This window comes from uncultured Microscilla sp., from assembly GCF_947493425.1.
Classification (GTDB): Bacteria; Bacteroidota; Bacteroidia; order Cytophagales; family Microscillaceae; genus Microscilla.
Map to the genome: position 1 here is coordinate 1 of NZ_CANLRP010000029.1, position 57,671 is coordinate 57,671.

At 39.1% G+C, this 57,671-nt stretch carries 37 protein-coding genes and 2 tRNA genes (1 of these 39 running past the window's edge); 21 read left to right on the forward strand and 18 right to left on the reverse strand.

What is annotated here, in order from left to right; genetic code table 11:
* Positions 1-286: 286 nt before the first annotated feature.
* Positions 287-1,396: a hypothetical protein gene (locus Q0954_RS10195; RefSeq protein ID WP_299456454.1), complete on the forward strand. Its 1,110-nt coding sequence runs from the start codon at positions 287-289 to the stop codon at positions 1,394-1,396.
* An 89-nt stretch (positions 1,397-1,485) separates the two neighbouring features.
* Here the strand turns inward: Q0954_RS10195 and ychF are convergent, their stop codons facing one another.
* The 4 genes from ychF to Q0954_RS10215 form a co-directional block, all read right to left on the reverse strand.
* Entirely contained in the window at positions 1,486-2,583 is a 1,098-nt protein-coding gene (ychF, locus tag Q0954_RS10200; protein WP_299456456.1) for a redox-regulated ATPase YchF, read from the reverse strand.
* A gap of 215 nt (positions 2,584-2,798) precedes the next feature.
* Positions 2,799-3,494 (reverse strand): head GIN domain-containing protein, encoded by a 696-nt coding sequence (locus Q0954_RS10205; protein ID WP_299456458.1) that lies wholly within the window; start codon positions 3,492-3,494, stop codon positions 2,799-2,801.
* A 335-nt stretch (positions 3,495-3,829) separates the two neighbouring features.
* A complete protein-coding gene (locus Q0954_RS10210; protein WP_299456460.1) occupies positions 3,830-6,004 on the reverse strand; it encodes an OmpA family protein in 2,175 nt (724 codons plus the stop codon).
* A gap of 235 nt (positions 6,005-6,239) precedes the next feature.
* The gene (locus tag Q0954_RS10215; RefSeq protein WP_299456462.1) at positions 6,240-7,505 is read right to left on the reverse strand and encodes an FtsX-like permease family protein; all 1,266 of its coding nucleotides are present in this window, start codon (positions 7,503-7,505) and stop codon (positions 6,240-6,242) included.
* A gap of 57 nt (positions 7,506-7,562) precedes the next feature.
* Here Q0954_RS10215 and Q0954_RS10220 point away from each other — a divergent pair, with 57 nt between their 5' ends.
* Positions 7,563-8,798: a DUF1343 domain-containing protein gene (locus Q0954_RS10220; RefSeq protein WP_299456464.1), complete on the forward strand. Its 1,236-nt coding sequence runs from the start codon at positions 7,563-7,565 to the stop codon at positions 8,796-8,798.
* Between the two features lie 83 nt (positions 8,799-8,881).
* Here the strand turns inward: Q0954_RS10220 and Q0954_RS10225 are convergent, their stop codons facing one another.
* From Q0954_RS10225 to rbfA, 3 genes are all read right to left on the reverse strand, one after another.
* Entirely contained in the window at positions 8,882-9,313 is a 432-nt protein-coding gene (locus tag Q0954_RS10225) for a hypothetical protein (protein ID WP_299456465.1), read from the reverse strand.
* Positions 9,314-9,514: 201 nt separating this feature from the next.
* Positions 9,515-10,750, reverse strand: coding sequence for an FtsX-like permease family protein (locus Q0954_RS10230; protein WP_299456467.1), 1,236 nt, complete (start codon positions 10,748-10,750; stop codon positions 9,515-9,517).
* Between the two features lie 29 nt (positions 10,751-10,779).
* Positions 10,780-11,166 carry a 30S ribosome-binding factor RbfA gene (gene rbfA / locus Q0954_RS10235; RefSeq protein WP_299456468.1) on the reverse strand — a complete coding sequence of 129 codons (387 nt, stop codon included), beginning with the start codon at positions 11,164-11,166 and terminating at the stop codon, positions 10,780-10,782.
* A 200-nt stretch (positions 11,167-11,366) separates the two neighbouring features.
* Here rbfA and Q0954_RS10240 point away from each other — a divergent pair, with 200 nt between their 5' ends.
* Together Q0954_RS10240 and Q0954_RS10245 are read left to right on the forward strand one after the other, a co-directional pair.
* On the forward strand, positions 11,367-12,809 hold the full coding sequence (locus Q0954_RS10240; RefSeq protein WP_299456469.1) for a DUF6427 family protein: 1,443 nt from the start codon (positions 11,367-11,369) through the stop codon (positions 12,807-12,809).
* Positions 12,810-13,103: 294 nt separating this feature from the next.
* Positions 13,104-13,778 carry a hypothetical protein gene (locus Q0954_RS10245; RefSeq protein WP_299456471.1) on the forward strand — a complete coding sequence of 225 codons (675 nt, stop codon included), beginning with the start codon at positions 13,104-13,106 and terminating at the stop codon, positions 13,776-13,778.
* An 80-nt stretch (positions 13,779-13,858) separates the two neighbouring features.
* On the opposite strand, the gene Q0954_RS10250 is transcribed toward Q0954_RS10245, so the two are convergent.
* From Q0954_RS10250 to Q0954_RS10265, 4 genes are all read right to left on the reverse strand, one after another.
* Positions 13,859-14,392 (reverse strand): hypothetical protein, encoded by a 534-nt coding sequence (locus Q0954_RS10250; RefSeq protein ID WP_299456473.1) that lies wholly within the window; start codon positions 14,390-14,392, stop codon positions 13,859-13,861.
* Between the two features lie 251 nt (positions 14,393-14,643).
* Entirely contained in the window at positions 14,644-16,281 is a 1,638-nt protein-coding gene (locus Q0954_RS10255; RefSeq protein WP_299456475.1) for a hypothetical protein, read from the reverse strand.
* Entirely contained in the window at positions 16,281-16,817 is a 537-nt protein-coding gene (locus tag Q0954_RS10260; RefSeq protein ID WP_299456477.1) for an RNA polymerase sigma factor, read from the reverse strand. Before Q0954_RS10260 ends, Q0954_RS10255 begins: the two co-directional genes overlap by 1 nt.
* 145 nt (positions 16,818-16,962) lie before the next feature.
* Complete coding sequence (locus Q0954_RS10265; protein WP_299456478.1) at positions 16,963-18,267, reverse strand: Ig-like domain-containing protein; 1,305 nt, start codon at positions 18,265-18,267, stop codon at positions 16,963-16,965.
* A 273-nt stretch (positions 18,268-18,540) separates the two neighbouring features.
* Between Q0954_RS10265 and Q0954_RS10270 the strand changes: the two genes are divergently transcribed.
* Positions 18,541-19,800 carry a pyridoxal-dependent decarboxylase gene (locus Q0954_RS10270; RefSeq protein WP_299456479.1) on the forward strand — a complete coding sequence of 420 codons (1,260 nt, stop codon included), beginning with the start codon at positions 18,541-18,543 and terminating at the stop codon, positions 19,798-19,800.
* A 61-nt stretch (positions 19,801-19,861) separates the two neighbouring features.
* On the opposite strand, the gene Q0954_RS10275 is transcribed toward Q0954_RS10270, so the two are convergent.
* Positions 19,862-23,203, reverse strand: coding sequence for a two-component regulator propeller domain-containing protein (locus Q0954_RS10275; protein WP_299456480.1), 3,342 nt, complete (start codon positions 23,201-23,203; stop codon positions 19,862-19,864).
* Between the two features lie 1,437 nt (positions 23,204-24,640).
* Positions 24,641-25,861, reverse strand: coding sequence for an acyl-CoA dehydrogenase family protein (locus tag Q0954_RS10280; protein ID WP_299456483.1), 1,221 nt, complete (start codon positions 25,859-25,861; stop codon positions 24,641-24,643).
* A 234-nt stretch (positions 25,862-26,095) separates the two neighbouring features.
* Here Q0954_RS10280 and Q0954_RS10285 point away from each other — a divergent pair, with 234 nt between their 5' ends.
* Positions 26,096-26,551 (forward strand): nuclear transport factor 2 family protein, encoded by a 456-nt coding sequence (locus tag Q0954_RS10285; RefSeq protein WP_299456485.1) that lies wholly within the window; start codon positions 26,096-26,098, stop codon positions 26,549-26,551.
* 334 nt (positions 26,552-26,885) lie between these two features.
* Here Q0954_RS10285 and Q0954_RS10290 read toward each other — a convergent pair whose 3' ends face one another.
* Complete coding sequence (locus Q0954_RS10290; protein WP_299456487.1) at positions 26,886-27,725, reverse strand: mechanosensitive ion channel domain-containing protein; 840 nt, start codon at positions 27,723-27,725, stop codon at positions 26,886-26,888.
* 316 nt (positions 27,726-28,041) lie between these two features.
* On the opposite strand from Q0954_RS10290, the gene Q0954_RS10295 reads away from it, so the two are divergent.
* The 8 genes from Q0954_RS10295 to clpX all read left to right on the forward strand — a co-directional run bounded on the left by Q0954_RS10295 (position 28,042) and on the right by clpX (position 34,756).
* Positions 28,042-28,902: an SPFH domain-containing protein gene (locus tag Q0954_RS10295; protein WP_299456489.1), complete on the forward strand. Its 861-nt coding sequence runs from the start codon at positions 28,042-28,044 to the stop codon at positions 28,900-28,902.
* Positions 28,903-29,241: 339 nt separating this feature from the next.
* Entirely contained in the window at positions 29,242-29,433 is a 192-nt protein-coding gene (locus tag Q0954_RS10300; protein WP_299456491.1) for an Arc family DNA-binding protein, read from the forward strand.
* 78 nt (positions 29,434-29,511) lie between these two features.
* Positions 29,512-29,593 (forward strand) — tRNA-Leu (locus Q0954_RS10305).
* Between the two features lie 176 nt (positions 29,594-29,769).
* Positions 29,770-29,851, forward strand: a tRNA-Leu gene (locus tag Q0954_RS10310).
* A gap of 97 nt (positions 29,852-29,948) precedes the next feature.
* Positions 29,949-31,316: a trigger factor gene (gene tig / locus Q0954_RS10315; protein WP_299456493.1), complete on the forward strand. Its 1,368-nt coding sequence runs from the start codon at positions 29,949-29,951 to the stop codon at positions 31,314-31,316.
* A gap of 96 nt (positions 31,317-31,412) precedes the next feature.
* Positions 31,413-32,135, forward strand: a complete 723-nt coding sequence (locus tag Q0954_RS10320; RefSeq protein ID WP_299456496.1) for a ClpP family protease — start codon at positions 31,413-31,415, stop codon at positions 32,133-32,135.
* Positions 32,136-32,282: 147 nt separating this feature from the next.
* Complete coding sequence (locus Q0954_RS10325; RefSeq protein WP_299456498.1) at positions 32,283-32,981, forward strand: ClpP family protease; 699 nt, start codon at positions 32,283-32,285, stop codon at positions 32,979-32,981.
* Between the two features lie 545 nt (positions 32,982-33,526).
* Complete coding sequence (gene clpX / locus Q0954_RS10330; RefSeq protein ID WP_299456500.1) at positions 33,527-34,756, forward strand: ATP-dependent Clp protease ATP-binding subunit ClpX; 1,230 nt, start codon at positions 33,527-33,529, stop codon at positions 34,754-34,756.
* A 207-nt stretch (positions 34,757-34,963) separates the two neighbouring features.
* On the opposite strand, the gene Q0954_RS10335 is transcribed toward clpX, so the two are convergent.
* The gene (locus tag Q0954_RS10335; RefSeq protein WP_299456503.1) at positions 34,964-37,279 is read right to left on the reverse strand and encodes a tetratricopeptide repeat protein; all 2,316 of its coding nucleotides are present in this window, start codon (positions 37,277-37,279) and stop codon (positions 34,964-34,966) included.
* 656 nt (positions 37,280-37,935) lie between these two features.
* Between Q0954_RS10335 and Q0954_RS10340 the strand changes: the two genes are divergently transcribed.
* From Q0954_RS10340 to Q0954_RS10355, 4 genes are all read left to right on the forward strand, one after another.
* Entirely contained in the window at positions 37,936-38,364 is a 429-nt protein-coding gene (locus Q0954_RS10340) for a hypothetical protein (protein ID WP_299456505.1), read from the forward strand.
* A 254-nt stretch (positions 38,365-38,618) separates the two neighbouring features.
* Positions 38,619-43,655 carry a DUF4132 domain-containing protein gene (locus Q0954_RS10345; protein ID WP_299456507.1) on the forward strand — a complete coding sequence of 1,679 codons (5,037 nt, stop codon included), beginning with the start codon at positions 38,619-38,621 and terminating at the stop codon, positions 43,653-43,655.
* A 208-nt stretch (positions 43,656-43,863) separates the two neighbouring features.
* Entirely contained in the window at positions 43,864-46,398 is a 2,535-nt protein-coding gene (locus Q0954_RS10350; RefSeq protein ID WP_299456508.1) for a hypothetical protein, read from the forward strand.
* A gap of 35 nt (positions 46,399-46,433) precedes the next feature.
* Positions 46,434-47,225 (forward strand): VOC family protein, encoded by a 792-nt coding sequence (locus Q0954_RS10355; RefSeq protein WP_299456509.1) that lies wholly within the window; start codon positions 46,434-46,436, stop codon positions 47,223-47,225.
* Positions 47,226-47,235: 10 nt separating this feature from the next.
* On the opposite strand, the gene Q0954_RS10360 is transcribed toward Q0954_RS10355, so the two are convergent.
* Positions 47,236-51,309 carry a choice-of-anchor D domain-containing protein gene (locus Q0954_RS10360; protein WP_299456511.1) on the reverse strand — a complete coding sequence of 1,358 codons (4,074 nt, stop codon included), beginning with the start codon at positions 51,307-51,309 and terminating at the stop codon, positions 47,236-47,238.
* Between the two features lie 370 nt (positions 51,310-51,679).
* Between Q0954_RS10360 and Q0954_RS10365 the strand changes: the two genes are divergently transcribed.
* Positions 51,680-53,362: an AarF/ABC1/UbiB kinase family protein gene (locus Q0954_RS10365; RefSeq protein ID WP_299456513.1), complete on the forward strand. Its 1,683-nt coding sequence runs from the start codon at positions 51,680-51,682 to the stop codon at positions 53,360-53,362.
* Between the two features lie 47 nt (positions 53,363-53,409).
* On the opposite strand, the gene Q0954_RS10370 is transcribed toward Q0954_RS10365, so the two are convergent.
* On the reverse strand, positions 53,410-53,841 hold the full coding sequence (locus Q0954_RS10370; RefSeq protein WP_299456515.1) for a hypothetical protein: 432 nt from the start codon (positions 53,839-53,841) through the stop codon (positions 53,410-53,412).
* Positions 53,842-53,934: 93 nt separating this feature from the next.
* Complete coding sequence (locus Q0954_RS10375) at positions 53,935-55,245, reverse strand: hypothetical protein (RefSeq protein WP_299456517.1); 1,311 nt, start codon at positions 55,243-55,245, stop codon at positions 53,935-53,937.
* 497 nt (positions 55,246-55,742) lie between these two features.
* Here Q0954_RS10375 and Q0954_RS10380 point away from each other — a divergent pair, with 497 nt between their 5' ends.
* Together Q0954_RS10380 and Q0954_RS10385 are read left to right on the forward strand one after the other, a co-directional pair.
* Complete coding sequence (locus Q0954_RS10380; protein ID WP_299456519.1) at positions 55,743-56,990, forward strand: hypothetical protein; 1,248 nt, start codon at positions 55,743-55,745, stop codon at positions 56,988-56,990.
* Positions 56,991-57,264: 274 nt separating this feature from the next.
* Positions 57,265-57,671, forward strand: the 5' end (the start) of a protein-coding gene (locus tag Q0954_RS10385) for a mechanosensitive ion channel family protein (RefSeq protein ID WP_299456521.1). Its footprint extends 1,453 nt past the window's final position; the window shows 407 of its 1,860 coding nt (coding positions 1-407); its start codon is at positions 57,265-57,267; its stop codon lies beyond the right edge, outside the window.

The following is a 57,671-nucleotide window of genomic DNA, read 5'->3' on the forward strand; positions in this document are numbered from 1 at the left end:
GGCAATAAAAATAACGAAGTATCAAGGCGAAAAATCACCCCTTAGAGTGTAAATTTATTTTTGAACAATTCCTAAGAGTGATTAAAATAAAATTAAGTAATATTTTAAAACATTGAGCTAACCACTCATTCTAAAGGAAAGTAATTAAAATAGTTGATTTATGAAGCTGGCTTATAGTTTATTAGTTCTGTTAATTTTTGCAGGATGTACTAAAACTCCTGAACCAAATAATACAAATCAGTTTATCAAGTTTTTTGGGAGTTCTAAAAACGAAACTGCGAATGCAATGGTTTCTACCACTGATGGTGGTTATCTAATTGTAGGTTCTACTACATCATTTAACCTTTATGAACAAGCGTTTTTGGCAAAAGCAGATGCCAATGGTAATGTACAGTGGACACAACATTATGGGATTGATTCTACTAATGATGGCAATGTGACGGTGGCTCGTTCAGCTATAGAGGTAGATGGCAACTTCCTGGTGTTGGGAGAAGGAACCAAGGGTGATACGACTAACTTCTTACTCTACCAGGTTGATGCGAGTGGTACACAGCTAGGTTATAAAGAATATGCTACTACAACCAAAACAGATCAAGGGTATTATATCTCAGCAGTTAATGGAGGGTATATGATGATAGGTACCACTGGTGATGGAACAATTGCCCAAAATAATAATATTAAAGCAATTAAAATTGATAATAACAGAGAGGTAGTATTTGAGAAGTCTGATGGAATTACAAATGCAGTAGACGGTTTAGGTAATATCATCGAAATATCTACTCAAGTTAACGGGGCAGATGTGAATGACTTCTTGTGGGTGGGAACCTCGAAAAGACTGCCTGAAGACACCGATGCAAGAATTATTCGTTTGAATGACATTGGTGGAATACGTTGGGAAGAAAACTACGGAAAACTAGATAGCAAGAATCAAACAGGTACTGAGATAAAGGTTGATGGGAAAGATTATGTAATTGTTGGCAATACCAACCTAAACGATAACGGTGATGTATACATAGTGAAGGTTGATGCAGACGGAAAGTTATTGGCAGAGTATGTGGTTTCCTTGGAAAACGAACAAATTGCAGAAAGCATAGAGCCTGTGTCTGATGGGTATATAGTAGCAGGAACCAATGTTTTGAAAAGAGAGGCATTAACGAATAATATCACTGCGTCTACTGCTTTTTTGATGAAGGTAAAAGCGGATGGTACTATGGATTGGGTCAAAGAGTTTGGAGATTTAGGTAAAGACGTGGATGGTGTAAATAGTGGACGTTTTGTAAAAGCCATAAATGGAGGAAGCGAAGGCTACCTCTTACTAGGTTCTTTCGATTTCTTTGGTAGCTCTGTTATGGGATTGGTTCGTACAAGTAGTGATGGTACCACACTCAACAAATAATCATTCTTAAATATAATATTTTATAAAAAAAGCGAAAGTAAGCCAATCTTAATGATAGCTTACTTCCGCTTTTTTTTGATATGTAGCTATTATACGTTGAATCTGAAGTGCATAATATCACCATCTTCAACTACATATTCTTTGCCTTCTTGTGATATTTTACCTGCATCGCGACACGCCGATTCACTACCGTATTGCTCATAATTAGGTAACTTAATTACTTCTGCCTTTATAAAACCACGTTCAAAATCAGTGTGTATTACCCCAGCTGCCTGAGGAGCTTTGAACCCATTGGTAATAGTCCAGGCGCGTACTTCTTTTTCACCTGCAGTAAAATAAGTAATAAGATTTAACAAAGAGTAAGACGCTCTGATAAGGCGATTCAACCCTGATTCGGTCAAATTATACTCGCTCAAAAACTCCATTTTTTCCTCTTCTGTTTCTAGCGTAGCTATTTCAGCTTCTATGGCCGCTGATATAATTACTACTTCTGCATTTTCATCTTTTACTGCTTCTTTGAGAGTGTCCACGTATTGGTTACCATCTATTACAGAGGCTTCGTCTACATTGGCAGCATAAATTACAGGCTTGATAGTGAGCAAGTGCAAATCGTAGATAGATTCAAGCTCATCTTCGCTTAAGTCCATGCTGCGAATATTTTGTCCACTTTCCAGCACTTCTTTTATTTTATTGGCAATTGCCATGTGCTTCTTGGCTTTGGCATCTCCGGTTTTTACTACCTTCTGCAAACGCTGGATACGCTTCTCGATACTATCAAGGTCTTTAAATTGCAGTTCAGTATCTATTACTTCTTTGTCGTTAACGGGGTTTACCTTGCCGTCTACGTGTACAATATTATCATCTTCAAAGCAGCGTATTACATGAATGATTGCGTCAACTTCTCTGATATTTGCCAAAAACTGGTTGCCTAAACCTTCTCCTTTACTGGCTCCTTTTACCAACCCTGCAATGTCTACAAACTCAATTACTGCAGGCAAAACTTGTTGGGGGTTTACTAACTTTTCTAACACTTTTAAGCGTTGATCAGGTACTTGTACAACCCCTACATTAGGCTCTATAGTACAAAAAGGATAATTGGCTGACTCAGCTTTAGCACTTGATAAAGCATTGAATAAAGTAGATTTACCCACATTGGGTAGTCCTACAATTCCACATTGAAGACTCATTGATCTATATTTATTTTATTGATATTATTCAAAAGTTTTTGCAAAGTTATAAAAACTAAGGATACTAAAGAATGATGTAAAAATAAGTTGTTTGTTTCTAGGCAGAGATTTTTTTGTCGGTGAGACCTGCTTTGTACTTAGAAAACTTGTAGGCATAAAAAAACGACTGCCTTTCAAATAAAAGACAGCCGTTTGAATGGTATATGAGTGTATTACTATTTGGTTTTGCGAATAGAGCCAAACCCACTTTTATTAAATCGGGTAATGGCAGGATTGCCCTTATAACGAATACTACCTACACCGCTTACTGATGCATATAATTCTTTTTGAGCATTTATTTTGATGCTACCTGCACCACTTGATTCACTTTTTATAATATTTGCTACCAAGCCATAAGCATTGATAGAGCCTGCGCCGCTTAAGTCTACATCTAAACGATTGGTTGTTCCTTTAAGACGGATGCTTGATGCCCCTGAGAGGTTACAAATAAGGTGTTGGGTGTTAAACGCTAATTGCAAACTTCCAGCACCACTGTTTTCCAAATAAAAGCGTTCTGCCTTGATTGTTGATTCACCACGTATACTTACCGCACCACTTAGGTCAATGGCGTTGAGTTGCTGAAAGGTTAATTCAATTTTTACATTGATATTATTGTATTTTGAATGTTTACGTTTTTTAAGCGAAACATATAAAGTGTTGTTTTTTACTCTAGTAATTATTTCCTCATTTTCAATGTCACCCTGGAGGGTAACTTTTGCCGAATGGCTAGTACCTTGCTTGAGTACAATGCTTGCTGCACCACTTACTTTGAGTTTGGTAAAACTACTTAAGTTACGAGTAGACGTTTGCTGAGCCTGTGCACTAATGACCAATGCAAATAAAAGGGTAAGAGAGTAAAGTATTCTTGTCATAATTTTAAAGTTATATGGTTTGTAATCGAAGGACAGACAAGAAAAAGAAGAGTTGCAGGATAATTGAAAAATGGGGCAACTATTTGTTTATACTTTGAACGGGATAAAAAAACGTTTTTAGATTTTAATCTTTGCATCGCTTTGCGCAACCATTTAACCATCAAGCGCAGCGGAACAATGAGCGGAGCGACAACCATTGGAATTACTAGTTTTCGGTTAACCATGCCGTTTTAAGTATAAATCAAATTCTGTGATGGTGGCAGTATAAAAGAAGGCAGGTTGAAAAAGTTTGTCAGAAACAGCTGTCCTGACAAACTTTTGTAAAAGAAATGAGGCTATTTTTTAGTGCTTGTGCCAATTACTTTAAACTCTACCCTTCTGTTTTTGGCTTTGTTTTTTTTGCTGGTATTGGGCACCAATGGTCTGGCAGATCCATATCCTTTAGACACGAGTCGTTTTTTATCTACCCCTGTTTTAATGAGATAGGTAAACACCGATTGAGCGCGTTGTCTTGATAAACGCATATTGCGTGCATATACCCCTACGTTGTCGGTATGGGCAGATATTTCGAGTTTAATATCTCTGTTGTTTTCCATAAGCTGCACCACCTTAGCCAACTCTACATAAGAGTCTTCATCGAGTTTAGAAGAGCCCGATGCAAAGTTGATATGGCTGAGTACAATCTTGGCATTCATTTTTAACACCTCAAGTGCTACAGTCAATTTAATTACATCACCTGGTTTCAGTGTATCTGTCTTTACCTCAAACGATTGAAAGAAATACCCCTTGGCATTGGCTTCAAAAGCATATTTACTGTCGCGATTCAAAAACACGGTAAGCTTACCTTCCTTTGTCGCTTTTGTAGTGGTTCTATTGTTGTTCAAGTTGGTATACTTCACCAAAGATGAAAGGTTTTTACCTGTTTCTTTATCTACAATCGTTAACAGCAACTTGTTAGCGTTAGACTTTAGCGAAATAGTGGCTATATAGTCTTGTCCCCGTAACAACTTGCGAGTATCAACCTTGCCTTGGAAAAAATCATAACCTAATGCTGTAATTTCAACCGTATATTCTGATTGAGACTCTACTGCAGTGCTATATTTGCCATCAATTGCCACTGTATTTAAAGTTACAATGCGGTTTTTGCTCGTGTTAATTACTTTTACATGAGCTTCTACTGGTTCATTGGTTTCTTTATTGACAATAGTAAGTCTGATAGAATGGGACAGGTGAGCAGGAGGGAGGGCTATATGGTTATCTAATTTTTTGAGCGAGTCGTCTACAGTGTTGTCACTAAGGTCTACTTCTCTAATCAAAGGCAAATAGTTTTTAGCTTTGATCTCAAGGGCATATTTATAACCTCTTCGCAACTTTGCAGCAAATTTGCCATCTTTTTCTTTAAAAGAGCTCACTGCTTGAACGGGAGTATTCTGATTAGCACTGTCTTTTACCAAAATACTCACTTTAGCTTCTACCGGTTTTTTAGTCAACGAATCAATTACTTTGCCTTCTACCCGAGTAAATTTTTGTAATTGAAGATAATCAGGTAAAGGGGTTACTTTAAAAATATCTGCGTTACGTCGTCCTTTAGTATTAAAGTACATCACATTACTGCTTAGCGGAATAGTGGCCAATTGATCCTTTTTACTAGTATTAATAAAATCTAATGCTTTAGGCATAGTCCATTTGCCTGTGAGGTCAAGTGTAGATACATAAAGATCAAAATTTCCTTTTCCCCCTTTGCGTATCGATGAAAATATAAGTGTGGCATTGTCAGGCATAATGCGTGGACATTTTTCGCAGCCATTATTAATTACATTGGGCAAAGCCTCAGGCGTTTGCCAGGTGCCATTTGTACCTTTACGACTCACGTACAACACATAACATATTCCTTTGTATTTGGTAATCTTTCCATCTTCGCCTACTTTTATATGATAAGGATCTTTATTTTTGAGAGGGTTTTTTCGTTTGGCTTTATAATTTTTTACTTCACCAGTAGTATCACGTCGCATAAAATACAGACTCATACCATCGGCTGCTATCGAGGGAAACCCCTCGTATTGGTCGCTGTTTACAGGGCTACCTATACTGATAGGTTCTCCCCAGGTATTTCCGTTTTTTATGGCATAATAAATATCCCGATTGTCGGTGGTGTACGAAGCACAAAAATACAAGGTATCAGCATTTTTGCTCAAACTTGGACCCGCTACGTAATGTGCCCCCCCCTGATAATTGTTAATACTACTAAGGGCTTGTGGTGGTGACCATTTACCCTCGTCATTTAATGTACTTTCGTAGAGTTTCCAATGCCTTTCTTCGTTGTTGTTTGATTGGAATATCAGTGTTTTTCCGTTAGTGCTCAGGGTAGGGGCGTATTCTACATAACGTTTGGTATTGATGGGGTCACCAATGTTGGATACCTGATAGTTTTTATCTTGAGCTTGTAGCTGCATTCCTCCCAGAAGAGCCAAAGTTGTTATCAAATACCACGTTTGTAAATACTGTTTCATAGAATGTATATTTTATTATTTTGACTAGTTTGTTTCTTGGGGATGGTTTAAAAATAAAGTCCTGTAATTTAACAAAGCGGCAAGTCCCAACCCAAGGAAGGAACAAGTTTAAAATGCTTACAGTTTCGACGTTTCAGGGTAAATGTATTTTGCTACCATTCCTTATACAAGTTTGGGTTAAAATACTGGCACTAAAGCCAATTGAGCTGTAGAACAATATAAAGTATAAACGGTTTTAATCAAAGCGAATGGCTTTAATAGGGCGTACAGTACTGATAAAAGTTGCCGGAATTAATATAACCAAAATTAAGGCAAAAATGAGTAAATTTAAGGTCAAAATCACTCCCCAGTTCCAATCTATAGGTACTGTATCCATATAGTAATTTTCAGGATCGAGTGGGATAAGATGCAAATAGTATTGTAGGGCACATATACCCAAGCCTACCAGGTTTCCAATCAACATGCCCCTGAATATAAGTCTGATGCCCCTCATCAGAAATATACTTTTAATCTGTGAATTAGTAGCACCTATTGCTTTCAATACCCCAATCATATTAATACGCTCCATGATCATAATCAAAAAGATAGAAATCATATTAAAGCAAGCCACAATCAGTATTAACCACAAAAAAATCTTTACATTGGTGTTGAGTAAGGTAAGCCAGTCAAAAATTTCTTCGTATTTGCGTGGGGTCGTTTGCATTTGCATATCATACTCCATCTCTTCAAAAACCTCTTTTTGCACAGAGTCAAGTCGTCGGAAATCATTGATAAATACTTCGTAGCCACCTACCAGTGTATCTGCCCAGCGGTTAAGTTTCTGGATAAGGCGTATATCGCTTAACACAAATTTTTCGTCAAACTCTTCCATGCCCGATTCATAAATGCCTACAATGTGTAGTTTGCGAATGGCAGGAGGGTCTTGCACAAAATATACGTAAATACTATCGTTAACTTTAAGGTGGAGTTTATGGGCAATTTTTTGGCTAATGATGAGTTCTTTGGAGGCTTTGTCTTTAGGAAACTTCAAAAAACGACCTTTGACCATGTTTTTAGTAAACTTGCTTTGTGTGTAATCGGTGCCAATCCCTTTAAGTAATACCCCCATTACCTCATCAGAGGTTTTAAATATACCAGGTTTCATGCTAAATGCATGCAGCGTTTCTACATTGGGTAGGGTATTTTTGTAGTTTTTAAATAAGCGGGTATTAGTATTGATGGGTTTTTCTTTGTAAGAATTGCCACTGTTAAACTGGGTAACTTGAATATGCCCTACAAAGCTAAATATTTTGTCATGAATGGTATTACGAAACCCCTCAAGCACGCCAAACGCCACAATGAGAATTGCCAGACCTATGCTAATACTGGCAATGGCTATACGGGTAATAATGCCCGAAAAAGCTTTGTCTTTACCTTGCGCTAAGCGTGCTGATACAAAATTGTACAGCCAGGTATTGTAAGACAGGTTGGCAAAGAAATTCTTTTTGGCAGTTTTTTTCAAAATCCTAATGACTACATTTGAACAAAAAGCAAAATTAACCGAATATTTGATAAATCCATGTATAAAACTTATTTGAAAGCCTTACAGTTGATTAACATCCATAAAAGTAGCCTTTGTCTGTTAGTGTTTGCCTTGGTTACCAGTAACTTAACTGCTCAAGTGGACACTGACAGTACCTCTATGACCGATAGTGTCAAGGTGCAGGTAGGTGCTGCCCAAATGAACAAATATATACCCCTGCTCAAAGGCAAAAAAATAGCCTTGGTAGTGAACCAGACATCAGTAGTGGGCAACACTCATTTGGTAGACAGTTTGTTAGCGCTAAACCTGGCTATTCAAAAAGTATTTGCACCTGAGCACGGCTTCCGGGGCAAGGCAGATGCTGGCGAACACGTAAAAAATTCCAAAGACACCAAAACTAATTTACCTATAATATCGCTGTATGGCAAAAACAAAAAACCAAGCCCACAGCAATTGGCTGATATAGATTGGGTAATTTTTGATATTCAAGACGTAGGTGCCCGTTTTTATACTTATATCAGCACTATGCACTTGGTAATGGAAGCTTGTGCCGAAAATAACAAAAAAGTGTTGGTACTTGACCGTCCCAACCCTAACGGACACTATGTAGCAGGTCCTATGTTAGATTCTCGCCTTAAATCATTTGTGGGCATGCACCCCATACCCATAGTGCACGGGCTTACTGTAGGTGAACTGGCGAAAATGATTAACCAGGAAAAATGGCTCAAGGGAAGGCAAAGTTGTAACTTGACCCTTATAAAAGTAAAAAACTATACTCACCAAACCCGCTACAATTTACCAGTAAAACCCTCGCCTAATCTACCGAACAATTTATCTATAGCACTTTACCCTTCGTTGTGCCTGTTCGAAGGCACTCAAATAAGCGTAGGCCGAGGTACCTATTCTCCTTTTCAGATGATTGGTTATCCTGAGAAAAAGTTTGGCAAAGATACATTTACCCCTAAAAGTATTCCCGGAATGTCTAAATATCCCAAACACCAAAACAAAGTGTGCTATGGCATAGATTTCCGTCATAAAGATAATATGGAGCTTATGAAAGGTTTTTCGCTTAAGTATTTGATAGACTATTACCATAAGTTTGGCAATAAAGCCAAGTTCTTTAATGGATACTTTGATACCTTAGTGGGCAATTTTAGTTTACAGCAAAAAATAAAGAAAGGCTGGACGGCAGAAGCCATCGAGAAATCTTGGGAAAAAGACTTGAAAAAGTATAAAGCCCTTCGGAGGAAATACTTATTGTATGCAGAGTAGGAGGGGAGAAAGCTATAAAATCCAAAACCCCTCAGCAAACTTGATTTTTCTGAGGGGTTTTATTGAGTGATGCCCCAGTGAGCTTATTTTTTAGCGATAAAAACCAGCGTAGAGGTGCCTTGTTTAAAGTGTAAAGCATTTTTTTTCTCTTTATTCAATGGAGCGTACAAGTCCATAAAACCACAACTGAGCATGTAATAACGCAGGTGAAAGTTGGTATAATTAGACGAGGGTGTCATTCTAAACCTAGTTTTGTTCACTTCTGCGGTAGTCACCATCTTATAAGCTTCTTTTTTCTTAAAGTCTAACACAAGTTGTTGCCTTTTAAAGAAAGCTCCATTTTCCAAAATGTTACCGTCTTTGTCTTCTTGATGTGAGTATACCCAAGTTTTGCCCTTAAAGTCAAAAGTCATCATTGCCTTATACTCTTTGGCACTTCTTTTTTTCTTTTGGGCCATCACGTTGCCACCAGCAAAAAGTAATGTGATTAGGCATAAAATAGCGAGTTTTTTCATAGTATTTTGGTCTATATGATGAATGGTTTTAGTTGGAAGGGGAACGTAGCTCAAAAGTAGTTTGTTGGGATGTTTTGCCTATAGTTCAACTTTAGTTTTTTTACCTACCCCCTTTTGTGTTTGAGATTGTCTTTTTTTTTAGGGAGTAAATTAAAAATACTTAGGAAAATGTTCAAAATAAGTGTCGATCCTTAACACCTACTAAGTAAGGTTTTCTCTAACATCAATTTGAGAGGCTTTACGGGCGGGGTAATATGCTGCCAAAAAAGTAATCAAGACAATGGTAATACAAGTAAATATAAAATCTATAGGTTTAAGTTTTACCGGATAAGCTTCTACCACAGTAGTAGAGGTGCCCATACCTATAAACCCATACTTCTGTTGAAGTATGGCAAGGGTTGTAGCTACCAAAAGCCCAATTATTGCCCCACTAAAAGCAATGATTCCTCCCTCCATCATAAATATCTTACGGATAGTTTTAGCTGAGGCTCCCATAGATAAAAGCACTGCTACATCTTTTTTCTTATCAATCATGAGCATCATCAGCGAAAAGAAAATATTGATAGAGGCAACCAATAAAATAAAAGATAATGTGATGTATACAAAAAGCTTTTCTATTTGAATTGCTTTTAACAAGTTGGCTTGTTGTTCGTTACGGTCAAGCACCTTAAAGTTATTGCCCAAAACCTCTTTAATGCCCTCTTTTGTAGCATCAGTATCTGCCTTTTCTTTGAGTTGAATTTCGAGCGAAGTGCGTCGGTTATCGTATTGCAATAGGTTAGCGGCAAACTTCAAAGGTACAAATACATAGCTTGCATCATATTGTTGTTCCAGTGAAAAAACACCAATCGGGAAAATCGCTTTTTTATTGATCAATTTTTTTTCAGCATTAATACCCAGCGTTATTTTTTTTACCTTTTTAGGGTACCAAAGCTGCAGTGCGTCAAAGTCGTTACGTAAACCAATAGCAAGTGTGTATTGTACCCCTTGTCCTATGACTGCCCTGGGGCGTCCGTTTTTATACAAAGCAAATTCCCCTTTTCGAATGGCAGAGTCCATACGGGTTTGTTCCAGGTAGTTTTCACTTACACCCTTAATTTTCACTACCATTTGCCCATTTTTATAGCGCAAAACAGCATTGTCTTCTATTATTTCACTGACAATTTTTACTCCTGGTACTGCCTCAATTTTTTTGATCAAGTGAGGAGTTACTTCAAACGATTTACCTTTGATGGGTTCTACCTTAAGCTCTGGGTTAAAAGTATCGTGCAAGCCTTGAATTAATTCTTGCAAACCATTAAACACTGATAATACTAAAATAAGGGCTATAGTACCAACCGCCACTTCTATCATAGATAAGATAGAAATGACGTTGATAAATTGCTTTTTATGTTTTGAAAAAAAATATCGGCGAGCGATAAATAAAGGTAAATTCATAAGAGTCTTTACTTCATACAACCAGTTGGTTAACGTGTCTCTTCGTCACCTTCGTTGTTGCTGCTGGGAGGAATGTCAAGGTTGTCAAATAGCTCATCCATTTTTTGTACGTAATCACTGGTATCATCCAGAAAAAAACGGAGCTCAGGTATAGCTCTTACCTGGTTTTTTATTTTACGAGCCAATACCTGCCTGATCATCTTGTTGTTGTCCTCAGCGATATCTACCACAGCTTGTTTATCGCTTGCTGCCAAAATGCTTAAATATACATAAGCAATCCCCAAGTCGGGGGTGACTTTTACATTAGTGATAGTTACAAAGTGAGTCTTAAAAATGTCTTTGACTTCTCTTTGAAAAATATCTGCTAAGTCTTTCTGTATAAGTCGGGCAAATTTTTGTTGTCTTTTTGATTCCATTGGCACAAAGTTACAGTTAATTTGATTATTTTTTTAATACTCTTAGGAGAATTTCATTTTTACTGTAATTTTGCTTGCAATTTTTTTGCAGTGATAAAGGCTTGTTTAAACTCTTGCCATCAATACCTGAAATTTACTCTTTTAGCTTACATGATTGAGTGCCAGACAAACACTGAAAACCACAATAAATCACTACTGTTTTGATTACTTTTTTCAGAATAAACGCCGCTTATAAATTTATTTTTTTATTCCTGCTTTTTGTCGGGTTACGTTTGCCTTTTATTATCAATGGCCTGCCTTTGACTATACCAGAACTTAACTGGATGTTGATTGGCGAAAAAATGAACATGGGCTTTAGCCTGTACGACAAAATTTGGGATGATATCAGCCCGTTGTCAGCGTTGATTTACTGGCTCATGGATCGTTTCTTCGGAAAATCGTACTTTGCTTATCAAATCATTGCCTCAGTGTTGGTGTTTGCCCAGGCTATTATTATCAATGATATCTTTCGCCGCCGTCAGGTTTTTGTTGAAATTACCCTTTTACCCGCGTTTTTGTACCTTGTCATTACCAGTTGTTTTATTGACTTTTACATTCTATCACCCGCTTTGCTTGCCAACACTTTTATGTTGTTAGTGATCAACTATACTTTGTGGCATGTAAACGAAAAAAGTAGAAAAAATGCTGTGTTTGAAATAGGGGCTTATACTGGAGTAGCCACCTTGTTTTTTCTTCCTTCTTTCTTCATTATTTTAGTGCCGCTTTTTTCTTTTATGTTACTTACAGGCACCAAACTCAAGGGTTATTTTCTAATGCTGTTTGCGTTTTTGTTTACTATAGGTATTTCATTTCTCACCTTCTATATGAGCAACGACGAATACAGTTTTTATCGCAGCTACTTCGAGTCTGTAGTGTATGTAAGCAAGCAATTGTACCTATCGCCTCGTAGCCTGCTTATAATTTTTACCATTCCTTTACTTATCACCATTTGGGCAATGGCAACCATCAGCGGGCACCGCTACACCAATTACCAAAACCGTTGTCGTCGTATTATGTCTTTTTGGTTATTTGCGTCATTGATTTCTGTCTTCTTAAGCACTAAAATTTCTGCCAATAACCTGGTGTTTGCCATTCCGGCAATGACGTTCTTTTTGAGCCACATGTTTTTAAACCTGAAGCGTGCCTGGTTACGCGAACTATTATTTTTGTTATTAGTGTTGTCAGTCGCATTCAGTGGTTACGCCATTGTTTATCGTTTTTTACCAGAAGTAGCTTACAATACTCCAGTAACTCAAGTAAAACTTGATCGTTTGTTAGTGAAAAAGCACTCGATACAAGAGGACTTAAAGGGTAAAAAAATTCTGGTACTGGGCAGTAATATCAGTTATTATCAGGGAGCACAACTGGCCACCCCTTACCTTAATTGGGAATTGTCGCAGCACCACTTCTCTAATATGAACCAGTATAATATTATGAAAGAAATTTATGAAAACTTTAAGCAAGACTTACCAGATGTAATCATAGATGAAAAAAACTACTTTCAACAAATACTGGCTCCTTTGCCCATCATCGCCAATCAATACATCAAACGGGCAGGAACCAATATGTATATCATAGATCCCCGTTTACAAAGTAAGAAGTAGAGGTTATCTAAATGTCAGGGAAATTGATTTTTTCTGGCTTTTGTTTTGAGTACTCGGTCAAAAGTCATATATTTGTAATGTTAGAATAGACTGACACTGTCAGTCATTCTTTCCATAGCTGGTTGAAGGATCTTAGGGGAGAGAGTTTAAACTCTTTACCCTGAGCATCTTTTTTTTTGTCCCTACCCCAAAAATATTCCCTTTCTTTAATTCAAATATTACTTGCTTGATAAAACCCTTTGTAGTTTTACTTTGGTATCTTTGCGCTTTCCAAAAAAACACATCAACAATACAATGATACAAAAGCTCAAAAAAACAGGCATTGACCGTTTAGATAATTTTCTATATGAATTTGCCCCTATCGATTTAACTTGGTGGGACAAAGACCACCTCACAGCCCTTGAGGTAGAGACAAGAACTCATGAAGATAAACAAGATTATTCAATATGTATCGTCTTTTGTCCTGAGGCAGAAGGGTTGTTAGAGCGAACCATTGTGTTTTATACTGCTTTTAACGATCATGAATTGACCGAAACCACACTAATAGACAAAGATGTATTAGAGCATTTACAAGATGATATTCAACTGGAGTTTTCTGAAAATCAAAATGCTTACTTTACCGACGATTTCAACGAGACAAAATCTGTTCTAAGTCATATTTTTCACTTAGTAAAAGACCAAAAAACAGTGGAAAGGTACCCGTTGGAAGAGGGGGATGGTGAGCTTAAGGCAGGGGACATATTAGATCACTTTATAGGGATGATACACATCAACTCAGCAGAGTTTACCAAAGAAAGCATTGCTGAACATTTAAAAACAGGCATCGAATATGAAGGACAAGAATACCTAGAAGCCTTACAAGAAGATATTAAAAATGGAATAGCCGCCAATTTTCAGGACGAATATGCAGTGGAGATTGAAAAACCTGCCCTGGATTTGATTATTGAGGTAGTAAATGAATACAAGTAAACCTGGTTGCCTACGACTTACCCAATATGATCTTTTTCTGGACTGTATAGGGTAAGTTGATAGGTATTAGAAATAGATAGCTACCTGTTTTTGTTCAAGTAAGCTTCTTGGACTACATTCATTGGGTAAGTAGTGACGATGGGTACGTTTTTTTGTCCACCTGTTTTATTCAGTGCTTCATGTTTGCCAGAGTATACCCTAAAAATAATTTGTTTATCGATGGGTTGCAACTGATAAGTAATCATAAGCATACTGCCTTTTACCTCAAAACGAGTCACCAGCGTATTGCCCAGCATATAAGCATCCAGTAAAATAGAATTTTTTTCGTCTATAATAAATTTGCCATTGCCCTTATCCAGTAACTCATAAGGGCGGATTTGCATGCTGCTTCCTTCTCCATAAATCACAGTCCAACTATAGCGGGTACTAGAGTCGGTGGGTTGTATATTGAGTGTCATCGGAAAACTCAATGGTTTGCCATCTTTGGCATTGTCTACTTTAAGTTGACCTTTCCAAGTGCCTAGCCAGCTTGATATTGAGCTGGTTTTGGTGTTTTGAGCTTGTGCGCTAAAAATAAATAATTGTAAACCAAGTATCAGTATTAATTGCCTCATGTAATGGATTGATTATATCTCCAAAGTTATAAAGTTCTATATAATTTGGCGAAAAGTGTACCAAGAATAAAGCAAATAAGAAATGGGGTAAAAATAATCTGGCCCTGCTTCAAAATAAAAAACCACCTGCTTCGGGCAAAACCCGATTGGCGAGGTGGTAAGCAAGCATTCTGACATCAGTTATTAAGCCAGCCTTTAGTTGATAATATTCAATTCAGCATATTTTCTTAAAAGCCAAACAAGCCCCCATTTTATTGAAGTTTCCAAATCAGTCCTAACCTCAAACTTGTAAAAAATGGTTTTACCCGATAAGCAGTATTGGCTTGATTGATGTCATTGAGGTAGTAGTTAAAGGTAGGTTTGATATAAAACCCGACTTTTTTGCTCAATGGCAATCGCAGGTCATACCCCAGGTTGATTACATGTTGAATACGTGAACTGCTTTCTTTGACCACTTCATTTTTGGTTTGGGTAACTGTACCAGTGGCTTTATTGATAGCCACCCCCAAGTAGAGTTGGTGTTGCCAGTGTTTGCCAAACAATAGATAGTTAATTCCCATCTGTACCCCTACATCCTGATATTTGTAACGGTAACTTTCGGTTTCAGAACTATAAACTGGTGTCGCAATTATTTCACTGCTACTCACTACATCCACTATAATACTGTCAGGTACCGTATTTCTGAAACTGTACCCAATGTGGTTGTTGAGTTGAGTATAACTCAGACCCCATACTACGCTCCATCGGCGCGATAAGTGATTCTCCAGCATGATACCCCCACTAAAGCCTAAGTTATTGCCCGAAAACACCGTGTTTTTTACCAAACCTTGAATAATCACCTCATCCTCTTTGTTAGTGATCAAACGATGAGCATTGTAAGTAGGTGCAACAAAAGCCCTCAGTAAAAGCCCTCGTTTAGTTTTCTTTTTTGTTTCGGAGTAAGGCACTTTTTTTAGCTCCAAAGCATATTTTTTTGTTGCCATCATTGGCAAACTTTTCGTTTTTAAAGGCGAGACACTAAAATGCTTTGAATGATTTTTCTGAGTACTTTTTGCCCCTTTTTTAGTCAGCTTGGGGATTATTATTGAGTTTGTCCCTACGATTGTTTGTTTATCATTTCCTTTGTTTTTTTGGTTTGTCACCAATTTGTCTTTTGGTTTGGTGGTATTTGGGGTTGTCTTTACTACTTTTGGTTTGTCACTGCCTTTGGTTGCTTGGATTATCACCAATTTGCCTTTTGGTTTGTTGGTATGTATAGTATTCGGCGTTGCCTTTACTACTTTTGGTTTGTCACTGCCTTTGGTTGTTTGGATTATCACCAATTCGTCCTTTGGTTTGTTGGTGTATGTAGTATTCGGCGTTGCCTTTACTACTTTTGGTTTGTCACTGCCTTTGATTGTTTGGATTATCACCAATTCGTCCTTTGGTTTGTTGGTGTATGTAGTATTCGGTGTTGCCTTTACTACTTTTGGTTTGTCACTGCCTTTGGTTGTTTGGATTATTGTCACCACCTTAGTAGTTGAGGGCTTTGTTATTTTTTTATTCTTTGTAGTATGGTTGGTATTTGCCTGAGAAGCCTCTTTATTTTGTAGGTAAAACCTGCCAAGCGTTTTACTATAAGTTGTATCTATGCTTTGGGTAATAGAATAGTTATCCTTGGTCTTTAAACCAATATGATAAGTGCTTTGAGGAATACACCAAAGGATACAGGCGATCAATATCCAGCGTTTTTTGACAAACCAAGGCTTACTTTGAACAGGTATAGGTGAGTCTTGATTTATTTCCCCAAAAATTTTGTCCCAGGCATCTGTTGCTGGATCAGCTTCTAGGTTCTCAAACCGTCCTTTCAAAAACTCTTCAAATGAATTGTCATCCAATGGTTCTTCCACTAGCGTATAATTTCTAATTTTTTAAACTTCTTTTTAAGCATCTTTTTTGCCTTGAGCAACTGTGTTTTAGAAGTACTCTCCGAAATACCTAAAAACTGAGCAATTTCTTTGTGAGCGTATCCCTCTATTACAAATAAGTTAAATACCATACGGTATCCGTCGGGTAAACTTTGTACTACTTCTAAAAGTTCTTCATTACTTAACTTGCTCAAAATTAGGTCATCTCCCTGGGTAGGTTCCAGTAAAAAATCCTGGTTGTGATGACCATAGTGTTTTTTGTGTCGATGAAAGTAATTGATGGCAGTATGAATCACAATTTTTTTGATCCAAACCTCCAGCGAATCTACTTTCTGAATAGTTGTTAAAGCTTTAAATACCCTTACAAAAGCCTCTTGGAACACATCTTCAGCATCTTCTTGATTTTGTGTATAACGTTTACATATTCCCATTAATTTGCGAGAGTATATTTGAAACAACAGCTTTTGTACACGAGGGTTTTTTGCCTTACAACCTTCTAATAACTCCTGATCTGTCATGAAAAAACGTGAGTGGTTGTGGCATTTTTATTTTTCTCTTTGAAAGTGCATAACCCCACAACCTTAAAATAAGGCTGTGGGGTAATTGGTTTATTCACTTCAATAAACTTGTAGCTTATTGTCTGAAGCTTTGTTATATAATCCATCAATTACGCCTAATCACCAGATCAGTTTGCGAGGTTTGACCATTGCTTGTATTGGTTATTTTATAAGTCACCGTAAAAGTGTGTTTAGAGGTATCTACAAATACCTTTAGGTTGTTTCCTTCAAAATAGGCATTGGTATTTTGCTGTACTATGTTTTTACTTATATTGCTTGCTGCTACATTGCAAAGTTGATCATTTGCCAATACATCTACAGTTACCCATTGTCCGCTAGGAGGCACATTACTTACCTGAGCGCTATCACTTACTGCTTGCAACTGACAAGCCGTTTGTATATGGATACTTACATTTGCCTGACTTACAGTATTACCATTTTTAGTCAATCCATATTGCAACATTACCGTAGTATCGCTTGGATAAAGCTTTACTTTTAACTGGTTGTTTTCAAATACAGGGGAGGTATTGAGTCCTCCATTGTTGAGGATAACTTTGCCTAGCAAGTCATTACATAATGTGTCATTGCTCAATACGTTGAGGTAAACATATTTGCCGTTGGTAGTCAGCGAGTCGCCCGATATTGTATAATTATCATTTATTGCCTTGGGTACACAGTGGGTAGTTGTATCTTGTGGGTTAACAGTGCTATCACCTACAAAAATAGTGACCACTCCATAGCCCAGGTAGTTATTTGTCGAAGCGTTGCGTACTCCATATATTAACTGGTCTACTCCTTTGAATCCTGATTGTGGCAAATAAGTAAGCGAGATTTTACTGGCTGTTACGTTTGCTGTACCGTTTTTGGGTAGCTCTATAATTTCTACTACTTTTTTGAGGTTACTGGTGTCACTGGCAGTACTATCACATAAATGGTCATTTTGCAGTACAAACACCTCTACCGATTTGCCCATGGTTGTTTGAGCAATATCAGGCACTGCTCCAAAGCAAGGGCGGGTAATAGAGTCAGCCGAAATGGTAATCTTTACGGCAGCCGTGTCACAAGGCTGACCCGGAGGGCAAACAGTGTAAGCAAGTGTATCGGTACCGGTAGAATCATTGGGTGTATATAATACCATACCTTGTTTGATAAACTTGGCACTTCCTCTTTTTAGATATCCTTGCAATAAAGAAATGTTAGAGCTTGTCGTGATTTTATCGTTTTTAATCAGGTCTATGACTACACTGCTTCCCGGAAAAGCCTGTGCAATATCATTGGTGGCAATGGCAGGTGTATTTCCTTGGGTGGTAGCAGGATTAATATCTTTATCTATACGGTTACAACTGGCAATAAGCCCTAATAGAGCCACCAATATGCAAGCAGGCAAAAATTGGTATTTTGTATGAATCATTTTTTTGGTTTGGTTAAATTTTCATTATAAAAAAACGTTGTCAGAGCTCTTAAAAACCCCCAGACAGGTGAGTGCCTAAAAAAGTTGTCTGGAGTGTAAATGTTTTTTATAAAAAATGAGGGTTTTATTTTTAAGTGGCTGGTTATGATATGTTTATTGTTGTTGAGGCATCGTTATTTTTTTTTATAAAAAATACATTCCCTTGACTTTTATCATTCTTTTACCTCTGGCAAATGCTTAACTTTGGCAAAGAAAAACCTAAATGATAATATTATGTATTGGGAAAGGTATTCACACGAAAAAATAAAAGACATTGTTCATCAGGCACTTGAACAGAACACGCCTTATCGCGACTCTGCCCCAGTGTTGGGCATACCAGCTTCTTACTTAGACCGCACCGAGTTTTATGATGACGCACCGTTTTTGAAAGACGCACCTTTTATGAAAACAATGATTGAAAACCCTAACCATATAGGGTGTCATACTTTAGACGATGAAGGGCATATAGACATGTTTGCGGGTACGCAGCAAATAGAGAAAGAACTGATACAGCTGATAGCCGAGCAAATATTTAAGGGAGAGCCTAACCAGCAGGATGGGTACGTAGCTACTGGGGGCACTGAGGCAAACATTCAGGCAATGTGGGTTTACCGTAATTACTTCAAAAAAAAGTACCAGGCTAAAACCGAAGAAATAGGCTTGGTATATTCAGAAGACAGTCACTACTCTATGCCCAAAGGAGCAAATTTGTTAGAATTATCTTCTATCATTCTTCAGGTAGATGAGCACACCCGTGCCATTTGCCAACAAAGCCTCACTGAAAAAATAGCTGAAGCCAGAACGCAAGGAATAAAGTATTTTATTGTTGTGATGAACCTGTCTACTACTATGTATGGCTCGGTAGATGATGTGGAACGAGTAACTGATTTTTTTGAAAAAGAAACACTTCCTTATAAAGTACACGCTGATGGAGCTTTTGGCGGGTTTATTTATCCTTTTACCAATGAAAAAGATCCCCTCTATAGTTTTCAAAACCCGCGCATTACTTCTTTTACCATTGATGGACACAAAATGCTGCAAACACCTTACGGCACAGGATTGTTTTTGATAAGAAAGGGCTTTATGCAATACGTAAAAACCGAAGAAGCACAGTACATTCCAGGCAAAGATTATACAATATGTGGCAGTCGTTCGGGTGCCAATGCCATTTCTATCTGGATGTTGTTGCGGGCACATGGTTCAGAAGGGCTCAAGATAAAAATGCAGCGAATAAACGAGCGTACTACCAAGTTATGCAAACGCTTGGACGAGTTAGGAGTAAAGTATTTCCGAAACCCTCATATCAATATTATAGCCATTAAGTCGGGACAGTTTTCTGCTCGGTTTGCCAAAAAATATCACTTGGTTGCAGACTCTTACGAATTTGATGTAAAGTGGTGGAAAATAGTAGTAATGGATCACGTAAAACAAGGCATTTTAGATAAGTTCTTGCTCGACCTTGAAGCAAATTTAAATACAGAAACTACTCACTAAACCTCTTTGTAAGGCAATAAAAAATGAGCGTCTGAACAGCGCTCATTTTTTATAATTTCATCTACACTTTAAAACCCAACACTGTAATGTCGTCCCTTTGTTCAGCATCACGTTGCGAAAAAGACAGTTCTTCTTCCCAAGCTTCTTTTTGAGCCTCCATACTTTTGTAAGCGTTTTCTACCAAAAAGGCAATGAAATGGTTTCTTCCAAACTTAGTTCTTCGAGGAGTAGGGTTGTCAATCAAACCATCAGAACTTAAATAACACTTAGTACCTTTGCTTAAAGTAATTACCTGATCGGTAAACTCTTTGTGTGCTGGCTCGTGTCTTCCGCCTCCTATAGATTCTCTGTCGCCTTTTAGTTCAAAGAAACGACCATTCTGTACATAATGAAAAGGACGTTTGGCACCAGCAAAAGTAATTTTAGTTTGTTCATCTTCCACTTTCTCCAACTTACACATCAACATCTCCATCCCTTCGCGGTTATTCGTCCGATCTTGCTTTAAAGCTATACGAGTAAGTGAATGTAGTTTCTCCAGAATTTTAGCTGGTTGATGGATTTTTTTGTCAATGACAATTTCATTCAACAAGCTGTAGCCAATCATACTCATAAAAGCTCCCTGCACCCCATGCCCGGTACAGTCAATCACCGATATAAACGTAACATCATCTGCATGATACATCCAGTAAAAATCACCCGAAACAATGTCCTTAGGTTTAAACAATATAAAATAATCGCCTAGCACCTTCTCCATCCGGCTAGGGAAAGGCAAAATTGCTTGCTGAATCGTTTGGGCTGAATGAATACTTGCCAGAATTTGCTCATTCTGACGGTTCAGTTCTACATTTTTTTGTTCAATAAACTCTCTCTGAGCAATGTTTTCTTCTTGTTGTTGGCGCAGTTCTTCGGTTTGCACCAAGAGCTCGTCTTTTTGTTCTCTGAGTAACTTACTCTTGTCTAAAATTTCCTTATTTTGTTGTCTGACTTCCTGGGTTTTTTTCTCTACCAGGTATTGCAATTTTTCTTTTTGGGCTTCAATACTTTTGATCCTCATCCTTACCACAAAAAACACCGTACCAACCAATAAAAGTAATAAGGTGATTCTAAACCACCAGGTTTCCCAGAAAGGGGTTTTTACTATAAAGGAGTATTCCACTGGTTTTTTTGTCCAAATACCATCATTGTTGGCAGCTTTTATCTTAAGAGTATATTCACCAGGAGGGAGGTTGGCATAAATAGCTTCAGGTTTAAAACTGGCTGGTGACCACTCATTGTCAAAACCCTCAAGTTTCCACTGATACTTTACCTTTTCGGGAGCCTCATAGCTCAATGCTTCAAAATCAAACGAGACGTGATTTACATTATAGGGGAGTTTAAGCTCTTTGGGCAACGAAAACCAATCCTGGATGCCCGCGTGGTAGTCTTTGTGGCTTTCATCGTTCCATTGAACTGTCTTGAAAAACAAACGTACATTGGTAATGTTAATTTTAGGGGGCGTGCTGTTCGATAAATCTGACCTTGGGTTATACTTAATTAGCCCATTGATGGTACCAAACCATAAGTTACCGTATCGGTCTTTAAAACTTGCCTGTCCGTTGTTTTCTATGCCTACAAAACCCTCAACCTTGCCATATTTCTTAATTTTTTTGATTTTATCTTTTTCACCAATCGTAAGGCGTTCCAGTCCGTTTTGTGTACCCAGCCATACCCGATTGTTATCATCTACCAATACCGAATATATAATATCAGTTCCAATGCCCTCTTTTACAGTAATAGTTGTAAACTTGCTACCATTAAAATGAATCAAGCCTCCGCCAAAAGTCGCAAACCATAAATTCCCTTTTTTGTCTTCAGCCATGTGCAACACCCATTTATCAGGTAGACCATCTTTAGTGGTATAGTGAGTCAAGGTTTTGGTGGCCCTATTGTATTTCGATATTCCTGAGTTGGTACATAGCCAAATATTCTTTTGAGCGTCTTTGCCAATAAAATGAATAGATGCATCTACCAACCCCTGACGTGTGGTAAACTCTTTTGATTTTTTTGTTTTCAAGTCATACTTTACCAGCTTCACCCCATGCAAGGCAAACCAAAGCTCATCTCCAATCTTTACTGTATTGGTTGTTCTTTTGTGAGGAGGTAGTCCAAAATCTTCGTTGGCATGCCGCTTATTTTTGCCCGTTAAATACCACAAACCGTCATCTGACGAAAACAGCATTTTACCTGGCTCTACTTCAGTGATTCCACGAATATTGCCTAGTTTTGTGCCTATATCAGCCATATAAGTAGACACCCCTGCCGAGTCTACCTTGGCAACTCCAGCCCCTACCATGCCAAACCAAATATTACCCCTTGAATCTTCATAAATAGGGCGTATATTTTTAGAAATCAGTCCATCTTTTTCATTCAGGTATATAAAACGATCGCCACTATAGCGCACCAAGCCATCCCCATCAGAGCCAATCCATAAATTATTCTCACGGTCTTCATACATACAATACACTCGAATGATGGCTAAGCCATTGTCAATACCAAAAAGCTGCAGGCGTTGCCCATCATATTGCAAAATACCAGCCCCCAGAGTAGATATCCAAAGGTTATTTTTCTTATCCATCATAAAATGCAAAATAGGTGCTTTTTGAGCTTCTTTTGGTAGGGCTATAGGGTTGATTTGTCCTTTTGAATACTTAAAAAAACGAGTAGTTTGTTGGTTACTGGCAAGCAACAGGTCTCCGTTTTTTGAAGATGACATTTCGTGTATGGGATTATTTTGTAAAAAACTTTGATCATTAAAGGGCAAGGCAGTAAGTTGCTTGCCATTGTAAGACCAAATATCTTCAGGAGTTGAAATTAGAAATGTATGATCATTGGTTTGGCAAAAAGTATAAATAGTTGCTTCATTGAGCTGAGGGACTTCTTTTTTGAAATCGATAAATTTTCCATCTTTTAAGTACAACAACTGACTCTTGTTCAGGTCTTCGCGCAGAAAAAACCATAGCTTACCAGTTTTATCTTCATACACACGTGCATAATTTATATTTGGCGAAATGTTTTGTTTCTCTCCATAATTGGTAAACTTCTGTCCATCATATTTACTAATACCTCGGTAAGTTATAATCCACAGGTTTTTCTTGCTATCTTCAAACAAGTAGATCGCTTGATTGTCAATTAGCCCATCACTGACCGTAAAAACATCGAATTTGTCACCATTAAATCGACATATTCCGCCTCCTTGGGTTGCTTGCCATAAGCTTCCCCGGCTATCTTGGATAATAGAAAGCACCTGAGATTGTGGCAGCCCTTCTTCAAGAGCATAACTTGTGAAATTGTATTGCTGGGCTTGGGTAGCAGTATATATTCCAATTAACCCTAAAAAAAATACTATCGTAAAAAGTCTATTCATATTCCACTTACTATTAATTTCTTATGTAACCGTATAGCATGACATTTTATTAAATCAAAAAAAATAATTGATAAGTTGTGGCAGGATCAGGAATCTTAGAGTTATGCTTAAAGTGTTGTCTTCAGAGTCAAAAATTGCTTTTTAGCCCAGATCATAACCGAGCGAAAGCGAGTTCTGTTTCACCATTGAAAATAAGACAGCAAACTAATTTGTAAACATACACTTAATAAAACGCAAAAAATAAAGCTTTCCAAAGAAACAAAAAACCTTGGATGCACAAATGAACAAATATTTGCATAGCTGAAGCTATGTTAGTCCCTTACAGGTCAAAATTTTTGAAGAAGTACATCAGCTAAAGGTGCTGTTTAGTGGAATAGATTATCTGCTTAATTGTCGTTAGGCTGCAAAAATCATAAAGAATAATGAAAAAATAGTACCAAATATGATATTAATGTTAAAAAAGGTGATGTAGACATCATTGTATATAAGATTATTGACACTGTCTTTTTAATAATAAAGAATCAAGTGCCCCATACTACTGATCATTATCGGGCAATACCTAAACTATGGTGAAATTACTTTCTTGTCCTTCTTTATATACCCCCATCGAGTTGTCTACCAATGCAACGATACCAAAAGCAGGAGGGTACTTAGAGGTATTTTTGGATACATTTTTCATTCGTTTTTTATGGCAATACTCCGCAGTGATTTTAGTCAAAGTTGGTTGCTGGTGATCAGTTATTGATGAATTTAAAAACTATTTAATTGGGTGTTTAGGCGTAAAACCGAAACACTTTTAAAAATAAAGTTGAGTAAGCAATCTTAATATACGCCACTGGTTTATAGCATTTAACAAGGTGAACATTTACTCGAATCAGCTATGGACTTATGGGTAGCTCCATTTATAACTCCGTCTAAGTGCACATCATATAACCAAAACAAGCGGTAAATATACCATTTGCTTCTAAACGATGAGTATATATCCATGCCTCTACTTTTTGTTTTTTGAGTTATTTATAAAGCCTTTTGAAGTGTAAACGTAAAGGTTCGAAGCCAAGTATGCGTATCAGTGCGGGTGGGGAAACAATTCAGGTACAAAGGCTTGGTCATGGCTAATTAATGTGTCATCAAGGTCAACTACTATGCGAAAGATCATGGTCGTATTTGTTTTACAAACCCATACTCTTAGGAATGGTGTAAAAATAAATTTCTATAGTAACGCTAAAATATTTTGTTGCTAGACGCGGCAAAAAATCGGCTAATAGCATCGCTATTCGGCTATTTTTTAACAAAGTATAGCCTCAAAAGATGAGGTTAAGAATGTAAATTTATTTTGGTACCATTCCTTAGGGGGCTGTGTGGTATTTCGCAGAACTATAAAAAAACTGCTTTGGTGTACCCAAAGCAGTTTTAAAAAAGTGTTGGCTCATCCAATGCTTATCTAAAAGCTTGGATACCAGTAATCTCGTGGCCTAAGATCAACAAATGAATATCGTGAGTACCTTCATAAGTTACTACCGATTCAAGGTTCATCATGTGGCGCATGATAGAATACTCCTGAGTAATACCCATTCCCCCCAAAATTTGGCGAGCTTCGCGGGCAGTATTCATGGCAATTTCAATATTGTTACGTTTGGCAAGAGAAATCTGAGCAGTGGTTGCTTTGCCTTCATTTTTCAATACACCCAACCTCCAACTTATTAACTGAGCTTTGGTAATTTCGGTCAGCATTTCGGCAAGCTTTTTCTGAATCAACTGAAAGCCAGCAATGGGTTTGCCAAACTGCTTGCGCTCAAGTGCATAACGACGAGCTGTATCATAGCAATCCATTGCTACCCCGATAGCCCCCCAGGAGATGCCGTAACGTGCTGAATCAAGGCAGTTCAAAGGACCCTTAAGACCGCTTACCCCAGGTAATACGTTTTCTTTAGGTATTTTTACATCGTTAAAAACCAATTCGCCAGTAACGCTGGCCCTTAGCGACCACTTGTCGTGAATAGTAGGCGCAGAGAAACCTTCCATGCCGCGTTCTACAATTACTCCAAGAATGCGACCTTCGTCATTTTTAGCCCACACCACAGCTATGTCAGCTTTAGGTGAGTTGGTGATCCACATTTTTGCGCCATTGAGCACATAATGATCCCCTTTGTCTTCCAAACGGCTTTCCATACCACTTGGGTTCGAGCCGTGGTTAGGTTCAGTCAAGCCAAAGCAACCCAAATACTCACCAGAAGCAAGCTTAGGTAAATACTTTTTCTTTTGCTCTTCAGAACCAAATGTATAAATAGGAAACATAACCAAAGAACCCTGCACCGATACTGTTGATCGCATTCCGGAATCTCCACGTTCTATTTCCTGCATCATCAAACCATAAGATATGTAGTCCAAGCCCCCGTTAGGGTTATAGTCGGTAGATACTGTAGGACCAAGCAGTCCTAATTTTCCGAACTCAGGAACCAGGTATTCAGGAAAAATATTTCGTTCTGCACAATCTTCTATAATAGGAGAGATTTCTTTCTTTACAAAATCACGTACACTATTGCGAATAAGAATATGCTCTTCTGTCAATAAATCGTCAATACCATAAAAATCAGGTGATTCGAAAAGGTCTTGTTTAGTCGATTTTTTGATTTCAGCTTCTGTCAGAGTCTGAGTCATAACTAAGTGATGTTTTTGTTAATCGCGTAAAATTAGTAAATCTTATAAAATAAGTAACACTTTCTTTATAATTGTCCACTTTGTTTATCGCTTTTGTTTGTTTACACCTACTTGTTTTTTTTCACGATGCCACTCATTCATTTTTAAAAGCACTTTTTGTCAATTTGTAATTAAAGTTTCAAAAACTGTAATTACTTTGCCCACAGTTTATAATTAAATCAACTATTCAATACCATGAAAAAAGAATTTATTAAAGCAAAAGATCATTATCTATTACTTATTTTTTGTTTGTTCGTCGGGGCAGCTCAGGCACAAGTGGGTACAAAAAAAAGTAACACAATAGAAACCGCTGAACAAGTAGTGCAACGTCAACTAGAAGCATACAACGCCAGAAACATAGATGCATTTATGGCTACGTATAGTGATAGTGTAAAGCTTTATAGATACCCACACCGTTTGATTAGTAAAGGGAAAAAAAGTATGCGTAAGGGGTATGCCCGAATGTTTGAAAAGGTAACCGAGTTGCATTGCAAAATAGTTAAAAGAATAGTGTTGGGCAACAAAGTGATAGATCAGGAGCGCGTCACTGGTTTTCCAGGTTGGAAAAAGAACGGACCATTAGAAGCAGTAGCAGTATACACTGTAAAAAATGGATTGATAGATTCAGTAACCTTTATCAAGGGAAAGTAATAACAAGCTGTTAGCTTTAAGGAACATGTTCGCAATAACTGTCCGGTTTAGAATAAATTAGCTTCGCAGAGCTTGAACTTCGTTCTGCGGTTCTCATTACTGCCTTTTGTTATTTTTTTCAGCCGTAGTACCGTCTCACGGTCTGGCTCAACATCCCCCGGATGTTGCCTTGCCCTCAAAAAATGCCGCAGTCAGCTTTGAGCCTTTAACCAAAATCTGGACACCTATTTTGAACACGTTCCTAAGCAACAAGTAATAACAACATCCGTTAGGTGTACACTACACATTGATCTATTACTTGTCGCTTGTCACTAATGACTTTCTCCTCTTTAACTTATTCTTGAGTGTGTTGTTTTATATACACATCTTGTTGTGGAAAAGGTATCTCAATGTCGTGTTGATCCAGCGTAAGCTTGGCGTTTTCGGTTACATTAAAAAACACTGTCCAATAGTCCTCTGGTTTGCACCAAGGTCTGATGGTCAGGTTTACCGAACTATCGGCGAGCGCAAGCACTGATACACTTGGTACTGGATCTTTCATTACCAGCTCTTCTTTTCCGAGCATTTCTTCCAATACTTGTTTGGCCTTTTTCAAGTCGGCATCATAGGCTACTCCTGCTACTACTTCAACCCTTATTTTACCATTATCACTATGATTGATCATAGCTCCATTGGTCACATTCGAGTTGGGTAAAATCACCGATTTGCCATCAAGTGTAGTAATGACAGTATAGAATATAAGTATTTTATGAACTTCCCCAAAATGCCCTTGAGTTTCTATCAAGTCGCCCACTTTAAAAGGCTTAAAAACCAGAATAAGTACGCCTCCGGCAAAGTTTGATAAGCTACCTTGCAAGGCCAAACCTACCGCAAGACCTGCCGCACCAAGTATGGCTACAAATGAGGTAGTTTCGATACCTACCATAGAGGCTACACTCACAATGAGTAGTGCATTAAGCCCTACGTTAATTAAGCTTTTGAGAAAAGACCTAAGTGATTCTTCCAGGCTACTTTGAGCCATAGCATTGGCAGCGAGCTTAATAAGTTTTTTGATGATCCACCGCCCAACAAAAAAAGTAATAATAGCAAGCAATACCTTAGGCCCATAGGTAACCACTTGAGTAGCAATAACATCTACAATTTTATCAATATTAATTATTTGAGCAAACAGCATGTAAGGGAATGTTTAGGTAAAACACATAGTCGCAATGTTGTGGTTATTTTTGGTCACGTTTTTTTGAAGTAAATACGGACAAATATCGCCAAACCATCACAGTTTTAGGGTTGCTAACTAGCAAAAAAACTGGCGTATAGTTAAATATTTTTGATCAAATCAAAAAGTAGCTTAGCAACTTTTTGAAAAAAAAGTCGTAGTATTGAATATAATAATGATATTAAAATGATATCAATTAATTTAATAAGTGATATTATTGTGACTCTTTATTTTATATAATAAGATTCCTGTCATTTTATTTTAAACTTTTAGTACAATGAAAAACAAAGAAAAAAGTTATAGCCCACTCTCTGGCTACTTTATGTTATTGTTGTTGGTAAGCCTGCTTGCTGGAGGTGCCTTGGCAGCCAAAACAACTGCAACCCCTGGTTTCTTTATAGCAGGAGGAATACTAGCGGTATTACTCAGTCCTGGCTTTTTTGTGGTAAATCCCAATGGTTCTAAAGTGTTGGTGTTATTTGGTGCTTATAAAGGCACGGTCAAACGAAATGGTTTTTTTTGGGTAAACCCTTTACTTTCTAAACAACCCATTTCTTTACGGGCAAGAAACTTTGACAGTGAAAGAGTGAAAGTAAACGACAAAATAGGTAACCCTATCATGATCAGTGTGATTTTGGTTTGGCGGGTAAAAAATACCTATCAGGCAGCGTTTGAAGTAAACCGTTATGAGGAGTTTGTTAGAGTACAAAGCGACGCGGCAGTACGTAAAATGGCTGGAATGTATCCTTATGACAACTTTGATGAACACCAATCAGAAGTGACCTTGCGTTCGGGGGTAACTGAGGTAAACCAAGCTTTAGAGCAAGAGTTAGGCGATAGACTGGGTATTGCAGGTATAGAAGTCATAGAAGCCCGGATAGGTTATTTGGCGTATGCCACCGAAATAGCCAGTGCTATGTTGCGTCGTCAACAAGCTACTGCAATTGTGGCTGCCCGCCAAAAAATTGTAGAAGGAGCAGTAGGAATGGTAGAAATGGCATTGGAAGAGTTATCAAAGAAAAATATTATTCACTTAGACGAAGAAAAGAAAGCGGCAATGGTGAGCAACCTCATGGTAGTGCTTTGCTCAGAAAAAGACACCAGCCCAGTCATCAATACTGGAACCTTGAACCAATAATTTAGCATAAGTTGTGAGTGGCAAGTAACTATATCTAAACAAGTAGGCATAGTTGGCATACTATGAAGTTTGTAGCACCAGTATACATCGATATTCAAGACTTGCCGCCGCTTAATTTGTTGCCTATAATTCAAAACTTACGTTAATTTAACAAGGTGTTGGTGTGGCTGATTGGATAACTACCAACGCATTTTTACCTTTGTGAAAAAAAAGCACCAGTAAAAAACGAAAAACGATATACATGGTTTACCTATACTTGTAGTCTCTCATTCACGGCACCAACAGGTAGTGGTACCTAAAGGCTTGCTGCTATTTATATCTCTTTAAAACTATGACAAGATGGCGAAAAAAAAAGCATTTGCTTTAAGGTTGAATGAAGACATGATGGCTGCAGTAGAAAAATGGGCAGCCGATGAATTCAGAAGTACCAATGGACAACTGGAATGGATTATTCATCAAGCATTAAAAAAATCGGGAAGACTTAAAGTTCCCAAAAAAACTGAAAATGAAGACGAGAAGGGGACAGAGTAGTTTTTATTGAAAAAAATGAAAAAATATTAAGCAAATACTTGTGCCTAAAAAAAAAGTGCTTACATTTGCAACCCATTCGCGGATATGGCGGAATTGGTAGACGCACTAGACTTAGGATCTAGCGCCGCAAGGCGTGGGGGTTCGACTCCCTCTATCCGCACTTATATTTTACCCTTAACAATTTATTTTGTTAAGGGTTTTTTTGTATTTTTGTTGAAAAATTACACCACAATTTGGTAGTAGAAACCTTGAAACAAACATTTTTTAAAAAACGAGATTTTTTTTTCTGATTTCTTGTAGATAAAAAAAACGTTTGTAACTTTGCACTCGCAAATCGCGGATATGGCGGAATTGGTAGACGCACTAGACTTAGGATCTAGCGCCGCAAGGCGTGGGGGTTCGACTCCCTCTATCCGCACTCGGTTTTTATTTATCTAAGCCCCCAACAAACAAACTTGTTGGGGGTTTTAGTATTTTTAAATTATTAGTCAATCACCCAAACCGTAAGTAGTCCATTGGATATAGTATTAGACAAAAAAGACGCTACTAACGCTTCCATCAAAATTAAGGTAAGCGAAGCTGATTACAAGCAACAGTTTAACAATAAACTGAAAGAGTACAGCAAAAAAGTACAACTCAAAGGATTTCGCCCAGGGAAAGTGCCTGCTGGTGTAATCAAAAAAATGTACGGAAAAGGTATTCTTGTCGAAGAAATCAACCACTTGTTGTCTTCTTCGCTGAGCAGCTATATTGTTGACAATAAACTTCCACTGGTAGGGCAACCAATGCCAGAAGAGCAAGAAAACGAAAACACCATCGATTGGGACAACCAAAAAGACTTTGAGTTTTCTTACCGTGTAGGTTTGGCTGGTGAGTATGAGTACAACCTTGAGAATGTAACAGTAACCTCGTACAATGTAACAGTAGCTGACGAAGATGTACAGGAAGTAATAGAAAACATTCGTAAGCAACAAGGTAAATCTGAAAACCCAGAAGAGGTAGCTGCTGGCGATATGATCTTTGGTAAACTTGAGCAAGTATTGACCAAGAAAGCCAAAGAAGAAGGGGAGACTGCTTATGAGAAAGATGTATTGATTGATACAGAAAAAGTAGTAGAAGCTGAGGTTGAGAAAATTGTAGGTTTGAAAAAAGAAGCACACTTCGATTTCACTATCCGTAAATTTTTCAAGGACGGCGCTGAAACCATCAAAGAAATTGCCGGACTTTCGCTTGAAGAAGCTAAAGCGCTAAAAGGAAAATACCGGTTCACGATAGAAAATATTACCCGTCAGGCAGAAGCAGAGCTTAATCAAGATTTATTTGATAATATCTTTGGACCTGACACTGTAAACGGAGAGGAAGAGTTTATAGAAAAAGTGAGGGAGTCTATCGCCGAAAACTTTGAAAAAGACACTGACCTTTTCTTGCAAAACACCATCAGAGACAAAGTACTTGAAAGTGTAGACATTGCACTTCCAGACGAGTTTTTGAAAGATTGGTTGTACGAAAGCAACGAAGGTAAATTCTCTAAGAGCCAGATCGAAGAAGAATACGAAAAATACGCCAATGAGCGTCGTTGGTCTTTGATTGTAGGGCGCATCGCTGAAGAAAACGACTTCAAAATAGAAGATGACGAAATTCTTGAGCAAGCCAAAAACTTTGTTCGTTCTCAAATTGGTGGAGCAATGGCCATGTCTCCACAAATAGAAGAGATGATTGACTCTTTGGCCGAACGTTACCTCAACGAAGACAATGGTCGTATGGTTGAGCAGTTTGAAAGCCAAATCATGTATGACAAAGTACTTGATTTTGTCAAAGGCAAAATCAAGATTGAGACAAAAGATGTGAGTAAAAGCGAGTTTGAAAAAATCGTGACAGCATAAAAGTACCTACTTACATATAAAATATGACAAAAAGTCCTTTTTTGAACAAAGGACTTTTTTTTGTTATTTAGCTCCCGAACAAAAATAAATAACACAATGGAGAGTATATATAAAGATACTTTTTACAGTGGATTGAACCAGGATGAATTTAGGAACTATGCTGTAAAGCATCGTGGGCTGAGCGGGTCAATGATAGACAGTTATCTGAGACAGTATCAGACCCCTTACAACATGACACCTAATATTATTGAGGAACGCCCTGTAAACTTCCGTCCGATCGACGTATTTTCGCGTTTGATTTCCGACCGGATTATTTTTCTGGGAACTGCCGTTGACGATAATGTAGCCAATGTAATAACTGCCCAACTACTGTTTTTAGAGTCAGTAGATGCCAAGAAAGATATATTGCTGTATATCAATAGCCCTGGAGGTTCGGTATATGCCGGGCTGGGCATTTATGACACTATGCAATATGTAGGGCCTGATATTGCCACCATTTGTACAGGTATGGCAGCATCGTTTGGGGCTGTATTGCTTACAGGTGGCGCACCTGGTAAGAGATCGGCTCTAGAGCACGCCAGAATTATGATTCATCAACCACACGGTGGCGCGCAGGGGCAAGCTTCTGATATTGAAATTACTGCCAAGCAATATGTGCTTTTAAAGCGTGAGTTAAATGAGATCATTGCCAAACATTGTGGCAAAACACCTGAGCAATTAGAAGCTGATGGTGACCGCGATTTTTGGCTTAAGGCTGACGCTGCTAAAGAGTATGGCTTGATTGACGAGGTACTTGTTCGCAGCAGCAAAACCGAGTAAAGAAATCAAATTTCTGTATGAAATATTGAGGTACAATTCAATATTGGCAATTGTAATTGATTGTTAATAATGAGTGAAGTACGCTGGTAGCTCATGATTTGCTGCTACTTATTTTAATACAACCACCTTTTAATAAGAAACCCAACAATGTTAAACAAAGACGAATTTAGAAAATACGCTGTCAAAGGTCAAGGATTAAATGGTTTGGCGGTTGATCAATACTTAAACCATATCGAAGGAGTTGCCCACACACAGGTAAACAATATGACCCGTACTGTAATTGAGGAAAGACCCACTAATTTCCGTGAAATTGATGTGTTTTCGCGCTTGATTATGGATCGTATCATTTTTCTGGGAATGGGTATCGACGATTTGGTGGCAAATGTGGTAACTGCTCAACTGTTATTTTTAGAGTCGGTTGACTCTAAAAAAGACATTTTAGTATATATCAATAGTCCTGGAGGCTCTGTATATGCTGGTTTGGGTATCTATGATACCATGCAATATGTAAACCCTGATGTAGTAACGATTTGTACAGGATTGGCTGCTTCTATGGGGGCTGTATTGCTTGCTGGTGGAGCCGAAAATAAACGCTCTGCTCTTGAGCATTCACGTGTAATGATTCACCAACCTTTGGGTGGTGCACAGGGGCAAGCTTCTGACATTGAGATTACTGCCAAGCAAATACTTATTCTGAAAAATGAATTGTATGAAATATTGGCAAAACACTCTGGCAAAGCTATAGAAGACATCGAGAAACACGCCGATCGTGATTACTGGATGAAAGCAGATGCCGCCAAAGAGTATGGCTTGATTGACGAGGTATTGGTGAAAAACCAAGGCTAAGTTTAAATTGCCAGATAGCCCAAAGACTCTGAAGTCTTTGGGCTATTTTGTTACTTTTCTTCTTTTTTTAGGATATTTTTCAGGCTATTTGTTGTATTTTTTTGATAGTAATTTGTTAGGTGATTCTTGAGAAGTTGGAAAAAAAACTGTATTATTGGTGTCTTAAAAAAAACGCGCTAATTAGTTTGAACTTTTCTGATTTTATAAAGATTAACCTTTTACGATAAATATTATTTGAAAGCCCACTGGTTTCAATCGTGGGATGAAAAATAATTGCCGAATGGCAAATGATTTTGTATATTTGAATCAAGGAGATAGATGATAATCAAATCTTTCTCTCATCTTATAAAAACAATTGGTAGGGACAGATGCCAGTGTCCGTTAACGTGAGCCGTTAGGCTGTGCGTTGGGCAATAATCCCACTGGATTTAGTCGTGGGAGTTGTCAAAAATCATTATATTTGTAATGGAGTGATTTGAAAGCATTAAATGATTCCTAATTGGTTATTTATCTTAATACAACTTACAACTTTCTTGTAGAATTTTATGGAACAAGTTTGTTCTTTTTGTGGGAAACGAAAACATGAAGTGTCTCTATTAGTTTCAGGTATTGACGCACACATCTGCGACAACTGCATTAGAGAAGCATATCAAATTTGGTTGGAAGAATCTGGTGTTCAAAAAGACAACACTCCACCCAAGTTTCATCTGATTAAACCACGCCAGATGAAAGAATTTATCGACCAGTTTGTAGTAGGGCAGGACCAAGCCAAGAAGGTGATGACGGTAGCTGTGTACAATCACTATAAGCGATTGATGCAAAAGCAACAATCTGACAATACAGATGATGTTGTCATTGAGAAATCAAATATTATAATGGTAGGACAAACCGGTACCGGAAAAACCTACCTTGCCAAAACACTCGCCAAGATATTACAAGTACCTTTCTGTATAGCTGATGCTACCGTACTTACCGAAGCAGGTTATGTAGGCGAAGACATAGAAAACGTACTTACCCGTCTTTTACAAGCCGCAGATTACAATGTAGAAGCTGCCGAAAGAGGCATTGTTTATATAGATGAAATTGATAAAATTGCCCGTAAGTCTGATAACCCCTCAATTACCCGTGATGTAAGCGGAGAAGGTGTACAGCAAGGGTTGTTGAAAATGCTTGAAGGCTCAGAAGTAAATGTACCCCCGCAAGGTGGTCGCAAGCACCCTGAGCAAAAGCTGATTACTATCAATACTGAAAATATCTTGTTTATTTGTGGAGGTGCATTTGACGGCATTGATCGAATGATTGCCAGCCGTTTGAAAACCCGCCCGATTGGGTTTGCTGGTGAAGACGATCAAGATGATATAGACCGTGATAACCTATTGCAATATGTGGCATCACAAGACTTAAAAACTTATGGATTGATTCCTGAGTTAATTGGTCGTTTGCCAGTTGTTACTTATTTGCCACCATTGACCCACGAAACCATTCGTAAGATATTGACCGAGCCTAAAAATGCTTTGGTAAAACAATATCAAAAACTGTTTGCGATGGAAAACATAGATCTTACCTTTAGTGATGGTGCCCTAAACTACATTGTAGACAAAGCAATGGAGAGTAAATTAGGTGCCAGAGGTTTGCGTTCTATTTGTGAAGCCATTATGACTGATGCTATGTTTGAAGTAACCTCCGATTCAGAGCACAGCGAGTTGATCATAGATGAAACGTATGCCCGCGAAAAATTCGAAAAATCTAAGTTGAGCCGTTTGAAAGCTGCTTAAGCTATCAAGTTCAACGTTTATCATATAGGAACCACTATTCTGCGAGGGCAGGGTAGTGGTTTTATCTTATAAAAAATAGACATATTTCATACAAATTCTGATGTAGTATGAACTGCTAAACAAACGAGAGTAATTGTATTCACTTCTACGTTTTGCTTGGGTGTTTCATAATTGAGAGGCACTTCTGATATGTGAAAACCTTGTCTTTTATACTATCTTCAAACCAATAAGCAAAATGTCATCCCGTTGTTCTGTTCCTACCATGTGTTCTTGTAAAGCTTTTTCCAGTGTTTCTCTTTGTTGGTTCATGGAGGCCAACCTATTTTTATAAAGTGTCTCACCAAGCCTTTTTCTGCCGATTTTTTTTCTTTTTACATTATTTTGATCTGTAAAACCATCAGAGCCAATGTATAGTAAAGTGTTTTTTGTACATATAACTTCATGTGTTTTTATTTGACGATCCTCTTTATATAAAACACCAATAGAAATAGCACACCCTTTAATAGTTTTGAGCTCGCCGTCAGAAGGCGCTATATACCACAATGGTCTTTTTGCACCAGCAAAAGTCACCTTAGTTTGCCCATTTGTAGGTTCTAAACAGACAATCGCGGCATCCATGCCATTTCTATCACCTGTATGTTCTTGCCTAAGTGCCTTGTGTACTTCTACTCGTAGTTGATTGAGTATATCTGATGGAGTAGTAATTTTTTTGGCTTGTACAATGTCATTCAGCAAGGTTACGCCAACCAAACTCATAAAAGCTCCTGGAACACCGTGACCAGTACAGTCAAATGCTCCTAATATGATTTTTTTACCCATTTTTTCAAGCCAATAAAAATCTCCAGAAACAATATCTTTTGGCTTATATAGCACAAAGTGTGCTGGCAATGTTTGTTGCATACGCTCCTTGAATGGTAGCATAGCTTCTTGGATGAGTTTTGCCGCTTGTATGCTTTGGTTTATATGCAAGTTTTTTTTGTTGAGCAGTTTGTTTTGGTCTTCTATAGCATCTCGCTGAGTCAATATTTCCTCTTGCTGCATGTGTAGCTCTTCATTGAAGTATTTTAATTTTTTGTTTACATCGTTTAATTTTCTGTTATTTTTCCGTTTTTCCCAATAAAAAAATGACATAATAGCTACCAATACAAACGCCAATGCTAACCCGAGATAGGTATCTCGTTGTATAAGTTTATGTCGTTTTTTTTCTTGCTCAAATACTAATCGTTCGTTTTCTTGTGCTCGGTTCAGCGAATCTTCTTTTTTTCCAAATGTATAGGATGCTTCAATTTGAGCCATTTTTTTAGCATTATTTTTATTAAACAGGCTATCTGATATATACTTAAGCAGCACATGTTTGTTGTAAGCCTTCTCGAATTGCTTCGTATCGTGGTAGGTCAGTGCCAAGTATTTGGCTGCATTTTGCATAACAATGGGATTTTTTGATTTTTTTGCCAGCTTCAAACCTTGTTTTAAAAGTGCAACAGCTTTAGAGTATTTTTTTAGGTAGTAATAGATACTGCCAAGCATCACATAGGTTTGGGGCAGGTAAGAGCGCATAGATTTTTTCTGTATTATTTGATTGGCTTGTTGAATTTCATATAGGGCTTTTTTGTATTTGCCAAGTTTTAGATAAGCCTTTCCTATACTGAGGTAACTTTCTATCAATCCAACAGCTTCGTCAATTTTCAGAAGTATTTTTTTTGATTTCTCGTAACAACCTATTCCTTTTTGGTAATGTTTCAGCCCTACATAGGCATTGCCAAGGTGAATGTATACAGATGCTTTGTTAGAAGAATCTCCTGTTTGCCTGGAAATGACCAAAGACTTTTTTAGGAATGAAATGGCTTGTGAAAAGCGTTTCATAGTGATGTGTAAAGCAGCGATACGGTGGTAGCAAAAACCAATGAGTTTTTTACTTTTCATTGCTTCGCTTACTTTTAAGGATTTGTGAAAGTATTCTAGAGCTTTTGGATAGTTTCCTTGTTTCTCATATACTGTACCCAGTATACCACGATAAATGATCGCAACCCCTTCTTTATCGTCTATTTGTTGTCGTATTTTTAGTGACTTTTTTCCAAATTTAATCATGCCTGCATAATCTTCTTTGTGCCAACTTAGTGCAGATAACAAGTTGTATGCATTTCCTTGTCCCTTTAAGTAGGCTATTTTTTTAGATAATTGAAGCATCTTGTGGGCTATAAAAAGAGCCTTATCATATTTTGTTTGAATCATTCTTATTACCCCAAGGTGGTAATAAGCGTCACAAGTACCCATCGGGTAATTTATTTTTCCAGATAGGGAAAGCATTTTCTTAGAATATTGTATAGCTTTTGTGTGATCTTGCCTGCGGTAATGCCAAGCGATTTGATTGTAAACCTCAACTCGTTGTTTTTCCGATATATTGGTAGGTAATATTTGTTTTAATGAATCAATAAATGCCTGATTTTGTGCTATAGTTTTTTTGTTTATAAGTATGCTAAGTAATAAAAATACTATAGTGATATATGTGATTTTTATATGCATTTTGTTGTCAATGAAATTGTTAAAAGAGGGAATCTGGGTTTGTTGAAAGTCTAACTAAAAGCTTGTTTAGTTAGCCAAGGCGTAGCTTTAGATGTTTATCAGCTAAATAGTCAAACACAACGTTAGAAGGCTTATGTAGTAATTTTATCAATATTTTAGTTGAATAGCAATAGAAATAGGCGGACAAAGAATGGACAACTTATATAGTGGCTTTTGTAGTCTAGGCAGTTGGGTTTCTTTTGAGCCGTTATGATACAGGGGTAATAAGTAGTAGGTGTTTATTTATCGAATAAATGGCTGTGAAACTGACAAGTACAGCTGCTTTATGATGATTTAGTAAACCTATTGGTCGTTAATTTTAGGTTGTGTCAAATAAAAAGTGAGCCGTTATTTTATGAGCCATACTTTTACCAACTTTCCTAAAAAAAATAATTTAAATCAGTCCCCCAATTTTCATTGCCTAACCCCAACTTTTTGCCCACCTTTGAGTAAAATAAGTTTGAAACCAGGTAACGTTTACACAACAATTTCTAACTAATGAATTTGTTCACAACTTACAAAGCAACTTCAAACTAAAGGTTAATAGCTAAAAGCACCGATCTCTAGGGACTTGAGGCTTAGAAGCTATCGACTCTTTAAATACTTACTAACTCATCATGCAAATACATTTCACCATCAAACGATTGGGCAAGAAACGCCCCTTTATTCAGCGCAAAGCTATAGACATAGAGGGCACCTATGATCAACCTTATGCCTTGCAAACCATCCTCACCCAAATAGTGACTCAACAGGTAACCGAATTTAACCAGCGCCGCGAAGAGAAATCATTGTTTACTTTCTTAAAAGAAGATGCCATTGCCGAAGAAGCACAAACAGGTAGGGTAAAGTTTGGGGCAATCTACAACGCTGAACAAGCACAACTCGACAAGGCTATAGAAACGGTGTTACTTGCCTTTGAAGATGGACTGATTGCGGTGTTTGTCGATGACGACCAAATAGAAGATATAAGCCAAGTAGTCACGGTTACCCCTGACACGGTGTTTACTTTTGTACGTCTCACGTTTTTGGCAGGCAGAAGTTGGTAAATAGTTGAGAGCTTTTTAGTCGGTAGTCGGGAGCTTTTAAAAACTAACAACCTTTAGATATTGAAGGTTTTTATAACAAAATTATAGGTATCTAATAATCAATGTTTCCCTGTCATTGTTGTGAACTGTTAAGCGACGCAAAAAAACATCTATGGGTTGATGACTAATTTGCAGATATGAGAAAATTACTGACTATCATCTACCAATTGATGACAAATAAAAAAATACCTATCACTTAATCAATCCAAAAAAGAATGGATATTCAAGCACTACTTAAAGAAAAAAAGATTGAAGACAAATTTGAAAACCTGCACCAGCTTTTGCTGGACAATTTCAAGGGCAAAACCACCACAATTACCAAAGTCGAGGCTGAGTTGGGGTTGATTTTACTCAATTGCTTTTCAAACCTGAGAGAAAACTACGACCCTGAAAAACCTGAAGAAGAACAGGAACACTGGCAATATACAGATCAAATTGCAGTCGATGATTTACGTTTCAAAAAATTACAAGAGTTTAATCAAAGTGGTAATATTTGGGAAGCCCACATGGGATTGCTCAAGTTATGTTTTGGTGAAGCCTTGCTCCCTTTTGTGCAAGAAGCGTTAACGATGTTTCCTCAATTGATGTACCAAACGGGTTGGTACCGCCGTTCGTTTCGTGCCCCCCAGCGCCAAAAACTACACTTGGCACGTCAGGCAAACTTTATTGTAGGTTTGTTGAACCAACTCGACTATGACCTAAGCTTGCAAGAGTATGCTTTGTATGTAAACCCATATTACAACAGTGAACTGTGTTATATATTGGCGGCTGCCCTTAACCAACAAGAGGCTAAAATCACCGAATTGCTGCACGACATTGTATACAATCGCCACGAAACTGCCAAGGTAAACCGTACAGTGATCAAGGCAATGCTGTTGAGCAATCGTGAAGAAGCTTGGGAAGCAGTAGTAAAGTTATTATTATCGGCACAGCGGCAAGAGGGCTTGCGTCAAACCATTTTAGAGTGCCTGGATGAAACTTCTTTAGGTGCTATGAAAACCCTGATAGGAGTAATAGTAGAGCACAAACTGGCGCGTTTCTCGTCGGTAGTGCGCGCTGTAGACGTTTGGGCAGGTTTTGGTTGGGAAAGTGAGCGAGAAGCCACTGTGAGGCGTTTTCTTGAGCTTGCCCACGAGTATTTAAATGACCAAAGCAAACTACCCACAGCAATCAAAAGTAAAGACAATGCCGAGGTATATATGGCGCTATGGGCGCAAGGAGTGCACGACATAGACCAAAGTTTCCTGTTGGCCGACCAGGTATTGGACAAAGCAGGCATAGAAAAAACTGCCTTGGTATTGTATTTTATTGCTCAGGCAGAGTTGTCAGAGGTAAGCCTGCATTATGGTTTGCAACATATCAATAGTGAGCATTTATTGGTATTGGCAGCTACTATTCCTTTGCTCAGGGGCAATATAGATGCATTAGATACCGCCCAAAAACGCAGTTTATACACTCAGTTAGAGGCTCAACTGGAGTGTGTGCCTGCCAAAACCAAAACTATAGAAGGCAAGGTGTTTTCGTGGTTGAAGTTTAGCATCGACCAAGGCGATATTTACGGGTTGATGATTGATTTGGTTGATTTTGAAAATGAAGAGGAAGTAGCCCACTTATTGACCCATTATAAATTAATGCCTATCAATCAACGCGACAGTGTGGCGCGTAATTTATTGCCCGATTACCATGGCTGGAGTTTCGATGAAAACAAGACCCGCCCAGCACTTACTGCCCAACAAAGAGATTTTGCCTTTAGTATACTCAAAGATCGTAGCGACTCGATAAGAACTGCTGCTTTGCGTGCCCTGCAAAATGCCGAAATGGTTGCCGATGAGTTGGTTGTATTTGAAGAAATGCTCAAGCGTAAAACGGCTGACTTACGCAAAAGCCTGATAGGTATTTTGCTGAAGCAAAAAGATGAAATGTTGAAAGGGGCGACCAGTAACCTGTTGAAGGCTAAAAACCAGGAACAACGCCTTGCTGGACTCGACCTGTTGCTAAACCTAAAAACCCGCAAAGACTTTGATACTGCCTGGGTAAACGAACAGGCGCAGGCTTTTGCCGAAAACCCCAAAGTAACTGCTAAAGAAGAGGTGATTTTAGAAACACTCGTTTCTGAACAATCGGCTATGCTGGAATACAACGCCGAAAATGGATTTGGTTTGTATGACCCCGCAAATGTAGCAGCGCCTGTTGAACCTGCCTTGCCTACTAGTGGTGAGTATATAGAAAAAACCAAAAATAACGTGTATGGTTTAAGCCAATCTCCTGAAAAAATACTGAAAGCCTTAGAAGCACTGAAGGCGCTATATTTGGCAAATCAAGAACACGAATATAGTTACGAAAATTGGGATAAAAGCGTGACCCAAGGTTTGTTGGGCAATGAGTTTAACGCCATTAAACGCGATACCAAGGAGATGACCAATGAAGAACAGTTTTATAACTACCCACTCGCCAACGTTTGGAAAAAATGGGTGGAAGATTATAAAATAACGCCTTGCGATTTGTTTTTGCTCAACCTCACCTCAAGATTGGTAGACTATATAGAGGACAAAGAGGAACCTCAGATCAAGAAGAATGATATCAAAGAACTGGATAAAACAGCAGATAAAATAGCTCAGTTAGTGTATATAGCACCTGTGCCCAAAGCAGGTAAAAATTACTGGCGTAACCCAGTGGTTGATATTCTGGAAATTTTACCGTTGGTGTTCCCCTATGAGGCTCAAACCGAGTATTTAGAAGGACTTTGTCAAACGGTATTTTGTAATATTCACCCTGATGATGTGCACAAACTTGCCGAAGAAAAAACGAGTTGGGGACATTCTTACTGGCATACTTGGCGCAACCTTGACCGTGTAAGTCAGGTATACGACGCCTACTATGCCAGGGTAAACCAAATGAGTGATGAACAGTTTAAGGTATTCTGGCAGTTAGAAAAGTGGTACAACGCGCATATTCCTACCAAACATCCTTACCCCAACAACTATGTAGCTTCATTGCATCACTATAGCCGGGCGTATGCTTTAGAGCTGATTGGTCGCGATGAGCTTATGGGACGTGTCATGCAGCCTGATGCAATTGGTGAATTGACAGGCAAAATGAAGCCGGAAGATAAGTACGAGGTTAGGCGCGTATTCCCTTTCTTGATTGATATGGCAGCCGAGGCGCGTACCCGCATTTTGGAAATAGAACTCAAGCGGGGTGATTCATCTACGGCAGTAACCCAACTTGCCCAAAATATTCAACAAATGTTTGGTATCCAGTACTTTGTAGACATATTGGTGGCTATGGGTAAAGATAACCTACACCGAGGGTATATCTATAGTTGGGGTGATAGAACTTACAATAAAAAAGAAATTTTGAGTACTTTGCTTAAACGTTGCCACCCTGCCAAAGACGAAACACAAGCAATATTTGATGAAAAAGTAACTGCTGCCAAAATTAAAGAAAAGCGCTTGGTAGAAGCTGCGGCCTATGCTCCACAATGGTTACCTTGGGTAAGTCAACACCTAGGCTGGAAAGGGCTGGAGTCAGCGGCGTGGTGGTTGCACGCCCATACAAATGCCCGCCACGACTCAGAAACCGAAACCGAGGTAGGCAAATACTCTAAAGTGGCTATGCAAGACTTTAGCAACGGAGCAGTAGATATTGACTGGTTCAAGGCTGCTTATAAGGCATTGGGCAAAGCCCGCTGGAAAATGCTCTACGATTCGGCAAAATATATTTCAGACGGCAATGGACATAAACGTGCCATGTTGTACGCCGATGTGATTTTAGGGAATACCAAAATTACCGAAGTGCGCAAACGGGTGGTAGAAAAACGAAACCAAGACTATTTGCGGGTATATGGTTTGGTGCCTTTGAGCAAGAAAAACTACGAAGCTGACATGTTGAAGCGTTACCAATATTTGCAAAAGTTTAAGAAAGAAAGCAAGCAGTTTGGTGCCCAACGCCAAACCAGCGAAGGACTTGCGGTGCGTATTGCTATGGAGAACCTGGCCCGTACAGCGGGCTTTAGTGACCCTATTCGCCTGACTTGGGCAATGGAAACCGAAGAAGCCCGCACCATACTCGACAATGCCGAAGTACTGGCGTTTGGCGATGTACAAATACGCCTGGAAGTAGACGAACATGGCAAGTCGAGTTTAAGCATTACTCGCAACGACAAAGCACTGAAAAGCATTCCGACAAAGCTCAAAAAAGACAAAGCAGTAGTGGCTTTGAAAGAGTTTAACAAAACCTTGCAAAACCAGTACAAACGCACTCGCCAAAGCTTGGAAGAGGCAATGGTCAATGGTGATGCATTTAATCTGGGCGAAATACAAACCCTGATGACTCATCCGGTAGTAGCACCTATGCTCCGCAAATTAGTGCTCAAATCGGGCGAAACGTTGGGCTTTTGGCAGGATGATAAACTAGTGGATACTGAGGGTAACTTGCAAGATACAGCAGATACTTTGCAGATAGCCCATTGTACCGATTTATACGCCAGTGGGCAGTGGGGAGTGTACCAGGCACATTGTTTTGCCCAAAAAATACAACAACCGTTTAAGCAAGTATTCCGAGAGTTGTATGTGCCTACCGAGGACGAACTAGGCGAAAAAGCGGTGTCGCGTCGTTATGCCGGACACCAGGTACAACCGCAAAAAACCGTGGCATTGCTCAAAACCAGGGGGTGGACTGTAAACTATGAAGAAGGCTTACAGAAGACCTATCACAAAGAAGGTTTCATTGCCCGTATGTATGCCTTGGCAGACTGGTTTACTCCAGCAGAGGTTGAAAGTCCTACCCTGGAAACAATAGAGTTTACGGACTTAAAAACCTGGAAAAATGTGCCTTTTGATAAAATCAACCCACGTATTTTTTCTGAAGTAATGCGTGATATTGATTTGGTAGTAAGCATTGCCCACGTAGGTGACGTAGACCCTGAAGCAAGCCAGTCTACTATAGAGCTACGAGCTGCCATTGTGCGTGAAACGGTACGTTTATTTAAACTAGACAATGTCACCCTCAAGGGGAAGCATGCCTTGATCAAAGGGGGTAAAAATGATTACTCGGTGCATTTGGGTAGTGCCATTGCCCACAAAATGCCAGGGGTAGCCTTGTCTATTTTGCCTGTACACTCGCAGCACCGTGGGCGTATGTTTTTACCCTTCTTAGACGAAGACCCTAAAACTGCCGAAATTATGTCTAAAATCTTGTTACTTGCCAAAGAGCAAGAGATTCAAGATCCCACGATTTTGCAGCAGTTGTAGAGTTAGTTGGGAGTCGGGAGTCCGTAGTCGGGAGCTTCTATAGCTTTTAGCTACAAGTGGGCTTTTGAGTGATTTTAAAGTGTTGGTTTTGGGCGGGAGCTTGACCAGCACTTTTTTTTGTGGGGCAAATGCGTAATAATTATTATAGACTGCTTTAGTATTTTGGGTTTTTTTGCGAAATTGATGTCTGGCAATTGACAAATCCTTTATGACAAAAAAACTACTACTTTCCAGCCTTTTGTTTACCCTTGCAATGCTTTTCTCAAATTTGCAAGCGCAAAACCTGCCACCTGCGATAGATAGTTTGCTGCGAGAGGCAAAAAGCCAACAACAGCAAAAACAATATGCTCAAGCCCAAAAACTCTACGAACAAGCTCGCCAACAAGCCAACCAAATAGGCAATGCCAAACTAGTAAAACAAATAGAGACAAGTTTGCAGCAATTGCCGAGTGCTTCGTGGGCTGGAGACATTTTCAAATTGTTGTTGGCTTCTAACAAATACAAAACTACTCGTTATATCCTGCTTATTTTGGTTGCCTTGGCGAGCTTGGTTTATACCTCTTTGAAAATTTATTTCCTTTGGTGTGAAAAACGCATTGCGAAGAAAATACCCAGTTTTTATGCGCCCACTCAAATCAAAAAAGCACGCCGTTATTATGTACCTACCCAGTGGCAAAACATTCCTCCCTCACGAGAACAAGAGCTAAGAGATGCCACCATTGCCCGCGAAAAGGTCTTGCCCTATTTTATAAAACAGGTGTTTAAGCACAAGGTTGATCAAAAGTTTTTTTTGGTGTTAGGGGGCTCAGGAATGGGCAAAACCACCTTCATGATCAACCTCTTTTTTAAAGCCCAAAAAAAAGACTACAAGATTTATTTGTTTCATATAGCCGCCAACCATACTTGGGAAAAAATAGCCCAAATAAAAGCCAAAGGTGAACACGAAGAGGCAATTTTATTGCTCGATGCCTTCGATGAAGACTCTGCTGCGGTAGAAGCATACAAAAAACGCCTACACGAGATTATTCAATTGACCCAAGATTTTAGACAGGTAGTCATTACTTCTCGTACCCAGTTTTTCCCCTCCGAGCAAGACATTGTGATGGAAACCAAAATACGTGTAGATGAAACTTATCGTGTGTTACACAAAATGTATTTGTCACCCTTCAATGAGACTGATATAGGCAAATATCTCCGTAAAAAATACGGAAGAACTTGGCTAAAACCTTGGAACTCTGCTAAAAAACGCAAGGCAAAAGCCATTGTAAAGAAGTCGCCTCACCTAGTAGTGCGCCCCATGATATTGGAATGGGTAGATGATTTGCTCAAAAACGCTGAGTGCAATTATGCATATGCCCATGAGGTATACCAAACAATGGTAGAGAAGTGGGTAGAGCGAGAAGCTGATCGCGTAAGCATTGACAAAAGAGAAGATTTTAGAGAAGCCTTGCATCGGTTTTCGCGGGCATTGGCGGTGTATATTTACCAATACCCCGTGCAAGGTGAGTATATTATAGAGCAAAAGGCAATGCAGGAGTTTGCACAAAACCATGATATTCAGTTCAGTGATTTGGAAATGAAAACCCGATCCTTGCTCAACCGTAATGCTATTGGGCAATACAAGTTTGCGCACAAGTCTATCCTAGAATATTTTCTGGCACTTGAGGTTGTAGAGAACCCCGTTTTTGCTGTGGCTTTTAGCGAGGCGCTTCAACCTTATGGTGAGGCTTTACCACAGTATCAAGGGATGAATCAGGCTGCAGAATTTGTGAGGGAGTTGTATGAGGTTATAAAACCTGGCTTAATGTATAATAAAGCGGCTAAAGATGGCTCAATTACGTCGCTAAATATTAAAATAGAAGGAACTTTTCGGGTGGTGGGCAATGATCAAGATTTTCCTTTTGACTTTTTTAATTTTGGATTGGTACATCACATTCAAAAAATAGCGATACAGCCAAGTTTCCCTGGTGGTGATAATGGTGTTATGAGTTTTCTCAAGGAGTATTTAAACATAAAGGTACTTAAATATCTTCATCTTGAAAAGTTTAATTTAAACGAAGATAGTTTCTTATTTGTTGATTTCACGTACCTTGAAAGCTTGGATATTAGAGGTAGTAAAATCAAAAAGCTGAGTTATCTTCAAAACTTACCCCAACTTAAAAGGCTTTTTTTAAACATAAATGAAATGACAGACTTGAAGCCCTTGGTTAAATTAACTAATCTACTAAGACTTGATTTGGGTAAGAATATGCTATTGAGTGAGGTGTTCAAGGAACAAAATACGGCATATTTAGAGTTTTTGGACAAAAACATAAAATCATTAATACAGTTAAGGTATGCACTAAGGTATTGGAGTGAGAAAATAAATGTTTATGAAAGAAACGGAGATTTAGACCTTCAACAAATAAATACAATAAGAGAGCAAATTAGAGGGTGTTGGCAAATCATGGAAGATAAACTATATGTATTTAACCAAATTCACCCTGAAAAAGCAAGGGATGATATAGATGAAGTTGAGAAAATACTAGCACCACGAATATTGGGTGAAGAGATTGAACAAGTTGTAAGAAGTTTATCTTCGTTTTCTTTTGGAGTGGAACATTGGATAAATTTGGGTGAGATGGAAAGACAAATAATGAAGAAATTAGAGTATCATTACTACCAACAAAAACAAATAGAAATGCTCCAAGAGGCCCTGCCCAACTGTGAAATTACTTGGGAATTGCCAGTGGAAGGTGTTTAAAATTTCCCCACCATTAGAAAAAATACTCATCAAAAATGCAGCTCGACCACATTGTTATATTAGTCAATAACCTGGAGCAAGCCGTGGCTGATTATACGGCACAAGAGTTTACGGTGAGCCCTGGAGGTACCCATGCGGGAGGCATTTCGCACAATGCCTTGATTCATTTTCAGGATGGAACCTTTCTGGAGTTACTGGAGTTAAGGGCAACACCCCGCACCAGTTTTTTGCGCCGAATGCACGAACAAGGTTTGTTGAAGGCATACCAACAAAGCGCCAAATATGGAATGGCGCACCGTTTTTATGGTCGTGCACTCGATTTGCGTAAGCACCAACCTCAAGCTGAGGGTATCACTGATTTTTGTTTATTGGTTTCTAATCAAACACACGCTCACCTGAAAGATCGTTTACCACTCACTCCACCTTTTGGCGCCAGCCGCAAGCGCCCTGATGGAAAAACCGTGCACTGGCAAATGTATACCCCAATAGATAATGATGTATTGCCTTTTTTTAGGACTGATTACCAGCCCAAAATGGTGCGTCCACCTGAGGCTTTACAACACGCCAATGGAGCGTTGGGCATACATAAGGTATGTGTGTATATAGATGATTATGCTCAGGTAGTGCAAAGCTATCGGCAGTTATTGCCAGAGGTGATACCTAACACGAGTCCAGATACTACCTTATTTGAGTTAGCAAACGGAAGCATAGAAATTATAAATGCTGTAACAACTACCCGTACCTACGAAATGACTCAGGCTCAAGCCAAAGGCATTGGCAGGTTTGGGGTAGTGCTCAACACTGATGAAGGATATATACTTATGTAAATAGGTTGATTTACTGCTTTATCAAAGATTTGTAAATCAGCACTGTACCCAATTTGATTTGTAACATATATTTACCCGCAGGCAAGCCCTTTACCGACAAGGTTGGCGTAGTACCAGCGGCAAATGTCTGGGTTTTTATCTGTTTTCCGGTGGTGTTGTATAGTTTTACCAATATTTTTTGTGATTGTTTGGCAGGCAAATCAATCCTTACCTGATCAGTGGCTGGGTTAGGGTAGACTACAGTTTGACTGGCAAGTTTTTGATCTTCTGGCGTGCCCACATATACCAGGCTTTGCAATTCTCCTGGTTCCGACTCTCCGTACCTGTTATAAGAAAATACCCTATAATAATATTGAATTCCTTCTTTAAGATCAGAGTCTTGGTAAGTGATTACTGTCAGATCATTGATATCGGCAATTTCTTGAAAGTTATCTGTATTTCCGTCCGATCGCTTTATCCTAAAACCTTTCACGTTGCTAATGTCACTTGGTGTAGCCCAATTAATGGTGAGAGCATTACGGGTAGTGTTGGTAGTGGTAGCAGGCAATATTACTGGAGTAATGTTTACATCAGTAGGCGAACTGGGTGGTTTCACCGAAACACTCTTTAAGTTAATGGTATAAGTGGCTTCGTCCGAGTCGTTACTGCCAATGGTCACTTGAGCGGTTTTGGAACCTAAACTAGTACTTACAGGAGCAAAGTTTACCTTTATAAGCGTAGAGTCTTCACTATTGACAACAGAGGCAGTCGCAGATAAGTCAAGATTAAACTCGCTGGCATCAGCACCAATCAAACTTGCCAAAGGGCTTCCGTTAAGGGTTAGGTTTGCTTGTCCTTGGTTCTTAATGTACAACTCTACACCACGTACATTCAATGCCGCAGTAGTATCAATCTCGATAGTTTCGCCTGGGAGTATTTCTTTGCCATCATACAACACAGCTATTTCGGGCGTGGCAGGTGCAGCAGCTGTTCCTGTAAGGTTAATGGTATAAGTTCCTTCATCAGAGTCGTTGCTACGAATGGTCAAAGTACCAGTTTTGCTACCAGTGGTGGTAGGCCTGAAGTTTACCTGAATGGTAGCAGCACCTCCCACCGGAACCTCAAGGCTAGATAATGAACTGCTGATGCTAAAATTGGTGTTACCCGATGATATGGTGGGTTGTTCGGTCAAAGTAAGTGGCACAGGTCCCGTGTTTTGAATGGTGAGCGTTTGTTGAAGGGCATTGGTACCCAAGGTATAGCTGCCCATATTTACCGTGCTGTTGTTGGGTTTGTCAGTGCTAAACTGATCCTGTACATTGATTTCGGGTTCGGCACCTTGCCCCGTAAGGGTGATAGTATAAGTTCCTTCGTCAAAATCATTACTTGCAATAGTAATCGTAGCGGTATGGTTGCCCACCGAAGTAGGGGTATATTCTATGGTAAAAGAGGTGTTACCTAGTGCTGCTACAGTGCTACCTACTGCTGGTTGATTACTTACTTTAAAATCACTACTGCCCGAAATGTTTACTACTGGGTCGCCCTGGAGGATAAGCGCAGCACCAGAAGAAACATTTAGAATGGCCAATGTTTTTGGCGAAGCTTTGTTAATGGCCTGTATTCCAAAATTGACTGAGCCACCACTGGCGATACTTGAACCACTGTCTTGTATATCTATTTCTGGAAGTTCGATTACCGTAACTTTAAGCGGAAAAACAAAGGTGCTCTGGTTACAGTCGTTGGTAAGTATAGTGATATTGTTGCTGTATTCACCTGTAGGTTTATTGATAGATAATTGAAAAGTAGTGGTTTCGCCCGGAGGAAGCAGCGTAGCAGTGAATGTAGCCAAGGTATAGTCGTCATTGTTTTCAGCTAATACATCAGAGATGTTAAGTGTACCAGTTCCCGTATTTTTTATGGTATAAGCCAAAGTAAGCGTTTGATTGGCAGGTATGGGTCCTACATCGGTGTTGTTGGAGGGGCTTATGCTGCCTCCATTGTTTATGGCAATTCCGTTGCCCAACACTTCTAAGGCTGCAGGCGAGATTGTACTACACACATTGGTGCGTTGGTTGGCTGGATCAGCGTCTATAAAGTTAGAAGCAAGCCCGTTTAATAGAAAGGCGCCTAAGGTTCCATGATTATTTCCCGTGGCGTCGGTTACTTGGGTAATAGTGATATTATTGCCATAAGGCAATCCCTCGTTCAACTTATAATAAGCAATGAGGCATGAAGGTAGAGGGCTAGCCAGCTTACAATCGTGAAAAGTATTAATCTCTGTATCGCTTCTGATAATTTTCCAAATTTTTACATTGCTTATTGCCCCGTTCAAATACGCGGAACCTTTGTCTATATTCCCCCCAATCCACACTGGGTCGTCATTTGTGGTGATATTGCTAGACAAATTTACACTGTTATCTAGAGTACCATCGATGTATAGTCGTAGGTTTTTTATAAGAGTTGGCCTACCATCAAATACAACGGCTATGTGGTGCCACTTACCATCGTTGAAGTCTACACTGCCAGACGCAGTCAATTCACCCCCTTGGTACAAAAATGATGCTCTGGCACTGCCTCCATCTTCTTTGAGGTTGAGCTCCCAGGCATCGTCTCCTTTGGTGATAATACCTTTGGCTTCGCCAGTAGTCAAAGGGTTGTCGAGTCTTACCCAGCACTCCATTGTCAGCTCATCGGTAAAGTCAAAGTTGGCTTCATTAGAAAGTATTATGTGATCATCGAGCCCGTCAAACGAAAGCCCTCCGTTGAAAGTAGCATTGTTTTGAAAAGCATAAGCCGCGCCTGCTTCGGTGATGGGAGTGTTACCATTGGCATCTTTAGTTTCGGTAGAGGCGCCTACTATGGCATTGTCATCATCTATAGCTACCGAGTTACCAAACGCTGCATTTGCCTGTCGGTCTTTTGCTACTATTTTTTTTGTTTGTACCCAGGTTCCCACAGCGTCTAAATGAAAAATATAGGCGGCTCCTGCATCATTTAAATTACCTTCATTGTTTGCGTCCTCATCTTCTTTTTGGGCACCTACTATAATATTATTGCCAGAAACTCCCACGGCACAGCCAAAATTGTCTTGTACTTTACGCTCTCTTGCCACTAGCTTGGCTTCATAATTCCAAATGCCTCCAGTTTCACGTTTAAATACATAAGCTGCTCCAGCATTGTCTAAAAGGTTGCCCCCCAGGGCATCTTGGTCGTCGTTGTGAGCGCCTACTACTGCTATGTCATTGTCTATAGCTACCGAAAAACCAAACTGGTCGTTAGAATCCTGGTCACCTGCCTGGGCAGTGACGGCGGCTTTTTCTTCCCATCCTCCTCCTCCAAGGCGTTCAAAAATGTATGCTTTTCCTGCGCCTCCATTTTTAAAAGGTGCCCCCACTATTAAACGTTCTTTGTGTATGGCTACCGAATAACCAAACCTGTCACCAGAGATGTTGTCACTTGCTACTATCTTGTCTTTTTCTTCCCATACAGTAGTGGAAAGGTTTCGCTCAAACACATAGGTGGCTCCTGCGTTGCTGTTGTGGTTGTTAGCCCCTACTACAGCATAACCATCACTGGTAATACCCACCGAAAAACCAAACAAATCAGAGGCGCCCCCATCACTGGCAATCAGCCTCTCTTTTAGATTCCATTTATCTGATCCGGTGTCATACTCAAAAACATAAGCTGCTCCTTTGTTTGAGTTGTCTAATGCTGCCCCTACAATCAAGTAATCGTCCGAAATGCTGACTGCGCTTCCAAATTGGGCATTAGCTATGCGGTGGGGAGAGGGAGCTACTATTTTTTGATGAAATGTCCAGGTTCCAGTACCTTGTTTTTTGAATATATACACTGCTCCAGAGTTGTCCAGCGAATTAGTATCGTTTTCGTCTTCATCTTCCAGTTGGGCACCTACTACAGCAAAGTTACCGGAAACACTGACCGAGTTACCTAACTGGTCGCTGGCAAAGCGTTGGTTGGCTACCCCTTTAAATACCTGCACAAAGTTTTGAGACTGTGTAGGAGCAGTCAATGCACTTACTATCGCCAGTGTAGCGATACATTGATAAAAATAATATGGAAGTTTACTGATGAGAGTGTTGAACATTGAGTGTTTCATTTTTTGAATGAAATAGTATTATTAAATGTGTTTGATAATATTGAATAGTGCAATGATTCTGGATGTTTGGGGCAATTATACGCCATCTTATTATTTCAGACGTTGATAGCGTAGGATAGTTATACAAAAATACAACACAAAGCCTAATTTATGAAGAAATTGATAGGCTGTGTTGCCTATTTGTGGGTTTGCCAATGAGCGTAATGCAGGTGTAGAATTTGGTAGCTTAGAATTCAAAATAAATATTGAAATTGTACCAACACTTTTTGCCAACAGGTATAAATACTCCTGATACTTTTGTAAATCTTTCGATTCTTGGTATTATTGACCTCTAAAAAATATCGAATAAAGGCTACTTATGCGTTTTGTTAAAACGAAAAAAATTGCAAGGGTTGGTAAAATTGTCCAAACTTTAGTAAAGTATGGATTTACAGATGTGATAGATAGTACTGCGCTTGGTAAGCTGGTCGCTACAGGAAAAGAACCTTCTGAAGGTTCTATGGCTTCTTACTCCAAGTGGGAACGCATACGCATGGTGGTAGAAGAGCTAGGCCCTACGTTTATCAAACTTGCTCAACTGTTGAGCAACCGCCCCGATGTTTTGCCCGCCGAACTTATCACCGAGTTTGAAAAACTACAAGACAAAGTGCCTCCTTTTGATGTAGAGGTTGCCAAAAAAATGGTAGAAGAAGAATTGAATAAACCTTTAGAAGAGGTTTTTTCTTATTTCGACCACCAAACCCTCGGATCAGCTTCGATTGGGCAAGTGCATCGTGCCCGCCTCAAAACCGGAGAGAATGTAGTAGTAAAAGTACAGCGTCCCAACATTATCAATCGGGTAAGAACTGATTTGGCGCTCTTGCGTGACTTTGTGAAAATGAGCGAAAACTACTTCAAACGATTAGGCATACTGAACCCACTGGAAGTAGTAGAAACTTTCCGCGAAGCCATTGAAAGCGAACTGGATTACTCTAACGAACTGGGCAATATGGAGCAGTTTCGTAAGATATACCGCAGTTACCACAGTTTTTATATACCCAAACCCTACAGCCAATATTCTACAAAAAAAGTACTGGTCATTGAGTTTATCAGTGGGTGCAAAATTACCGATATACCACAGCTGGAAGCTTGGGGACTGGTGCCCGAAAAAGTAGCCGAAAATGGGATAGATGTTTACCTTACTCAAATATTTCAGACGGGGATATTTCACGCTGACCCACACCCTGGCAATATCATCATTCGACCCAATGGGGTAGTAGTACTCATTGATTTTGGAATGGTGGGCAGGCTTACCCAAGACCATAAAGTGGGTTTTGCCGGAATGCTCATTGGTTTGGCGCAGCAAAATGCCCACGCAATGGCTACCAATATTCAGAAACTTGCTATAGGCAGTGAAATAGTTGATTTACAGCTGTTTCAGCAAGACATACAAGAATTGATTGATTACTACTTTGCCTTGCCCGATGAAGATTCTACGATTTCGGCATTTTCGGGACGTTTTCAACAGGTAATTTATAAATATAAACTGTCGGTACCTGGGTCGGTATTTCTAATACTGAGAGCCTTGGCTATATTAGAGGGCATAGGCACGGTGTTACACCCCAATTTTCAAACCCTGGAGTTTATCAAACCCTATGGTACCAAGTTACTTGCCGAGCAGTTTTCTTTCAAAAACATTCGCACCAGCGCCCAAACCAGCTTCTCTCAGTTGCTTTCTCTTTTGTATGTATTTCCTACCGAAGCCCGCTACATTCTTAAACAATTGCGATCGGGTAAAATACATATCAATTATGACATTCAAAACCCGCAGCTTTTTCTCAATAAAGCCGACTCTATTACCAATCGGTTGGTACTTACCTTGTTGATTTGTGCTTTGATGCTTTCGTCTTCTATTGTTATGACGGTGAATTTTGGTAAAAAAATGCCTGCACCTTATGGAATGCCTTTGGTGAGTCTCATTGGTTTTGGACTGGCTACTTTATTAAGTATGGTTTTGTGGCGAATGGTGCGTAAACGCAAGCCCAAAGAGGAGGAGCTTTAGATAAAACCCTGACAAATAACGACTTCATTGCCAGGGTTCAATCACGATTATTTTTTATATACTTTGGCAAGCTTTAGGGCAAAACTATGCATTTTTACCCCATTCGAGTTAGACCAAACCCCTTTGTACCAACCCTTGGCGCTCAGGCCACTAAACGAACCAGTAAATTTTCGGCTACCGTTTTGAATTACATATTCATTCACCGTCATTTTTTTTGTAGGGTGGTCGTAGCTTCCTACAAAGCTAATTGTGCCATTTTTGCCTGAGCCATAATAGTATTCACCTGCCACACTGCCATCGTTATCGTCCCAATAAAACCCCATGGTGATGGATCGGGTTTTCTGGCCAATTTTCATAGTACCTTTATACAAAAAATGCAAAGGTTTTTTCCAACTTACTTGGGCAAAAGAAGTAGTAGTGGTGACCATCATGCCGCCCATAAAAAATGCAATGAGTAATATTTTGGAAAATTGTTTCATAATTGTAATTTGTTTAAGGTTGCAAGGTTTGAGTTACAAATGGTTGTTTATTGCTATTAGAGGTTAATCAATGTAAATACAGGTTGTTACTCCCTAAAAATTAACCTGATACTGAAGTACCCACATCCCTTTGCTTTCTGTATTTACGGATTCTCCAGCGTTATTGGTGGTAAATATGGGGCGGTTTTGGTAAACTGCCGACACTTTCGACTTGTGTCCGCTTATCAACCAGTTGGCGCCCAACTCCCACATTATTACTGCATCTTTAAAGGCGTCATAGTTAGAGTATTGTAATACACCAAATGGCTGGAGGGTGCCATACTTGCCCAACAAGTCTTTGGCAAACAAGTACCCTACTTGTGAATACACCGTATTGCCCGAACCTATCATAGGAAAACCATTGCCCGAGCCATTGATAGAGGTGTTGGTTCCGGTGGCGGGGTTCATAACGCCTACATTGCGGAAATAGTTGAAGCCCATATCAGTACTAAAAAATCCGGCATAAGCCGTGATTGCATTACCTTGTTTGCTCAACGGATAGTCAAAAAATGCATCTACTGCCCATAGTGTCAGGTCTTGGCGAATGGTATCCGATGCATTATTGGTGAGGCGCCACATAGCGTTGGGTTGATAAATGATGCCTCCACCAATAGTAAATACTTTTTTTGTGCCCAAATAGCTTCCAGTATTATAAGGGGTACGATTAGACTCATGTTCCATCAATTGGTACTTTACATACGCCTGGCTTTGTACCTGGGGTGGGTCGGCGCTAAAGTTGGTAGCAGTAGTGGGAGCATCATACACTGCCAATGGCTTACTCAGGGCTACCCGATAGTCTATTTTGCCTATTTGCCCCTTGGCATAAATGCTTAGCTTTCGCAAAAACTGGTCGGTTTGATCAGCCGTAGATTGCTGGAAAAGGGGCGTATCCAGTGCTAGTAAGCTACCAATGCTGGGCGAGGCATACCGGGCAAAACCGTTCCAGGCAGTAAGCCCCATACCCAAGTGAAACGCCCGGTTTGTGTGGTATTCCATGAGGGCATCATGAAAAAACGCCCCTGATTTACGAGGGCCTTGGTAGCTAAAGTTGTTTTGCCCAAACTGGGTGTAAAAAAACACCTGATCAGTTATTTGTCCAAACAATTGTAAACGGGTTCGACGCAAGCCAATGTCAAACGTGTTGGGTTCGGTAATGCCACTGGTGGTGCCAGGGTTGTTTTCGTTGTAACGTACCCATACCTGGTTCAAAAAAGTAAGCCTGACATAGTGTGAGCCATCCTTATTTAAACGAAACTTAATTTTGCCATCGTCCAGCAATGGGTTTTGGGCAAAGGCAATCCCGGAAAGCTGTAACATTAGAAAAAACAAAAAAGTGGTGTAGTAACCTTTTTTTGATCGAGTCATTTCAGTTTTTTTTGATGATTCTACAAAAGCAATTAGAACCCGTAAAGCTATGAAACTTAAGCTTGTCTGCAAATTTATCATCTGGCTTGTGCCTAAATCTGTGTTTAAGTCTTACATTCAGTACTTTACATTAGATGAATAGCCTTAAGGCTGGCATGTTACAGATGCTTTTTTTACTTGGGGTTATCATTTAAAAAAGTGCTTAAGTATTGAAGCTTTGCTTTTCATTTTAGGGGCAAATTTTTAACTTTCCGAATACTTAGTAACGTGTTCGCCCCGTAAACGGGATTTCGGGCGTAGCCCTCAACAATAACCCCGATAAGAAACCGGGACTTTGAAGCTGTCCGGTTTAGAATAAATCCGCTTTACTGCCTTTCGTTATTTTTATTGCCCGTAGCGCTGCTACGAGCGCAAAAAATGCCTCAGTCAGTCGTGCGTATTTACCCTAAAAAACAGAAACTTATTTTGAACACGTTACTAACTAAAGCGAATCCTTTATGAGAAAAACTTTTACTTTACTATCACTTGTTGTGTGGATGTGTAGTTTGGCAAGTTGTGGCTCAAGCACAAAAAAAGGCAATACCGAAGATACCACTACTATCATCACATCGGTAGAAAATGAACGTACACCCCAAAAGCCCAAAACAGACCCAAGGGTATACAACGATTTGGCGCGTTATATAGCAGGGTTAAAGGGCAAACCAGGCAGCAAGTACGCTCAATATGAAAAAGATAAAGCCTGGGACAATTATGCTAAATATACCACCGCCTTATGGAAAAAGGTGACAGACGAAAAACTGCCTGTAATGATAGATTGGCAGAAACAAGAATTGCGAAAAGCCAATAAAAACGGAGGCACTTTGCTTTACCCTTTTAGCGGCGCCGATTTTTTGCACGCGTGGGTGTTTTTTCCAAAAGCCGAAAAAACTGTCATGATGGGTTTAGAGCCAATTGGGTCGTTGCCCCAAGGCGAGCAAATAGCGAAAGAAAAACCTCAAAACTATTTCAACAACCTGGCTGCTTCGTTGAGTAGCGTATTAAATTTTAGTTTTTTTAAGACCAAAGAAATGGCGTATGTGTTTAGTGGCAAAGCCGACAAACGCCTTGATGGAACCTTGCCCACTATTTTATTTTTTATGGCACGCACCCATCACAAAATACTGGACTATGAAAAAGTAGCCCTGAGTAAAAATGGTCACATTATCAGCGCCAGCGAAGTAAAAGCCTCCAACCCTGATCAGGACACTACTGTTTATGGCAACAAACTGGTATACCAGGCAAAAGACGATAACACCAAGCGCACACTGTATTACTTTAGTGCCAACCTTGCCGACAAAGACTATGATGGAATGCCAGGTTTGAGCCAACGCGAAGATTTAATGAATTTTTTGAACGGGCTAAGCATCAATGCTACTTTTCTCAAATCTGCTTCTTATCTGATGTACAAACCCTACTTCAGCATCATTCGACGCACTATTTTACGCAAAACAAGTTACTTGCTTCAAGACGATTCGGGCATCCCGGCCAAGTATATGATAGAAGACAACAAGTGGGCACTTACTTTTTATGGCAAATACATAGGCCCTATAGCTTTGTTTGCCAACTATACCCAACCTGAGCTAAAGTCTGCCTATGAACCCCTGAGTGGCGAAAAAGTGCGTCCGTTGCCTTTTGGTATTGGCTACCAATACAAAAAGGGCACTTCAAACCTGATGCTTGCCAGAGAGAAATCATTGTTTGAATAAGTGATCTGGAAAAAATAAGATGTGCCAATTTATGAAAATATATTGTTCTCAGACGATTCAAAAAAAACGGTGCATAGCCAAAGCTATGAGGCTTTTTTTTTGAGAAGAATGAGGGCAATAGATACACTTTAATGGCTCAAATTATTTATGAAAGATCACTAAAGATATTTTTTCATCACAACCATTAAACTTTTACTGTATTTACACGTCTGAGTGCATTAGCTTGTCTAAACAGGTTGATTACATAAGACTTATTATGAATGCATCAAAAATTATGAGCAAAACTATCCTACAAGTACTGGCGTGGCTGTTGTTGGCTACCTCAGTTGGGCTGGCACAGCAAAAGATAGACTCAGTGGTAAAGTTGGACTCTTTGACCAAAACTAAAGAAGACTCCCTGATTCAAAACAAAAAAGCGAAAGCCGACTCGGTAAAAAAGCGAATGGAGGTAGAAATTGATTCGCTTAAGCAAGTGGCCGACTCATTGAGTAAGGCAAGTATTAGTTCGGGCAACAAAGAGGAACGTAAGCGGCTAAGCGCAAAGTCGGATTCGATCAAGGCGCTTGCCGATACGCTTACCAAAGAAGCAGACTTGACTTACCTTAAGGCAAGTGCCCGCCCGGTGGTACTCGACAAAGATACCTTGTTTTATGTATACGAAAACCTAGGACCTTACTCTGC

Coding starts and splice junctions, on each gene's coding strand:
- Q0954_RS10225 (WP_299456465.1), bottom strand. CDS start 9,313: ATGAAAAAACTCGCTATTTTATGCCTAATCACATTACTTTTTGCTGGT.
- Q0954_RS10300 (WP_299456491.1), top strand. CDS start 29,242: ATGGCGAAAAAAAAAGCATTTGCTTTAAGGTTGAATGAAGACATGATG.
- Q0954_RS10230 (WP_299456467.1), bottom strand. CDS start 10,750: ATGAATTTACCTTTATTTATCGCTCGCCGATATTTTTTTTCAAAACAT.
- Q0954_RS10350 (WP_299456508.1), top strand. CDS start 43,864: ATGACAAAAAAACTACTACTTTCCAGCCTTTTGTTTACCCTTGCAATG.
- Q0954_RS10365 (WP_299456513.1), top strand. CDS start 51,680: ATGCGTTTTGTTAAAACGAAAAAAATTGCAAGGGTTGGTAAAATTGTC.
- Q0954_RS10340 (WP_299456505.1), top strand. CDS start 37,936: ATGCAAATACATTTCACCATCAAACGATTGGGCAAGAAACGCCCCTTT.
- Q0954_RS10335 (WP_299456503.1), bottom strand. CDS start 37,279: ATGCATATAAAAATCACATATATCACTATAGTATTTTTATTACTTAGC.
- Q0954_RS10375 (WP_299456517.1), bottom strand. CDS start 55,245: ATGACTCGATCAAAAAAAGGTTACTACACCACTTTTTTGTTTTTTCTA.
- Q0954_RS10210 (WP_299456460.1), bottom strand. CDS start 6,004: ATGAAACAGTATTTACAAACGTGGTATTTGATAACAACTTTGGCTCTT.
- Q0954_RS10245 (WP_299456471.1), top strand. CDS start 13,104: ATGATACAAAAGCTCAAAAAAACAGGCATTGACCGTTTAGATAATTTT.
- Q0954_RS10260 (WP_299456477.1), bottom strand. CDS start 16,817: ATGACAGATCAGGAGTTATTAGAAGGTTGTAAGGCAAAAAACCCTCGT.
- clpX (WP_299456500.1), top strand. CDS start 33,527: ATGGAACAAGTTTGTTCTTTTTGTGGGAAACGAAAACATGAAGTGTCT.
- Q0954_RS10295 (WP_299456489.1), top strand. CDS start 28,042: ATGAAAAACAAAGAAAAAAGTTATAGCCCACTCTCTGGCTACTTTATG.
- Q0954_RS10325 (WP_299456498.1), top strand. CDS start 32,283: ATGTTAAACAAAGACGAATTTAGAAAATACGCTGTCAAAGGTCAAGGA.
- Q0954_RS10380 (WP_299456519.1), top strand. CDS start 55,743: ATGAGAAAAACTTTTACTTTACTATCACTTGTTGTGTGGATGTGTAGT.
- Q0954_RS10345 (WP_299456507.1), top strand. CDS start 38,619: ATGGATATTCAAGCACTACTTAAAGAAAAAAAGATTGAAGACAAATTT.
- Q0954_RS10370 (WP_299456515.1), bottom strand. CDS start 53,841: ATGAAACAATTTTCCAAAATATTACTCATTGCATTTTTTATGGGCGGC.
- Q0954_RS10195 (WP_299456454.1), top strand. CDS start 287: ATGGTTTCTACCACTGATGGTGGTTATCTAATTGTAGGTTCTACTACA.
- Q0954_RS10275 (WP_299456480.1), bottom strand. CDS start 23,203: ATGAATAGACTTTTTACGATAGTATTTTTTTTAGGGTTAATTGGAATA.
- Q0954_RS10265 (WP_299456478.1), bottom strand. CDS start 18,267: ATGATTCATACAAAATACCAATTTTTGCCTGCTTGCATATTGGTGGCT.
- Q0954_RS10355 (WP_299456509.1), top strand. CDS start 46,434: ATGCAGCTCGACCACATTGTTATATTAGTCAATAACCTGGAGCAAGCC.
- Q0954_RS10320 (WP_299456496.1), top strand. CDS start 31,413: ATGGAGAGTATATATAAAGATACTTTTTACAGTGGATTGAACCAGGAT.
- Q0954_RS10280 (WP_299456483.1), bottom strand. CDS start 25,861: ATGACTCAGACTCTGACAGAAGCTGAAATCAAAAAATCGACTAAACAA.
- Q0954_RS10220 (WP_299456464.1), top strand. CDS start 7,563: ATGTATAAAACTTATTTGAAAGCCTTACAGTTGATTAACATCCATAAA.
- Q0954_RS10270 (WP_299456479.1), top strand. CDS start 18,541: ATGTATTGGGAAAGGTATTCACACGAAAAAATAAAAGACATTGTTCAT.
- Q0954_RS10285 (WP_299456485.1), top strand. CDS start 26,096: ATGAAAAAAGAATTTATTAAAGCAAAAGATCATTATCTATTACTTATT.
- Q0954_RS10205 (WP_299456458.1), bottom strand. CDS start 3,494: ATGACAAGAATACTTTACTCTCTTACCCTTTTATTTGCATTGGTCATT.
- ychF (WP_299456456.1), bottom strand. CDS start 2,583: ATGAGTCTTCAATGTGGAATTGTAGGACTACCCAATGTGGGTAAATCT.
- rbfA (WP_299456468.1), bottom strand. CDS start 11,166: ATGGAATCAAAAAGACAACAAAAATTTGCCCGACTTATACAGAAAGAC.
- Q0954_RS10290 (WP_299456487.1), bottom strand. CDS start 27,725: ATGCTGTTTGCTCAAATAATTAATATTGATAAAATTGTAGATGTTATT.
- Q0954_RS10360 (WP_299456511.1), bottom strand. CDS start 51,309: ATGTTCAACACTCTCATCAGTAAACTTCCATATTATTTTTATCAATGT.
- Q0954_RS10250 (WP_299456473.1), bottom strand. CDS start 14,392: ATGAGGCAATTAATACTGATACTTGGTTTACAATTATTTATTTTTAGC.